The 57671-nt window shown below is 57.5% G+C and carries 53 protein-coding genes and 1 pseudogene (1 of these 54 running past the window's edge); 19 read left to right on the plus strand and 35 right to left on the minus strand.

Annotated features, from left to right (window positions below):
• Positions 1-644: 644 nt before the first annotated feature.
• The 4 genes from CUC55_RS07640 to CUC55_RS07655 all read left to right on the plus strand — a co-directional run bounded on the left by CUC55_RS07640 (position 645) and on the right by CUC55_RS07655 (position 5480).
• Positions 645-1601 carry a glycine--tRNA ligase subunit alpha gene (locus tag CUC55_RS07640; protein WP_067649011.1) on the plus strand — a complete coding sequence of 319 codons (957 nt, stop codon included), beginning with the start codon at positions 645-647 and terminating at the stop codon, positions 1599-1601.
• 85 nt (positions 1602-1686) lie between these two features.
• A complete protein-coding gene (locus CUC55_RS07645) occupies positions 1687-2238 on the plus strand; it encodes a LemA family protein (RefSeq protein ID WP_067648336.1) in 552 nt (183 codons plus the stop codon).
• A 42-nt stretch (positions 2239-2280) separates the two neighbouring features.
• On the plus strand, positions 2281-3543 hold the full coding sequence (gene aroA, locus CUC55_RS07650; protein WP_067648338.1) for a 3-phosphoshikimate 1-carboxyvinyltransferase: 1263 nt from the start codon (positions 2281-2283) through the stop codon (positions 3541-3543).
• A 20-nt stretch (positions 3544-3563) separates the two neighbouring features.
• Positions 3564-5480, plus strand: coding sequence for a DUF2207 domain-containing protein (locus CUC55_RS07655; protein WP_103087461.1), 1917 nt, complete (start codon positions 3564-3566; stop codon positions 5478-5480).
• 19 nt (positions 5481-5499) lie between these two features.
• Here the strand turns inward: CUC55_RS07655 and CUC55_RS07660 are convergent, their stop codons facing one another.
• The 4 genes from CUC55_RS07660 to CUC55_RS07675 form a co-directional block, all read right to left on the minus strand.
• The gene (locus CUC55_RS07660) at positions 5500-5694 is read right to left on the minus strand and encodes a hypothetical protein (protein ID WP_067648344.1); all 195 of its coding nucleotides are present in this window, start codon (positions 5692-5694) and stop codon (positions 5500-5502) included.
• 14 nt (positions 5695-5708) lie between these two features.
• The gene (locus CUC55_RS07665) at positions 5709-6566 is read right to left on the minus strand and encodes a S49 family peptidase (protein WP_170063841.1); all 858 of its coding nucleotides are present in this window, start codon (positions 6564-6566) and stop codon (positions 5709-5711) included.
• Positions 6567-6672: 106 nt separating this feature from the next.
• Positions 6673-7467, minus strand: a complete 795-nt coding sequence (locus CUC55_RS07670) for a tRNA1(Val) (adenine(37)-N6)-methyltransferase (protein WP_067648349.1) — start codon at positions 7465-7467, stop codon at positions 6673-6675.
• Between the two features lie 6 nt (positions 7468-7473).
• The gene (locus tag CUC55_RS07675; protein ID WP_067648352.1) at positions 7474-7704 is read right to left on the minus strand and encodes a putative signal transducing protein; all 231 of its coding nucleotides are present in this window, start codon (positions 7702-7704) and stop codon (positions 7474-7476) included.
• Positions 7705-7820: 116 nt separating this feature from the next.
• On the opposite strand from CUC55_RS07675, the gene CUC55_RS07680 reads away from it, so the two are divergent.
• The 4 genes from CUC55_RS07680 to moaB all read left to right on the plus strand — a co-directional run bounded on the left by CUC55_RS07680 (position 7821) and on the right by moaB (position 12377).
• Positions 7821-8837: a polyprenyl synthetase family protein gene (locus CUC55_RS07680; protein WP_067649014.1), complete on the plus strand. Its 1017-nt coding sequence runs from the start codon at positions 7821-7823 to the stop codon at positions 8835-8837.
• Positions 8838-9099: 262 nt separating this feature from the next.
• The gene (locus tag CUC55_RS07685) at positions 9100-10938 is read left to right on the plus strand and encodes a tetratricopeptide repeat protein (RefSeq protein WP_103087609.1); all 1839 of its coding nucleotides are present in this window, start codon (positions 9100-9102) and stop codon (positions 10936-10938) included.
• 6 nt (positions 10939-10944) lie between these two features.
• Entirely contained in the window at positions 10945-11835 is an 891-nt protein-coding gene (locus tag CUC55_RS07690; protein ID WP_103087462.1) for a 4-(cytidine 5'-diphospho)-2-C-methyl-D-erythritol kinase, read from the plus strand.
• Entirely contained in the window at positions 11832-12377 is a 546-nt protein-coding gene (gene moaB, locus CUC55_RS07695; protein ID WP_103087463.1) for a molybdenum cofactor biosynthesis protein B, read from the plus strand. Before CUC55_RS07690 ends, moaB begins: the two co-directional genes overlap by 4 nt.
• On the opposite strand, the gene CUC55_RS07700 is transcribed toward moaB, so the two are convergent.
• Complete coding sequence (locus CUC55_RS07700; RefSeq protein ID WP_067648361.1) at positions 12378-12896, minus strand: glycosyltransferase family protein; 519 nt, start codon at positions 12894-12896, stop codon at positions 12378-12380.
• A 202-nt stretch (positions 12897-13098) separates the two neighbouring features.
• On the opposite strand from CUC55_RS07700, the gene CUC55_RS07705 reads away from it, so the two are divergent.
• Positions 13099-14256: a PA0069 family radical SAM protein gene (locus tag CUC55_RS07705; protein WP_067648364.1), complete on the plus strand. Its 1158-nt coding sequence runs from the start codon at positions 13099-13101 to the stop codon at positions 14254-14256.
• A gap of 287 nt (positions 14257-14543) precedes the next feature.
• Positions 14544-15206: a ribonuclease HII gene (locus CUC55_RS07710; RefSeq protein WP_103087464.1), complete on the plus strand. Its 663-nt coding sequence runs from the start codon at positions 14544-14546 to the stop codon at positions 15204-15206.
• Here CUC55_RS07710 and CUC55_RS07715 read toward each other — a convergent pair.
• From CUC55_RS07715 to CUC55_RS07775, 13 genes and pseudogenes are all read right to left on the minus strand, one after another.
• A complete protein-coding gene (locus tag CUC55_RS07715) occupies positions 15203-17035 on the minus strand; it encodes a HAMP domain-containing methyl-accepting chemotaxis protein (protein WP_067648368.1) in 1833 nt (610 codons plus the stop codon). The two genes, CUC55_RS07710 and CUC55_RS07715, sit on opposite strands and share 4 nt — an antisense overlap.
• A 524-nt stretch (positions 17036-17559) precedes the next feature.
• The gene (locus CUC55_RS07720; RefSeq protein WP_103087465.1) at positions 17560-18045 is read right to left on the minus strand and encodes a F0F1 ATP synthase subunit B; all 486 of its coding nucleotides are present in this window, start codon (positions 18043-18045) and stop codon (positions 17560-17562) included.
• Position 18046: 1 nt separating this feature from the next.
• Complete coding sequence (locus CUC55_RS07725) at positions 18047-18685, minus strand: F0F1 ATP synthase subunit B (protein WP_103087466.1); 639 nt, start codon at positions 18683-18685, stop codon at positions 18047-18049.
• A gap of 78 nt (positions 18686-18763) precedes the next feature.
• Positions 18764-18991: a F0F1 ATP synthase subunit C gene (locus tag CUC55_RS07730; protein ID WP_027673924.1), complete on the minus strand. Its 228-nt coding sequence runs from the start codon at positions 18989-18991 to the stop codon at positions 18764-18766.
• 70 nt (positions 18992-19061) lie between these two features.
• The gene (locus tag CUC55_RS07735; protein ID WP_103087467.1) at positions 19062-19811 is read right to left on the minus strand and encodes a F0F1 ATP synthase subunit A; all 750 of its coding nucleotides are present in this window, start codon (positions 19809-19811) and stop codon (positions 19062-19064) included.
• Between the two features lie 67 nt (positions 19812-19878).
• Positions 19879-20244, minus strand: coding sequence for an AtpZ/AtpI family protein (locus CUC55_RS07740; protein ID WP_067648380.1), 366 nt, complete (start codon positions 20242-20244; stop codon positions 19879-19881).
• A gap of 270 nt (positions 20245-20514) precedes the next feature.
• Entirely contained in the window at positions 20515-21690 is a 1176-nt protein-coding gene (locus CUC55_RS07745; RefSeq protein WP_103087610.1) for a cell wall hydrolase, read from the minus strand.
• Positions 21691-21833: 143 nt separating this feature from the next.
• Positions 21834-23672 carry a potassium transporter Kup gene (locus CUC55_RS07750; protein WP_245417726.1) on the minus strand — a complete coding sequence of 613 codons (1839 nt, stop codon included), beginning with the start codon at positions 23670-23672 and terminating at the stop codon, positions 21834-21836.
• Between the two features lie 93 nt (positions 23673-23765).
• A pseudogene (locus CUC55_RS07755) lies at positions 23766-24744 on the minus strand (magnesium transporter CorA family protein).
• Positions 24745-25146: 402 nt separating this feature from the next.
• A complete protein-coding gene (locus CUC55_RS07760) occupies positions 25147-26268 on the minus strand; it encodes an Mrp/NBP35 family ATP-binding protein (protein WP_103087611.1) in 1122 nt (373 codons plus the stop codon).
• A 102-nt stretch (positions 26269-26370) separates the two neighbouring features.
• Positions 26371-27594, minus strand: a complete 1224-nt coding sequence (locus CUC55_RS07765; protein WP_103087469.1) for an ABC transporter substrate-binding protein — start codon at positions 27592-27594, stop codon at positions 26371-26373.
• Between the two features lie 77 nt (positions 27595-27671).
• Entirely contained in the window at positions 27672-28412 is a 741-nt protein-coding gene (locus CUC55_RS07770) for a helix-turn-helix transcriptional regulator (protein WP_103087470.1), read from the minus strand.
• 174 nt (positions 28413-28586) lie between these two features.
• On the minus strand, positions 28587-29411 hold the full coding sequence (locus CUC55_RS07775; protein ID WP_103087471.1) for an IclR family transcriptional regulator: 825 nt from the start codon (positions 29409-29411) through the stop codon (positions 28587-28589).
• A 79-nt stretch (positions 29412-29490) separates the two neighbouring features.
• Here CUC55_RS07775 and CUC55_RS07780 point away from each other — a divergent pair, with 79 nt between their 5' ends.
• The 4 genes from CUC55_RS07780 to CUC55_RS07795 all read left to right on the plus strand — a co-directional run bounded on the left by CUC55_RS07780 (position 29491) and on the right by CUC55_RS07795 (position 32713).
• Positions 29491-30264 (plus strand): SDR family NAD(P)-dependent oxidoreductase, encoded by a 774-nt coding sequence (locus CUC55_RS07780; RefSeq protein ID WP_103087472.1) that lies wholly within the window; start codon positions 29491-29493, stop codon positions 30262-30264.
• Positions 30264-31181, plus strand: a complete 918-nt coding sequence (locus CUC55_RS07785; protein ID WP_103087473.1) for a 2-dehydro-3-deoxygalactonokinase — start codon at positions 30264-30266, stop codon at positions 31179-31181. Before CUC55_RS07780 ends, CUC55_RS07785 begins: the two co-directional genes overlap by 1 nt.
• 11 nt (positions 31182-31192) lie before the next feature.
• A complete protein-coding gene (locus tag CUC55_RS07790) occupies positions 31193-31822 on the plus strand; it encodes a 2-dehydro-3-deoxy-6-phosphogalactonate aldolase (RefSeq protein ID WP_103087474.1) in 630 nt (209 codons plus the stop codon).
• 3 nt (positions 31823-31825) lie between these two features.
• Entirely contained in the window at positions 31826-32713 is an 888-nt protein-coding gene (locus CUC55_RS07795; RefSeq protein ID WP_103087475.1) for an SMP-30/gluconolactonase/LRE family protein, read from the plus strand.
• An 88-nt stretch (positions 32714-32801) separates the two neighbouring features.
• On the opposite strand, the gene CUC55_RS07800 is transcribed toward CUC55_RS07795, so the two are convergent.
• Together CUC55_RS07800 and CUC55_RS07805 are read right to left on the minus strand one after the other, a co-directional pair.
• The gene (locus tag CUC55_RS07800) at positions 32802-34163 is read right to left on the minus strand and encodes a putative bifunctional diguanylate cyclase/phosphodiesterase (RefSeq protein WP_067649023.1); all 1362 of its coding nucleotides are present in this window, start codon (positions 34161-34163) and stop codon (positions 32802-32804) included.
• Between the two features lie 140 nt (positions 34164-34303).
• On the minus strand, positions 34304-35968 hold the full coding sequence (locus CUC55_RS07805; RefSeq protein WP_103087476.1) for a response regulator: 1665 nt from the start codon (positions 35966-35968) through the stop codon (positions 34304-34306).
• Positions 35969-36302: 334 nt separating this feature from the next.
• Between CUC55_RS07805 and mutL the strand changes: the two genes are divergently transcribed.
• From mutL to CUC55_RS07820, 3 genes are all read left to right on the plus strand, one after another.
• Complete coding sequence (gene mutL, locus CUC55_RS07810) at positions 36303-38120, plus strand: DNA mismatch repair endonuclease MutL (protein WP_103087477.1); 1818 nt, start codon at positions 36303-36305, stop codon at positions 38118-38120.
• 74 nt (positions 38121-38194) lie between these two features.
• Positions 38195-38431, plus strand: coding sequence for a DUF2093 domain-containing protein (locus tag CUC55_RS07815; protein ID WP_103087478.1), 237 nt, complete (start codon positions 38195-38197; stop codon positions 38429-38431).
• A gap of 128 nt (positions 38432-38559) precedes the next feature.
• Complete coding sequence (locus tag CUC55_RS07820) at positions 38560-39057, plus strand: YciE/YciF ferroxidase family protein (protein WP_103087479.1); 498 nt, start codon at positions 38560-38562, stop codon at positions 39055-39057.
• Between the two features lie 49 nt (positions 39058-39106).
• Here CUC55_RS07820 and CUC55_RS07825 read toward each other — a convergent pair whose 3' ends face one another.
• The 10 genes from CUC55_RS07825 to CUC55_RS07870 form a co-directional block, all read right to left on the minus strand.
• Positions 39107-39430, minus strand: coding sequence for a hypothetical protein (locus CUC55_RS07825; RefSeq protein WP_067648420.1), 324 nt, complete (start codon positions 39428-39430; stop codon positions 39107-39109).
• A gap of 98 nt (positions 39431-39528) precedes the next feature.
• A complete protein-coding gene (lpxK, locus tag CUC55_RS07830; RefSeq protein ID WP_103087480.1) occupies positions 39529-40551 on the minus strand; it encodes a tetraacyldisaccharide 4'-kinase in 1023 nt (340 codons plus the stop codon).
• A 101-nt stretch (positions 40552-40652) separates the two neighbouring features.
• A complete protein-coding gene (locus tag CUC55_RS07835; protein ID WP_103087612.1) occupies positions 40653-41393 on the minus strand; it encodes an HAD family hydrolase in 741 nt (246 codons plus the stop codon).
• A gap of 2 nt (positions 41394-41395) precedes the next feature.
• Positions 41396-42712 carry a lipid IV(A) 3-deoxy-D-manno-octulosonic acid transferase gene (gene waaA, locus CUC55_RS07840; protein WP_067648431.1) on the minus strand — a complete coding sequence of 439 codons (1317 nt, stop codon included), beginning with the start codon at positions 42710-42712 and terminating at the stop codon, positions 41396-41398.
• A gap of 304 nt (positions 42713-43016) precedes the next feature.
• Positions 43017-43253, minus strand: a complete 237-nt coding sequence (locus CUC55_RS07845) for a DUF4170 domain-containing protein (protein ID WP_103087481.1) — start codon at positions 43251-43253, stop codon at positions 43017-43019.
• 177 nt (positions 43254-43430) lie between these two features.
• A complete protein-coding gene (locus CUC55_RS07850; protein WP_103087613.1) occupies positions 43431-44234 on the minus strand; it encodes a 3'(2'),5'-bisphosphate nucleotidase CysQ in 804 nt (267 codons plus the stop codon).
• An 81-nt stretch (positions 44235-44315) separates the two neighbouring features.
• Entirely contained in the window at positions 44316-45662 is a 1347-nt protein-coding gene (locus CUC55_RS07855) for a TldD/PmbA family protein (protein ID WP_103087482.1), read from the minus strand.
• A gap of 90 nt (positions 45663-45752) precedes the next feature.
• Positions 45753-46613 carry a patatin-like phospholipase family protein gene (locus tag CUC55_RS07860; protein WP_067649029.1) on the minus strand — a complete coding sequence of 287 codons (861 nt, stop codon included), beginning with the start codon at positions 46611-46613 and terminating at the stop codon, positions 45753-45755.
• Between the two features lie 177 nt (positions 46614-46790).
• Entirely contained in the window at positions 46791-47348 is a 558-nt protein-coding gene (gene rsmD / locus CUC55_RS07865; protein ID WP_103087483.1) for a 16S rRNA (guanine(966)-N(2))-methyltransferase RsmD, read from the minus strand.
• Complete coding sequence (locus CUC55_RS07870; protein ID WP_103087484.1) at positions 47329-49380, minus strand: pseudouridine synthase; 2052 nt, start codon at positions 49378-49380, stop codon at positions 47329-47331. The genes rsmD and CUC55_RS07870 overlap by 20 nt, the downstream gene beginning before the upstream one ends.
• A 72-nt stretch (positions 49381-49452) precedes the next feature.
• Between CUC55_RS07870 and CUC55_RS07875 the strand changes: the two genes are divergently transcribed.
• On the plus strand, positions 49453-49908 hold the full coding sequence (locus CUC55_RS07875) for a nucleoside deaminase (protein ID WP_067648456.1): 456 nt from the start codon (positions 49453-49455) through the stop codon (positions 49906-49908).
• A 182-nt stretch (positions 49909-50090) separates the two neighbouring features.
• On the opposite strand, the gene CUC55_RS07880 is transcribed toward CUC55_RS07875, so the two are convergent.
• The 5 genes from CUC55_RS07880 to chrA form a co-directional block, all read right to left on the minus strand.
• Entirely contained in the window at positions 50091-50717 is a 627-nt protein-coding gene (locus CUC55_RS07880) for a hypothetical protein (protein WP_245303969.1), read from the minus strand.
• Positions 50718-50843: 126 nt separating this feature from the next.
• On the minus strand, positions 50844-53810 hold the full coding sequence (ileS, locus tag CUC55_RS07885) for an isoleucine--tRNA ligase (protein WP_103087614.1): 2967 nt from the start codon (positions 53808-53810) through the stop codon (positions 50844-50846).
• A gap of 252 nt (positions 53811-54062) precedes the next feature.
• Positions 54063-55043 (minus strand): bifunctional riboflavin kinase/FAD synthetase, encoded by a 981-nt coding sequence (locus CUC55_RS07890; protein WP_067648457.1) that lies wholly within the window; start codon positions 55041-55043, stop codon positions 54063-54065.
• A gap of 28 nt (positions 55044-55071) precedes the next feature.
• Positions 55072-55920, minus strand: coding sequence for a TIGR01459 family HAD-type hydrolase (locus tag CUC55_RS07895; RefSeq protein ID WP_103087485.1), 849 nt, complete (start codon positions 55918-55920; stop codon positions 55072-55074).
• Positions 55921-56009: 89 nt separating this feature from the next.
• Positions 56010-57338, minus strand: coding sequence for a chromate efflux transporter (chrA, locus tag CUC55_RS07900; protein ID WP_103087486.1), 1329 nt, complete (start codon positions 57336-57338; stop codon positions 56010-56012).
• Positions 57339-57510: 172 nt separating this feature from the next.
• Between chrA and groES the strand changes: the two genes are divergently transcribed.
• Positions 57511-57671: the 5' portion of a co-chaperone GroES gene (gene groES, locus CUC55_RS07905; RefSeq protein ID WP_045229730.1), read on the plus strand. The gene runs 136 nt beyond the window's last position; the window shows 161 of its 297 coding nt (coding positions 1-161); the start codon lies at positions 57511-57513; its stop codon lies off the right edge, out of view.

Genomic DNA, 57671 nt, shown 5'->3' on the forward strand with positions numbered 1-57671 from the left:
CCGGTGTCCTCCTCCTCCCGTTGCCGCCGGGGGGATTGCTGCCGGACCCCGGTGACAGAGAGGATGCGTAACCTCCTTATCACCAGCGCCGGTCCCGCCTCGCCGCAACGCCTTGCGGTGTATCCGAGGGCGGAACGGGGTGATTGTGCGGGTGATTCGCGGGAGGTGGAGAAAACTGCGGGAGGATTTTGATGTTTTTGCGGGATTTCGGTTAAGGGATTGATTTGGTTGGGAAGTATTTTTGTTTTGGGTGTTCGAATGTGCCGCTCACCCCCCTCTGCCCTGCCGGGCATCTCCCCCTCAGGTGGGGAGATTGGCTGGGGGCAGGCTCACCGGACATCTTGAAGGGTGCGGCGGGGACGACAGCATGTTTTGCCGGTGCATCCCTCTGACGGCTACGATTGGAGCAGTGAGCGTGCCTTTTACCGATCTCCCCACCTGAGGGGGAGATGTCCGGCAGGACAGAGGGGGGGTGAGCGGCATACGCCGACCTCATGCTGAAGTGGTGCGCGGCGCCCTCGAAGCATCCGCCGCACCCTCACCCACACAGAAGTTCTTGACCCGCAACCCTTCCCCGTGGCACCTGTCCGCATCCAGAGTAAGTGGGCACTTACCGACAACAATCGATGGCCGTGATGACTGCAATGACCGACGTTCCAGACCATATGAACCCGAAGCGTTCCTTTCAGGCGCTGATTCTGACGCTGCACAATTACTGGGCCGACAAGGGCTGCGCGGTTTTGCAGCCGTATGACATGGAAGTGGGCGCGGGTACGTTTCACCCGGCCACCACATTGCGGGCGCTGGGACCGAAGCCGTGGAAGGCCGCCTATGTGCAGCCATCGCGCCGTCCATCCGACGGTCGCTATGGCGAGAACCCGAACCGGTTGCAGCATTATTACCAGTATCAGGTCATTCTGAAGCCCAACCCTTCCAATTTGCAGGAACTCTATCTCGGCTCGCTGAAGGCCATCGGTCTCGACCCGCTGCTGCACGATGTGCGCTTTGTGGAAGACGACTGGGAAAGCCCGACGCTGGGCGCCTGGGGTCTGGGCTGGGAGTGCTGGTGCGACGGCATGGAAGTGTCGCAGTTCACCTATTTCCAGCAGGTCTGCGGCATCGAATGCTCCCCTGTTGCGGGTGAGTTGACCTATGGTCTCGAGCGGCTGGCCATGTATGTGCAGGGCGTGGATAATGTCTACGACCTGAATTACAACGGTCGCGAGGGCGACGAGAAGATTTCCTATGGCGATGTTTTTCTACAGGCCGAACAGGAATATTCGCGTCACAACTTCGAATATGCCGACACCGCCATGCTTCACCGCCACTTCATCGATGCGGAAAAGGAATGCAAGGCGCTGCTGGACGCAGGTGCGCCCGGGGAGAACGCCAATCATGTCCTGCACAAATGCGTGTTTCCGGCCTATGACCAATGCATCAAGGCATCCCATGTTTTCAACCTGCTGGACGCGCGCGGCGTGACTTCCGTGACCGAGCGACAGAGCTATATCCTGCGCGTTCGCACACTGTCCAAGGCTTGCGGCGAGGCCTTTCTGATGACGGATGCGGGCGGTGCGAACTGGAATAAAAACGCGGCCTGACGTGTTGTTTGACAGGCGATGACATGGCGGGCCGGAACGACTATCGTTCGGCCAGACCATAAGGTTTCATGAGGGGGACTGGGACATGTATATCGCACTGGCAATTATCGCGGCAATCGCCATCTATGTCGTCTTCATCTATAACGGTCTCGTCACCGCGCGGCAGATGAAGGAAGAGGCATGGTCGGGCATCGACGTGCAGTTGAAGCGCCGCGCCGACCTTATTCCCAACCTCATCGAAACCGTGAAGGGCTACGCAGCCCACGAGAGAAGCACGTTTGAGGAAGTTGTTGCCATGCGCAACCGCGCTCAAGCCGTGCCAGCGGGTGATGTCGAGGGGCGTGCGCAGGCGGAAGGGCTTTTGAGCCAGGCGCTGGGCAAGTTGTTTGCGCTGGCGGAAGCCTATCCCGATCTCAAGGCCAATCAGGGTTTTCTGGAATTGCAGGCATCGCTGGAAACCATCGAAGGCGAAATCCAGATGTCTCGCCGCTATTATAACGGTTCGGCGCGTGATCTGAACGTCAAGGTGGAGAGCTTTCCCTCCAACCTCGTGGCGCGCAATTTCGGCTTTACCAAAGCGCCGTTTTTCGAGATCACCAACGAAGCGGACCGCGCCGTTCCCACTGTTAAATTCTGATGTCGAGAACCAGCATTTTTGCTGGGAGAAATTGATAGAACCATGATCGAACTGACCATCACCCCGCCAAACCATCCTCTTTCCGGCAAGGTGGAGCCGCCCGGTTCCAAATCCATCACCAACCGCGTGTTGCTGCTGGCCGGTCTCGCCAAGGGTAAAAGCACGCTGACCGGCGCGCTGAAAAGCGACGACACGCTGTATATGGCGGAAGCGCTGCGCGCCATGGGCGTTGATGTGACCGAGCCGGATGCGACGAGCTTCGTGGTGGAAAGCAGGGGCGTGTTGACGGCACCGGCCAAGCCGCTTTTCCTTGGCAATGCAGGTACCGCCACGCGGTTTCTGACGGCAGCGGTTGCCTCGGTTGATGGCACTGTTGTTGTCGATGGTGACGAGCATATGCGCAAGCGGCCGATCCAGCCGCTGGTGGAGGCGCTGAACGCACTCGGCATCGACGCGGACGCGGCAACGGGCTGCCCGCCGGTGACGGTGAAGGGCAACGGACAGGGTTTCACCAGGGACAGCGTCACCATCGACGCCAATCTTTCTAGCCAGTATGTCTCGGCCCTTCTGATGGCCGCACCCTGCGGAGCAAAGCCGCTGGACATCATTCTGGCGGGTGAGGATATTGGCGCGAAGGGTTATATCGACCTGACCGTGTCGGCCATGGAAGCCTTCGGCGCGACGGTGGAGCGGGTGAGCAACGCCATCTGGCGCGTGCATCCGACAGGCTACAAGGCCACGGATTTCCACATCGAGCCGGATGCCTCCGCCGCCACCTATCTTTGGGGCGCGGAGCTGCTGACGGGCGGCCAGATCGATATAGGCACACCTGCGGATGCCTTCACACAGCCGGATGCCAAGGCCTATGCCGTGATGGCGCAGTTTCCCAACCTGCCTGCCGAGATCGATGGCAGCCAGATGCAGGATGCCATTCCGACGATTGCGGTGCTGGCCGCTTACAACACCACGCCGGTGCGTTTCGTGGGCATTGCCAATCTGCGGGTGAAGGAGTGCGACCGTATCCGGGCGCTGTCTCTCGGCCTCAATGGTATCCGCGAAGGGCTGGCGGAAGAAGACGGCGACGATCTGATCGTGCATGCCGATCCGGCACTGGCGGGACAGACAGTGTCTGCCTCGATCGACACGTTCCACGACCACCGCATTGCCATGAGCTTTGCGCTGGCGGGCCTGAAAACTGGTGGCATCGCCATTCAGAACCCTGTTTGCGTGGGCAAGACCTATCCCGGTTACTGGAAAGCTCTTGGTTCACTGGGTGTGGAATACAACGAAACCGGACAGGACTGAAACGCCAGAAAGGGCCGACCGTGAAGACCATTGCGGCAAGATGTCTCGCACTTTTCGTCTTCATGCTGGCGGCTCTTCCCGCTGCGGCCGAAGAGTTCATCAGCTCCTATCACTCCGTGGTGGATGTCGCCAAAAGCGGCCAGCTGACAGTCACGGAAACGATCACGGCCCGCTCCGAAGGCGACCGGATCAAGCGCGGCATTTTCCGTGATTTTCCGCTTTATGCGCTGGACAAGAACGGCAGCCGCACCAAGGTCGGCTTCGGTGTTTTATCCGTGGAGCGGGATGGTTCGCCCGAGGACTGGCGCACCGAAAGCATCGATGGCGGCATCCGCATCTATACCGGCAATGCCGACCGCTTTTTGGCCGATGGCGATCATGNTTTCCAGATCACCTACACCACTGACCGGCAGATCCGCTATTTCGATGGTTATGACGAGCTGACCTGGAACGTGACCGGCAATGGCTGGCAGTTTCCGATGCGCGACATCTCGGCCACCATTTCCCTGCCTGAAAACATGACGCCGACCGACACCGCCGTCTTTACCGGAAAGCTCGGCGCGACGGGCAAGGATGCCCGCATCATGACCGAGGGCAACGAGGTGTTCTTCGCCTCGACGCGCCCCTTCTATCAGGGCGAAGGCATGACGATTGCGGTGAAGCTGCCGAAGGGTGTCATCGACGCGCCGACGGCTGCGCAGGAACGGAGTTGGTGGTTGCAGGACCATCTGGGTCTGCTGATTTCCGGCATCGGCCTGCTCGTCGTCATCGCCTATTATTACAATGCCTGGGCAGCGGTTGGCCGCGACCCGGCTGAAGGCCTCATCGTGCCGCGCTGGGACCCGCCGGAGGGCGTATCCCCAGCGCTGGTCAACTATATCGACAACAGAGGCTTTTCCGGCGCGGGCTGGACGGCGATTTCGGCCACTGCGCTCGATCTTGCTGTCAAAGGCTATGTGGTGCTGGAGGATTTGGAGACATCCATCGTCATCCGCCGCACCGACNAAAAGATCGAGGACAGCCTGCCCGTTGGCCAGCGCACGCTGCTGTCCTCCATCGGCGCGCCNGGCGATAGCCTGACCATCAACAAGGCGAATGGCGTGAAGGTTCAGAAGGCGGGCGACGACTTTCGCGCGGCCATCGAAAAGGAACATCGCGGCAAATATTATCGCAGCAATTTCGCCTACATCGTCGGCGGGTTGATGCTGAGCATCACGATCATACTGGCTGCGCTGATCACCGGTAATTTCGATGAGAACGAGATTGGTGGCGTCATCACGCTGGTGATGACGGCGGTGNTTTTTGCCATTGGCGCAACGATCTTCGGAAAGATGCGCAAAAGCGGTAAATCCCTACTGTCGCGTATCGGCAGTATTTTCTTCATGGCCGTTGCAGGCTTTATCGGTTTTACCATGATTGCAGGCCTTCTGGCATCGGTGTTTCTCGACCACACCCATGATTCCGGATCTCTGGCGGTCGCGGCTATCGGCCTGATCGTTCTTATCAACGTACTTTTCCTGTTCCTCATGGGTGCTCCGACACCGCTGGGGCGCAAGCTGATGGATGGGATCGAAGGGCTACGCCTCTATCTAACCGTTGCCGAAAAAGACCGGATGAACATGCAGGATGCGCCCGCCATGTCTCCGCAACATTTCGAGAAACTGCTGCCCTACGCTGTCGCGCTAGGCGTCGAAAAACCGTGGAGCGAGACATTCGAGACGTGGCTGGCGAGTGCTCAAGCGGGAGAATATTCGCCCGGCTGGTACAGCGGTAACTACAGCAATTTCGGAACCCGCATCGGCGGCTTCTCCTCAACCATGGCATCGACCATCGCCTCGACGATACCGGCACCGGTGAGCTCGTCTTCGTCAAGCNTTTCCGGTGGCGGCGGTTCGTCGGGGTCTGGTGGCGGTGGTGGTGGAGGGGGCGGCTGGTGAACAGCCACTTGAGGTCTGGTCAGACCTCGTCTTCCTTCTTGACGCGGTATTCACCGGTCGTCGGATCTTTGATCAGCGTACCGGTGGCACCTGTTTCGCGTTCTTTTTCCTGTCGTTTGGTTTTCTCCGACAGTTTCCGCGCATCGCCGACGAAACGTTTGTAAAGAATGATCGCCCCGAACATGAGCAGGGCGAGCGTTATCAATTGGGCCATCTATCGTTTGTCCATCAAAATCCGTAACGCGCCCACAATGCCTTTTCTTCCGCCACCTCCGCAAGCCCCGAAGCGGCGGATGCAGCGATTGACTGTGCGTGAAGATCGACGCCCGGCAGTTTCTTGCCGACGAAATTGCGCGCGCCGCTGACCAGTTGAAGCTTGACCTTGTCGCCATAACGACGGCGCAGCACATCGCGCATATCGCCCAGACCATCGATGAGCCCGAGATCAAGGCCACGCATGCCCGTCCAGAACAGGCCGGAGAAGAGCGCCGGATCGTCCTTCAGCTTCGAGCCACGGCGCAGCTTGACCATATCGATGAAAACATTATGGATTTCGAGCTGGAGCGACTTCAGATATTCGATATCGCCTTCNTTTTCCGGCTGGAAGGGATCGAGGATCGCCTTGTTCTGGCCTGCTGTATAGACGCGTCGTTCGACACCGATCTTCTTCAACATTTCAGGAAAACCGAAGCCGCCCGAGACGACCCCGATGGAGCCGACGATGGAGGTCGGGTCGGCAATGATCTCATCGCCCGCCAGCGCAATCATGTAACCGCCGGATGCCGCAACGTCCTCTACGAAAATCAGAACTTTCTTGTTCTTTTCTTCGGCCAACTGGCGAATGCGATTGTAGATCATCCGCGACTGGACCGGGGAGCCGCCGGGAGAATTCAGCGTGATGGCGACGACGGGCGCTTCCTTCATGCCGAAAGCCTTGTCCAGCAAGGGAGCGTATGAGGCGAGATTGAGCGCCGGACGAAATTGACTGCCGCCTGCCATGATCGCCCCGTGCATACGCACCACGGGAATAATCAGCTCCGTCTTGCGAAACCGCTTCGGCACCAGTCGTTTCAAAAATCCGGCCATTTTATCCTCATCGTCATTCCTATGTGAACCGATGTGGGTATGGCTGGGGCAAAGACAATGGGCCGGGGCGGTGATAATTTGGTGAGGTGGTGGTTGGCCGTTTCCCCTAGGTCCGATTCCGCGCATCATTGCGCCGATAGCCAAAACGCCCATTGCTCAAATCATCTACCGCCTGCAAAAACGCGTGGCTGTCATCGGCATGCATGGTCAGCGGCGCGCGAAATGTAAGCCTTGCGCGAGAGCCTTTGATGGCTGTGACGAGCATTCGTACCGCGTCTTCGCCTGATCTTGGGTGGATGAGGGTAATTTCAAGGCCGCCGAAGCGGCGACCACAGGCGGTGATGATATCGGCTATGGATTGGGGGCGGGCGATGAGGGAAAGTTGGCCGCCTGGAACCAGGATGGCCGCGGCGGTTCTCAGCCAATTTTCGAACAGATCGTCCGTCATGGCATGGGCTGCGGCCTTCAATACGTCGGGCGTTTTACGGTCGCTTGCGTCGTTATAGGGCGGGTTCATGATGACGTGGTGGAAATGGTTGTCCAGCAGCCCCGCCTCCCTGCGGGCATCGGCTCGCAGGGTAACGTCTGCCTGTTTGACGCGGATACGATTTGCTAACGCCGCATTTGCAGCAAGCAGCAGGCTTCGATGCGCAAAATCGACCATTTCCGACGAAAACTCGAACAGGGTAACATCAGCCTTTTCCAGACGAGAGGCCACCGCCATGCCTGCGGCACCGGCACCCGCACCCAGATCGGCCACGCGGCACGGGGTTTCATCGGCGACCAGAGAGGCCAACAGCATGGCGTCCATACCAGCCCTGTGTCCCCTGCCCTTTGGCTGCAAAATCTGGAAGCGGCCGCGATGAAACGCATCGACTGTTTCGGAAACGGTGGCTGCCATGGGNTTTCAAGCCTCGTCGTCGCGAAGCTCGTCGGCAAGTCCGGCATCGGTCAGAATTTGGCGTGCCTCGTCGCCCCGATCTTCCTCCACCAGCAAACGGCGCGGAAGAAGCCCGAGAGAACCTTCCAGAATGCTCATTCCCTGATCGGCAATGAGGCAGTGGATGCCAGCGTCTTTCATGAGGCTCTCCGAGAAGGACAGAAGAACAGCATCGTTTGTACGGATCAGCTCACGCATAGGTCAGTTTCCACGTTAAATCCCATCTTTTTGAAGGGTGTGAGGCAATTCGCCCCTTGCCGCTTCCATCGACGCTTTCTATTGTCGGCCCCGATAGTGAACAGGAGTCCGGACCGTTGGGCGTCGTCATACCGCTTGAAGAAAGCAAAAACAAACTCGCATCCGTCAAGCCGCTTGTCGACCTGACACGTCCTGACATGGAAAGAGTGAACCAGCTTATTCTCTCCAAGGCCGGTTCAGATGTCCAGATGATACCCGAAGTGGCCAACCACCTGATTTCATCAGGTGGAAAGCGCCTGCGCCCCATGCTGACCCTCGCATCCGCCGCCATGTTCGATTACAAGGGCGACCATCACATCAAGCTGGCGACCAGTGTGGAGTTCATGCACACCGCCACCCTGCTGCATGACGATGTTGTTGATGAAAGCGATCTGCGCCGCGGTAAATCCACGGCCCGCACCATCTGGGGCAATCAGGCCAGCGTTCTGGTGGGTGACTTTCTTCTCGGTCAGGCATTCCGCATGATGGTGGAAGTGGGTTCGCTGGATGCGCTGGATGTGCTGTCCACGGCGGCATCGGTGATTGCAGAGGGCGAAGTTCTTCAGCTGTCCGTCGCCAAGAACATGGAAACGACCGAAGACGATTACCTTCAGGTCATTCGCGCCAAGACGGCAGCGCTTTTCGCTGCTGCTGCCGAAGTAGGCCCCATCGTTGCCAAAACCGACAAGGCTACCCGCAGCGCGCTGAAATCCTACGGCATGAATCTCGGTCTCGCCTTCCAACTGGTGGACGATGTGTTGGATTATGGCGGTAAATCGGCCGATCTGGGCAAGAACACCGGCGATGATTTCCGTGAAGGCAAGATCACGCTTCCCGTTATTCTCTCCTACCGGCGCGGCACGGTGGAGGAGCGCGCATTCTGGAAGCGGGCGATTGAAAACGGCGATAGCACCGATGAAAATCTGGAGACGGCGCTTGGCCTCATCCGGAAATATAATGGCCTTGCGGACACTATCACCCGCGCCAACCATTATGGCACCATTGCCCGTGACGCGCTTGCCCCATTGCCGCAAAGCCCCTGGAAAAACGCACTGATGGAAGTGATCGACTTCTGCATCGACCGGGTGAACTGAAGGCTTCCATTCATCGCGAAACCACCTAAGCGTTTCGTGATGCCGACATCTCACGAGTCCGAAATAACAAGCAGAATTTCTTGCGGGCTTGCTTCAAAAAAGCCATTCTATCGTGACGTGGTGCGTCATCGCCTGAATCGTTTTCGGTTCGGACAGTACAATCCAGTTCAAGCATTACAGGGTCAAGGTGCATCTGCGTGCGCCGAACTGTAAGGCAGCAGCGGAAATTTCGGTGCATATGCACNAAAGCAAAGGTTCCTTCATGCGGCGCAAACCAGCATTTCGTCTTTTCTGCGGCGCGGCTTTTATTGCCGCTCTCTCAATCAGTGCTGGCCCGACCGCCGCCTTTGCCGAGACCAAGCCTGACGAAAAGGTACAGGAAGCCGTCATTTTCGATCCCGCAAAGGTCAACACCTTCTCCGGCGCGTTTCTGGCAGCGCGCACAGCGGATGTGGATCAGGATTTTGCCACCGCCATCACGCTTTACCAAAAAGCGCTGGAATTCGACACCGCAAACGTGGAAATCCGCCAACGCCTGATGATCGCTCAACTGTTGAGCGGCGATTTCGAAGCTGGCGCCAAGATTGCCGATTCGTTGAAGAACGATTCGTCCGTGGAGCGCGTCACGACGATTATTCGCGCGCTGGCAGCCATCAAGCACAAGGAANTTTCCGCTGCGGNAAAAATCCTGAAATATACCGGCCCCAACGATCTGGACCGCATGGTCAACACGTTGCTGACCGCATGGGCTCGCGCCGGCGCTGGCAAAGGCAAGGAAGCCTTGGCGCTGGTCAATGGGATGAAGGGACCAGGCTGGATCTCGATCTTCCAGAAATACCACGCCGGTGCCATCGCGCTGGTTACCGGTAATACCGAAGCCGCCCGCAAAAGCCTGAACGACGCCGTGGCTGACCGCGAAGGTGGCGCGACCGCGACCGATACCTATATGCGCGCCGTGATGGCGCTGGCGCGGCTGGAAGCCAAAGCTGGCAACAAGCAGAAGGCGCTCGACACCATTGCCGTTGGCGATACATTCGCGCCAAATTATGCGCCGCTGAAGGCGTTGCGCCAGAGCATTGNAAAGGGTGAAAAGCCGCTTCAGCAGGTCGAGACCGCAACCGAAGGCGCGGCTTCTGTGATGNTTTCCATTGCCGGTGCGCTGAACCGCGAAGGTGCGGAAGAAATCGTGACGCTCTATCTCCAGACATCTCGTGCGCTGGACCCGAAAAGCGCCGATACGCTGATTCTGCTGGGCGGACTTGCCGAAGCTCAGAAGCAGCCGGACCGTGCCATTGCGTTCTACCGCGAAGTCCCGCTGGATTCGCCGATGCACCGCATCTCCGAATTGCAGCTTGGCCTGACGCTGGCACAAACCGACAAGGTGGAAGAGGCGCGCAAGCACCTCAAATCCCTGCTAGAATCCGACCCTACGGATATCCGCTCCTATCTCGCCTATGGCTCGGTCCTTTCAGACGCCAAGGACTACGCCGCGATGGCCGCCAATTACGACAAGGCCGTCGAAGTCATCGGTGCCGTGCCGAAGAAGAGCGACTGGACCATCTTCTTCCAGCGCGCTATTGCCTATGAGCGGTTGAAGCAGTGGGACAAGGCCGAGCCGAATTTCAAACGCGCCTTGGAGCTGAACCCTGAACAGCCGCAGGTCTTGAACTATCTTGGTTATTCCTGGGTCGACAAGAATATGAACCTCGATGAGGGGATCGACATGATCCGCCGTGCCGTGGAGCTTCGTCCGAATGATGGCTACATCGTCGATTCGCTTGGCTGGGCGCATTTCCGCCTTGGCGCGTTCGATGAGTCGGTGACGGAGCTGGAGCGGGCTATCGAGTTGCGCGCTGGAGACCCGACCATCAACGACCATCTGGGCGATGCCTACTGGCGCGTAGGCCGCAAGATCGAAGCTGTTTACCAGTGGAACCGGGCTCTCATCGGCGATAGCGACGATGTCGACAAGGCCAAGGTGAAGGAAAAGATCGCCAACGGCCTGCCTCCGCTGGAAAAGGAAGCGGAAAACACCGCCAAGAAGGAGCAGGCACCACCGCCGCCAGTGGCTCCAACGCCAGCGCCGGACAAGAAGTCCTGATGCATTATGCCTGCGCATGAGCCTAGCGGAGCGGTCAAAACGACAGAGGCCGCTCCCGCCAAGATCAATCTCGCTCTGCATGTGACAGGTCAGCGGGCAGATGGTTATCATCTGCTGGAAACGCTGGTGACCTTCACCGAGGCAGGCGATGTCATCCACATTCAAGACGCGGCAGAAGATGGGTTTTCCATGTCCGGCCCCTTCTCCGACATTCTCACCCGGGACGATGCTGGACACAACCTCGTGCTGAAGGCACGGGATCTTCTGCGTCAGGCATGCGGAATGGAATGCCTGCCGGTTGCCATCCATCTTGAGAAAAACCTGCCCGTTTCATCGGGTATCGGCGGCGGGTCGGCGGATGCGGCAGCCACCTTGCGCGGCCTGTGCCGCCACTGGGAACTCGCACTAGCGCCCGCCAAACTCGCCGAGATCGCCCTTAAACTGGGTGCAGACGTGCCGATGTGCCTTGCCAGCCAACCGCTGATGGCGCGTGGTATTGGCGAAGACATCGAGATGATTGATAATATGCCCGTGCTGAACCTTGTTCTCGTCAATCCGTTGAAGGCTGTGTCGACGCCGGAGATTTTCAGGCGCCTGGCAAACAAGAACAATCCTCCTCTCGGGCAGCGGGGCGATGAACCATGGATGGCCTTCATCGGCAAAAGCCGCAATGATCTCGAGCCGCCGGCGCGGGCGGTTTTGACAGAGATCGGCGAGGCTTCCACCCTGCTGTCAGAGGCCGGCGCGGAACTGGTTCGCATGTCCGGTTCCGGTGCGACCTGTTTTGGGCTTTTCGACACGATGGNAAATGCGCAATCTGCCGCTGCCCGCCTTCGCCAACAGCGTCCCGGCTGGTATGTTCAGGCAACAAAAACCATAGATGGGCTGCCAAGATGAATGCTGAGCGAACCTTTATTCCCGTCGGCATTGCGGTTCTGACCGTCTCCGACACGCGCACGCTGGCGGACGACAAATCGGGCGATACACTCGTCGCTCGCATTGCCGATGCTGGTCATCNTTTGGTGGACCGCGCCATCGTGGCAGATGACAAGGCAGCCATTCAGGCACAGGTGCAGGGCTGGACGCTGTCCGAGGAGATAGACGTCGTTATCACCACCGGCGGCACGGGTTTTACCGGACGGGATGTGACGCCGGACGCGCTGGAGCCTTTGTTCGAGAAACGGATGGACGGCTTTTCTGCCGTTTTTCACCGCATCTCCTATGACAAGATCAACACGTCCACCATCCAGTCGCGGGCGACGGCTGGGCTTATCAACTCCACCTTCATCTTCGTGCTGCCCGGCTCTCCCGGCGCCTGCAAGGATGCGTGGGATGGAATCCTGAAGGCGCAGCTGGATTACCGACACATGCCCTGCAATTTCGTGGAAATCATGCCGCGTCTGGATGAGCACTTGAAGCGCGGCAAGGCGCAGGGGTGACTAGCGCGCCGCGCGCAGCACCCATGAGGGTATGAGCTCTGCACTCAGCCGACGGGTTTTCTGTGATTTGGGGAAATGATCGAGCGGCATGCTTGATCTGGCGACCGACAGCGCTTCCTGCTTGGTCAGCAACAGGCCATATTCCAGCGGCGGTCTGCGCCGGATGAAACGCGACAGAAACGATGGGCGGTAGTGGCGCGAGGGAGCAAAACGTGCCGGCATCTTGCTCAGCGCCGTATATTCGCTGATGTCAGCGATCCAGCCGCTTTGCGGGCGGCTGCCCGGCTCCATCATCAATATCCACTCGCCGCGTGCCGAGCCGATAATATCCCTGATGTCCCATTCCGTATGAAACCGGCAGCCCGCGGCCTCGGCCACACGCTCCGAGCCGTCGCTGGAGGCGTGATCCAACACGATGACGTCACTGATCAGCCCCTCCACGGCACCTGAAACGAGCGTGGAAAGGGTATGAGCAAGCTCCGGCTCCTGATCCCGGCATTCCATGATGACTGTCAGCATATGTCTATCAGCGTGTGATCCCTCATGATGGATAAAATAGCAAAGCCCGCGCAGCCACAACATTTCATCGATAAAATTTCTACCGCAACGCAAAAGAAATTGCTATCACCCGTTTTATCATTTTGTTCTTGTATTGTTCTCATTCGTGGTTTAAGAATCGGTGCATCCACCAAGCCGGTTCATACCGGTCAGGAGCATCCAGATGAGACAACATGTGCTTTCCGGGCAGGCTGCATTCCAGCCGGGCCACACGCCAGATATTGCCAATGCGCTGGCCGATGCATCCGGCCTGCGGATCGAGATCGACCGCCGTCGTGGGCGTGGTGCGGGCATCAATCCCGGTGGGCGTTTCGAGACGTTGCAGCACGAGCCTGTCGACGATGGCTGGCAGATCATCGAGGAATTGCCGGAGTTCCGCACCGAGGTTCAGGTGGAAAAACCGCGAAGCATCATTACCCGCAACGATTCGCCGGATATCCCCTTCGACCGATCCATCAATCCCTATCGCGGCTGTGAGCATGGCTGCATCTATTGTTTCGCAAGGCCAACCCACAGCTATATGGGGCTTTCAGCAGGTCTGGATTTCGAGGCCAAGCTGTTTGCCAAGCCCGATGCCGCAAAGCTTCTGGAACGGGAACTGGCCAAGCCGGGATACAAGGCGCGGGTGATCGCCATCGGCACCAATACCGACCCCTACCAGCCGATCGAGCGGGAATGGCGCATCATGCGCCAAATCCTCGAAGTGTTGGCCAAGGCCGAGCACCCTGTCGCCATCGTCACCAAGTCCGGCTTGATCACCCGCGACATCGACATTCTGGGTCCTATGGCGGCCAAGGGTCTGGTGAAAGTCGGTATATCGGTGACGACACTCGACCGGAAGCTGGCGCGCAGCATGGAACCGCGCGCGGCAACACCCACCAAGCGGCTGGAGGCAATAAAGACGCTGACGGATGCAGGCATTCCAACTGCGGTGATGATGGCACCCGTCATTCCTGCGCTGAACGACCATGAAATCGAGCGGGTGCTGGAGGCCGGAAAGGCAGCGGGGGCGACCGAGGCATCTTATGTCCTGCTTCGCCTGCCGCTGGAAGTCAGCCCGTTGTTTCGGGAATGGCTGCTGCGCAACTACCCGCATCGTTACCAGCATGTCATGTCGCTGGTGCGTTCCATGCGGGATGGCAAGGATTACGATGCTGAATTTGGCAAGCGTATGAAGGGGGCAGGTCCTTACGCCTGGCAGATTGGCCGCCGCTTCGAGATGGCGACCAAGAGGCTTGGCCTGATCCGACGCGGCATTCAGCTTCGCGACGATCTGTTCATAGCGCCAGGAGGTGCAGGCGTGCAGCTCTCACTTCTGTAGCACACGGGCGTGCCGTCGTTCGACTGAACGATCGCGACACACGTGAAGACAAAATTGCATCACGCCATTGGCCTGATGCGCGAGAATATCCGTAGCGTCTATGCCCTGCGCTACGGGTTATGCCCCCGGTAATCTGCCGCTTCGCATGCGTTCAGCTCTTTTGCCCCAATTGAAAGAGCTCAGAGGTCATGAGACCTCGTGTTAACAGCCACCGCCCCTTGGCTGTTGCAAACACGCTGCGACCGGGGGCTTGCGGGAGATCGGTTGCCTGTGCGAGTTTCTGCCGCATGAAGCAACGCACAGCATCCGATTCTCCCGCACTTTTTGACATGCTCGATAGTGGCCCGGATTTCAGTCTGGAACTTGAAGCGAAAAGGCGCGGTCAATGGCCGGTAGCAGGAACGGATGAGGCGGGACGTGGCCCTCTGGCCGGTCCCGTTGTTGCAGCCGCGGTTATTCTGGANCCCGACAATATTCCCGATGGCCTGGATGATTCAAAGAAGCTTTCAAAAGCGCGTCGGGAAGTTCTGTTCGAGAAAATTCTTCAAACCTCCATCGTATCAGTTGCCTCGTCCGGCCCTGTTCTGATCGACCGCATGAACATCTTGCGCGCAAGCCTGGATGCGATGCGCCGGGCTGTGCTGGGACTTCACGTCGCTCCCGCCATCGTGCTGGCAGATGGGCGCGATATCCCTCCCGGTCTTTCCTGTGCAGCAAAGGCTGTCATCAAAGGCGACGGTCGCTCGGTGTCCATTGCTGCCGCGTCGATCATCGCCAAGGTTACCAGAGACCNGATGATGGAAAAGGCCGGATTGTTACATCCGGCCTATGGCTTCGAATCACATGCAGGGTATGGAACGCCAGCGCATTTGCGCGCTATTGAGGCAAACGGCCCCTGCCCGCTTCATCGGATGAGCTTTCGTCCGATGAGAGTAGATGCAGGTGCTTAGCTGGCGCGTCTCATCTCATAGGAACCATGATCCCGGCCTTGTGATGGGTTCGCGGCGAGTTGGAATTTTTGCAACAATGTGCGCAGCTTGTCGCTTTCGCTGGCAAGAGCCGACGTAGCGGACGTCGTTTCTTCGACCATCGCAGCATTTTGCTGAGTCGTCTGATCCATCTGGTTGACGGCGGTGTTCAACTCGGCGAGGCCTGTGGCCTGCTCCTGAGCCGAGGTGGCAATCGCACCCATGTGTTCGTTCATCACGGTCACATGGCTTTCGATGGTCTTCAGAGCATCACCTGTCTGGCGCACGAGACTGACGCCATTCTCGACTTCTACCGACGACTTGCTGATCAGTTCCTTGATTTCCTTGGCGGCTTTTGCCGAACGCTGCGCCAGTTCACGAACCTCCTGCGCGACCACTGCAAAGCCCTTACCCGCCTCCCCGGCACGCGCAGCTTCTACACCTGCGTTCAAAGCCAGAAGATTGGTCTGGAAAGCAATCTCGTCGATCACGACAATGATGTTGGAAATCTGCCCTGATGATTGCTCGATCCGCTGCATGGCATCCACTGCGGTCGCAACCACGTCTCCTGACAGCTTTGCGGCACGGTTGGCTTCGGTGGCAGCGCCACGGGCCTCCTGGACCCGTTTCGTGGAACTGGCGACATTGACGGTGATCTGGTCCAGAGCTGCCGCTGTTTCTTCCAGCGTCGCCGCTTGCTGTTCTGTTCGTTTGGAAAGATCCACCGAGCCATGGGCGATCTCACGTGTTCCGTCATTCATCGTTTCGATGGAAAGCGAGATTTCAGACAGCGTGCCACCCAACTGCTTGAGCGAGCGGTTGAAATCGTGTCGTAGCGATTCGAAATCCGGCGCAAAGACATCATTGATCTGAAACGCGAGATCACCGGCGGCCAGGCGCTTCAACCCATCCGCCAATCCGGATGTCGCCGCTCTCAGTCGCTCGTTCGCATCGGCCTCTGCCTTCTCCTGCGCCGCCAATCGGTCAATCTCGGTCTGTCTACGATCACTTTCCGCTTGCGCTTCCAAGCGCTTGTTGTCGATTGCACCAAGGCGGAATACCTCAACAGCTTGCGCCATTGCACCGATCTCATCTTTACGTTCACGGGCCGGAATGGTGATGTTGGTATCGCCATCGGACAGGCGCCGCATGAGATCAGTCATCCGCACCAATGGTCTTGCAAGATGGAAGTTTCCAAATAAAGCCGCGCATGTTCCAATTGCAAGAGCAATGCCAAGCGAGATGTAGTTGAGCAAGACGGCAGATTCTGAGATCTGCGTTGTGGTATCACCCTCAGCTCTGACATCACTCTCCATGTCGTCGACTGCGCTCTGGAGAGCCAATTTCGCGTCGTTGTACGCAGCCAAGGCCTCGCCCACAAATTTCGATCGTGCTTCTTCCGGCTTCCCGCTTTTCAGGGATGCCTCAACCTCGCTCCAGCGCGCTTCGGACAATTTCCATTTTTCTGCGAAGGTAGCAAAATGCGTCTTGTCTGCCTCGTCTACAAGGTACCCTTGATATTCACGGAATTCAGCATCCAGCGCCGTCCGCGCAGCTTGCATCTGCGTCTCGAATTGCGCCCGGCTGTCTGGCGTCGAACTGACGATGGAGCTCTGCGCATTTCGGATATTACCGACTTCGCCATTCAATCTGCCGAGCAGAATGAAAGCAGGAACACGTTCACCGACGATCGTGTCGATCCCGGATCTGATCTGGTTCAGGGAGGAAATCGAAAAACTTCCCTGCACGCCTGCGACGAGCAACATGATACCAGACAGACCGGCAAGAACAACACCTATGGATATCTTCATGAATAATCTCCCGTCGCGGAATGGTCCGACCGCTTCAAATGTCTGCTGGATAAAAATTCGCATGCACAGAATATTTCAGACGGTTGAGAGTTAGCCGGAACTGGAAAATTGAAGCTTCCCGAGTATCAAGGCATTTCATACTATACCGTGATAGATATATTCCATCATCATAGTTGAAATTTTATTAATATTTGAACAATTGACGATGTGCAGTTTTAATAGTCCAGATCGAGTGGATTTCTTGTCTTGATGGTCAATATCATTGGAAATATGCAACCTTATCTCGCATCATCCAGACACATCTACTCCGCACTGTTAAAAGTTATACNAAATGATAGCTTCCTATCTTACCCGCACAGGCAAACTCTGAGGTCCAAACCAAGTTGTTGCATCTGGTATCTAAGTGCGGGCTTAAATCCATTCCTTCGACGTAAGCTACAAATGAGAAAAACCCCCACCGATTTCTCGGCAGGGGTCTCATACTTATCTACGACAGACGCTTTAATGCGTCAGGCTTCGTATGATCAATTCAAACGCGCCTTGACCTCGCCAACAGCGTTGTTGAAAAGACCGGCTTTGGTAGCGGCTGTCGTCTTCTCAGCGATCAGCNTTTCAGATGCGGCGATGGCAAGATCGACAGCAGCAGAGCGAACGGCGCTGATGGCGTCGGTTTCGGCTTGCTTGATCTTCTGCTCCGACAGAGCATTGCGGCGGGCGACGAATTCTTCCGTCTTTACCTTGGCCTCTGCCGTCAGGGCTGCGGCTTCACGTTCGGCAGCCGCAATGATGTTGGCTGCGTCTGCTTCTGCTTCCTTGCGCTTGCGCTGATATTCGGCCAGCAGGTGCTGGGCTTCTTCACGCAGACGCTTGGCTTCCGCCAGTTCTTCCTTGATGTTGCCCGCCCGCTCATCGAGCGAACTTGCCAACATGCCTGGCACCTTCAGGTAGGCAATCAGAACAAAGAAGAGAACGAGGCCGACGAGTGCGAAAAATGTTGCATCAAACGCCATATCAAACCTCCTTCACTGCGGATGCGGCGGCAACGGCTGCTCTGGCATCTGCATCTGTGACCTTGGTGCCGATCAACTGATCGACAATCGCAGTTGCTGTTTCTTCAGCAATGGCACCGACATCGGCGAATGCCTGCTGCTTGATGGTCTGGATCCGTGCCTCGGCAGCGTTCACCTTCTGGGTCAACTCAGCTGCGATTGCGGCACGGTCGGCATCAGCCTTGACCTTCGCAGCATCGCGGGCGGCGGCGGCAATGGAGCCAGCCTTGGCGCGAGCAGCGGCAAGTTCTTTTTCATATGTTTCGATAGCAGCGTCAGCTTCGGCCTTCAGCCGGGACGCTTCATCGAGATCCTGTGCGATACGGCCGTGACGGTCTTCAAGAATACCGCCGACACGTGGCACGATGACCNTTTTCATGAGCACGTAGAAAAGGCCGAACGTAATGGCCAGCCAAAGAAGCTGGGATGCGTAAGTGGACTGATCGAACGGTGGGAACACAGGAGATCCGTGACCGGCATCATGTGCCACTCCCGTTTCCGTATGCGTTGCTTCCGGAGCGGTCTGACCGACAGCCGGAGTTCCGGTATTCGTTTCACTTGTCGCCGGTGCTGACTGGGCCAAAGCCTCGGTCACGAACATGCTCACCTCCAGGGGTAGTGCAAATGCGAAGGATCACGGCACGCTGCTGCGAGCCGTGATCCATACCTGATGCCGATATTAGACAGCGAACAGGAGAAGGAGAGCCACGAGCAGCGAGAAGATGCCCAGAGCTTCCGTAACGGCGAAGCCGAATACCAGACGGCCGAACTGGCTGTCAGCGGCAGACGGGTTGCGCAGTGCGCCCGACAAGAAATCGCCGAAGATACGGCCGAGAGCGAGGGACGTACCAGCCATGCCGAGGCATGCGAGACCTGCGCCGATGTACTTTGCTGCTTCCGCTTCCATGTTAAGCTCCTTAGAATGGTTGTTTGCGGCTATGTTTGACACCCGATCTTGGGGTCAGCGACTTTACTTCTCAGTGACCGCCATGCACGGCGTCGTTCAGGTACATGCAAGTCAGTACCGCGAAGACGTATGCCTGCAGGAAGGCGACGAGAAATTCCAGACCGGTCATTGCGACCGTCATGATGANGGGCAGGATTGCGCCACCGATACCAAGTGCGCCCAAGGCACCCATGGAAGCGACGAAGCCCGAGAAAACCTTCAACGTGATGTGACCTGCCAGCATGTTCGCGAAAAGACGAACGGAAAGACTGATAGGACGCGACAGGAAGGAAATGATTTCAATGGACGACACAAGCGGCAGAAGAACCGCCGGTACACCCGTCGGCGCAAAAATTCCGAGGAATTTCAGACCATGTTTGTAGAAGCCGTATACGACGACGGTTCCGATAACGAGGCACGACAGCGCAAATGTCACGATGATCTGGCTGGTGACGGTGAAGAAATACGGGAACATGCCGAGAAGGTTGGCTGTCAATACGAACATGAACAAGGAGAACACGAACGGAAAGAACACCATGCCCTTTTTGCCGGCGCCTTCGCGCAGCATCGAAGCGATGAATTCGTAGGACATTTCAGCAACGGACTGCATGCGGGTTGGGATCAGACCGCGGTTCGACGTTGCGAAATACAGGAAACCGGACGCTGCTGCGACCGTTGCGACCATGAACAGAGACGCATTGGTGAACGAAAAATCGACGCCGCCGATCTCAATCGGGATGATCGGCGTAACCATGAACTGATGGGTCGGATCGTTTGCCAACGTATGCCCTCTTTACCNTTTGCCGCGAAAGGCGACACTTTAACGTCTCATATGGAGAGCAGCGATATCAATCGCCCTGCTTTCCACTCTTGTCTTGTCCCAGCCCACCTTCGAGAAGCGGCGGCTTTGCCACCACTCCGGCAGAACGCAGAACGTTCAATACGCCAGCACAAAATCCGAGAAGAAGAAGAACGATCATCCCCCACGGTGACGTGCCCACAAAATAGTCCAGAAGATAGCCCAGCATGGCGCCAACGATGATGGCAGAGATGAATTCTGAAGACAGCTTGATCGCAAGTGCAAAGCCTTTTCGGCTCTCCTGCGCATTCTGCTCGCTTCGTCTCTCTGCCTCGTCATCCGACTTCACCTTGGCCAACTCATCGGCCAGGTGCTTGCGGCGCTCTTCCAGACTATCGTTACGGTTGCCGGTCATTTTCAAATCCTGCCNTTTTGCTCCATTCCGGTCGTGCCAGAACTCTTTGGAGTTGTAAACGGCAGGGCTTTGAGCATGTTCCAGCCCGCTCTGAAGTCGGGCGCAACATAGTTTTAGGGACTTCGCTAGTCAAGGCACAGAAGGTGGTTCACAATGTACAAAATTACATCATGNAAACAAAGGCTTGGCTAATTTTCGCAAATTCGTGACGTCGTTAGGCCGTGGAATCGGCAATTTTGATACTCTTATCCCGGTAAAAAGCCCGAAATATCAGCTCCATCCACCGCCATAGGTCCGGTAGAAGACGTGCAAACCGATTCTACCCACCNTTTTCATGGACTTCCCCCAGGCTGGGCGGACGTAAACGGCATGATAGTGGGTGGCAGAACCGACTTCGTTCAACCATATCTTGCCAGCCGAGGTTGCGATGGCAACTTCTCTCGCCANTTTCCAGTGACGCTCGGAGTTGATCCGGTCCTTGATATTGTCGCAGGCGAAGGAAAACTGGCAGCGATTGCGCCAGTCCTTGTTCTGATAGACCACGCCGCAGATGGTTTTGGGATAGGACGGGTTGCGGACACGGTTGAGAATGACCTGCGCGACGGCGGCCTGACCCTTGACCGATTCGCCCCGCGCCTCGAAGTAAATGCCGGATGCCAGGCATTGCTGCTCGGCTGCTGAAAACACTTCCGCTGGCAGCGGCGTCGCCGCCCAGGCGTGGTCGTCGGCAGATATCTGCGGAACGAAGCGTCCGGCGTCGGGCTTTTTGAGGATAGCGTCGAAGGGCGATTCGCGCGCGAAATCCGGTTCTGGCGGCGCGTAGGCGGTTGCCAGTATATCGGCGGAGCGATTGGTGATCAGTTCCGCCACCATAGGCGAAACGCTTTTCTCGGTCTTGGTTTCATCACGGCGGAAATAGAAGGAGGCAAGCTCGATGTCATTGCTCTTCTTCGGCTTGACGAAAGCGGTGCGATCTTTCCGCTTCATCGGTTCGACATCCAGCATGCTGGTGCGTTGCAGAACCGATCCCGCAGTGAACGCTTTCGGCGGCTGCATGACCTCCGAGGAGACAACGCGACCCTTCTTGGCGGCGCGGTTGACGCGGTCGCTGTCCGGCGTGGTTTCCTTGCCGTTCTTACCCGTGACAAAGGCGACCTTGCGGCCATCGGGTGTAATCATCCCTGCCCCGTTGAGCGCTGGCGCCGCATCGGCGTCGTTGAATGCCAGTGAGGCGCTGTGAACCGAACCCGCAGGAGAATTGGTCAGGACCATTCGCCACTGCTCACCCCCGGCATCGAGCCCTGCCAGGAGGGACGCCAGATCGGCGCGTGCGGCGAAGGAGGGAAAGGCAAGCCAGGCGGCAAGGCCGAAGACAACAGGCGATGTCCATTTCTCAAACGAGAAGAAGAACCCGCGACGCGATACTTTCTTTGAACGCNAAACCAGTACTCCGGACAACGCAACACACTGCTACACAGCCGAATAATCTCTCATTAACCTTGATGCTTGGTTAACGGGCCAGACCCAAATGCCTTCACGTTAACGTGTGGCGATAACGAAAAAGCCGTGTCGTCAGAAAAGTGACGGTTTTAGATCACCACGTGTGAACCGAGTTCCACCACGCGGTTGGCCGGAAGTCTGAAGTAATCAGACGGGTCTGCCGAGGTTTCCGCAAGGGCGATGAACAGACGGTTCTGCCAGNCCGGCATGCCGGATTTGGGGTCAGGCACCAGTTTGCGTCTGCCCAGATAGAACGACGTGGACATGATATCGAACTTGTAACCGGTGCGGCGCAGATAGCCCAAGGCCTGTGTGACGTTCTGGGTTTCCATGAAACCGAAGTGAAGCTCGACAACCACGAAACGTTCGCTGATCTTGGTGATCGTGTAACGCTTGTCCGGGTGGATACGGGGCGTGTCTTCGGTGCGGATCGTCAGGATGACGTTCTTGTCGTGCAGAACGTGATTGTGTTTGAGATTGTGCAGCAACGCCGCAGGTGCCGTTTCAGGGTCGCCCGTGAGGAAGATGGCTGTGCCGGGAATACGCACAGGGGCATGCGAGCTTTCCTTTTCGACCGAGGCTACGAAGGCTTTCAGCGGCACGTCGGTGCGGCGGGTTTTCGCAAACAGGATTTTCGATCCGCGCTGCCATGTCATCATGATGATGACGAAAGCCATGGCCAACAACACCGGTACGTAACCGCCATCGTGGATCTTCAACAGGTTGGCACCGAGGAAGATGAGTTCAAGCGAAATGAACGGGAAGATCACCAGCATGGCCAGAGACTTCGACCACTTCCAGTGACTGCGGGCAAATTGGAAGAACAACAGGCTGGTAACAACCATCGCGCCGGTCACGGAGATGCCGTAGGCGGTGGCCAGTGCGTCCGAACTCTTGAACGTCAACACCAGCGCAACGACGCCGAACAACAGAACAGTGTTGACCGAAGGCAGGTAAATCTGCCCCGTATTGGTCTCAGACGTGAAGAGGATTTCCATCCGCGGCAGATAACCGAGGTGGATGGCCTGACGCACGAGCGAGAAGGCACCTGTGATAACCGCCTGACTGGCGATGATGGTGGCGGCTGTCGCCAGAATGACGGCGGGAAGCAGCGCCCATTGCGGGAACATCAGATAAAACGGATTGGACATTGCGGCCGTGTCTTTGAGAACCAGCGCGCCCTGACCGAGATAATTGAGTGTGAGAGCGGGAAAGACCAGCACGAACCACGCCCATTGAATGGGTCTACGGCCAAAATGCCCCAAATCCGCATAGAGGGCTTCGGCACCGGTGATCGTCAGGAAGACAGCGCCGAGAACGACGATGCCGTNAAACCCCTCGGCCAGCAGAAATTCGACGGCATGGTATGGATTGAAAGCATAGAGGATTCTGTAGTCATCCGAAATATGCAGGAATCCGACGAGACCCATAACCAGAAACCAGACGGCTGTAATGGGGCCGAAGAACTTTGCAACGACTTCAGTGCCATGGGACTGGATGGCAAACAGACCGACAAGAATGACGACGGAGATGGGGATGATAAAGGAATCCATCTCTGGCGTGACGAGTTTCAGACCCTCCACCGCTGACAGCACGGAAAGCGCTGGCGTGATCATGGCGTCACCCATGAAGAGTGCGGCTCCGATGAGNCCCAGCATGATCAGCACACCGCGCTTGCTACCAGCCGATTTCATCAAAAGCGCCAGCAGCGACAATGTGCCGCCTTCGCCATCATTATCCGCCCGAAGCAGAAAACAGATGTACTTGATGGTGACGATGATGGTCAGCGCCCAGATCATCAGCGATATGAGACCGATGACCTCAGCCTCGGTGATGCCGTCATGTGAAATCGGTTTCAGTGCTTCGCGAAAGGCATAGAGCGGGCTGGTGCCGATGTCGCCATAGACGACACCGATAGAGCCCAGCATGGCCGCGAACAAGCCCTTGAGGCGGTGATCATCCGCTTCCGGCTTGCCGAGGTCTTCCTTATCCAAGGTATGAGACATTGTGATTCTGACCGGTTAGAGCCAGCCCTTCCAGCGGNAAAAAATGAACGGAATTATTGCCGATACAAGCATGACGACGACTGCCAGAGGATAGCCATAGGACCACTGCAACTCCGGCATGACGTTAAAGTTCATTCCGTAAACGGATGCCACGAGTGTTGGCGGCAGNAAAAACGACCGACGCGATGGAGAAAATCTTGATGATTGCGTTCTGCTCGACATTGATGATGCCAAGCGCCGCATCCAGCAGAAAGGTCAGATTGCCGGAGATAAACGAGGCGTGCTCAGACAGAGACTGAATATCGCGGCCGATGGAGCGGCCCGTTTCCTTGGCTTCCTTGTCCTGCTGCACGTTGGGTGTTGCCTGTAGAAACGATTGCAGGCGAGCCAGCGATGCCAGACTGTCACGCACCTTCGATATCAGCCGGTGATAAGCGGAGATATCTGCGATCTTGTCTTCGAGATAGCGCGGCGCCTTGCGTTTGCTGCGCGCCTGCTCTCCAAAAATACCAGCCGCGACCGTATCGATGCCAACGACGGAATTTTCGAGAATTTCTGCGGTGCGATCCACGATGGTTTCGAGCAGTTTCAACAGAAGGGCAGCACCGCTGCGCATTTCATGCGGCACACGTGTGATGGCAGCAGTGAAGAGGTTGAAGGACTTCGGTTCCGCATAACGAATGGTAACGAGCCGGTTGCCTGCCAGAATAAAGGCGACGTCCGTCAGCCGGGGATCGTTGGAATTTGCGTTCCATACCAGCGAACCGGTCATGAAAACATTGCCCTCTTCCGTGTAGAGGCGGCTGGACGGCTCGATGTCCTTCAAATCCTCGCGGGTCGGCAACTCGACGCCAAGCGCTTTTTCGACGAGAGTTTCTTCGGCCCTGTCAGGGTTGATCAGGTCGATCCAGACAATATCGTCCGAAATCTGCGTGACCGATTGGTCCGCCGACAGGCTGATTGCCTCGCAATTCGAGCGATAGGCTTTGATCAATCAGTTTCTCCGGTCAGCACACCGACAAATGCCGGTAGGCTGCTCTAACACATCATGTGTGGCTTCCGCAAACGTCCGGATGGACGGCGGATCAAACGGCGCGGCCTATGCTCCCTATGCCCGGAAGAATCAAGGAGTATTTTTTTAAAGCGCCAGTCCAACCGATGCGACACTCCGCNAAAAGCACACCGGACCACGTTGGAGAAACCATCACAAAAACATGCTAANTTTTTTGATAAAAACCAATATATTTCAGTATATTAATAGAAAAACACAAAGGGCGCTGCGCTTTGGCACCTCTCGTTAAAACAGCAATTCACGACAGAGTTCTACCTAAGCGAGGCCCTGTCAAGCCGTACGAAAGATCAAGTGCTATGCGCACCGTGCATCGATAGCTGCTTATTATTCGAACACGATCCGAGGCGCCGGCCTGCGGACATCAGCCCCGACCTGGGTCCATACCCTTTGCGCAATATCACGGTAAATCTGCGCTTGTGGTCCATTCGGCTCTGCCACGACGACTGGCGTTCCGGCATCTGACAACTCGCGAATGGAGATGGTCAGTGGCACTTCCCCCNAAAAAGGCACATCAATACGTTCGGCCTCTGCCTTTGCGCCGCCATGGCCGAAAATATCATAGCGGGCACCCGTATCCGGCGCGATGAAATAGCTCATATTTTCGATGACACCCAGGATAGGCACTTCGACCTTGTTAAACATGGTGACGGCTTTGCGGGCATCGATCAGCGCCATATCCTGCNGGGTCGATACGATAACGGCACCCGCCAGCGCCACCTGCTGGGCAATGGTCAATTGCGCATCGCCTGTGCCAGGCGGCATATCCAGCACCAGCACGTCGAGTTCTCCCCAGGCCACCTCGCGCAGCATCTGCAACAGAGCTGATTGCACCATCGGCCCGCGCCAGATCATGGCGGCTTCTTCATCCACCAGAAAGCCCATGGACATGACCTTGAGGCCATAGNTTTCCATAGGCATGATGGTGCGGCCCTCGCCCTGCTGCGGGCGGCCGGAAATCTTCAGCAATCGAGGCAGCGAAGGTCCGTNAATATCGGCATCCAGAATGCCAACGCGCAAGCCGAGCGACTGAAGCCCGAGCGCCAGATTGACGGCAGTCGTCGATTTTCCGACGCCGCCCTTGCCGGATGCCACAGCGATAATCGCCCCGATACCGGGCACACCTGCCTTGGTGCGCGGCTGCGGCGGCGATTTCGGGGGAGCCGCCGCTGCTCTTGGCGAAGGGGCCGAGCCCGGCTTGCGATCGGCCGTCAGAGCGACCATGGCCGANTTTATGCCGTGTACGCCAAGGGCTGCCTTTTCGGCTGCAAGTCGCAACGGCTCCATGTCGTCGGCCTTGTCCGCTGGAACGGTAATGGAAAAATAGGCTTTTGCATCCGCAATGAAGATTTCCGACACCATGCCCAGCGCGACAATGTTTTTATCGCTGCCAGGATAGACAACGTTTTCCAACGCCTGCTCGATCTGCTTCTTGTCGCCCTGTGTCATGCCGGTATCCATCGCGCCCGATGCGCCGGTCTTCAATACCCAACCGCGCCTGTTTCGCCAATGGTAAAGCATAAAATGGTCGGAACGGGTAACAGCCGCGTCTCAGTTTTCGTTGCCGGGCGCTATCTTTTCGGGGTCGAAGATGCGCCCGTCGAAAAAGGCATCTGGCCCCAGAACAAGGCCGGACCGCGATGCACCGACGTGAACCGGCGCCTGCAACGTGCCCTCAAGCTTCATATTGGCTGCGGGAACCGGCGCGAAGATCGGCTTCATCGCGTTACGGAACAGGTCTGGGCGAAAGGCCTCGCATGCGGCCTCATAGGCACTCGCATCTCCGGCGAATTCCNGGGGGCAATCGTTCCACCGTAACATCTGGCTGTAGAACCACAGCGCTTGGCTCTGCCAGGGAAAATTCGCAGCCTTATTGCTGGTCGAAAAAAAGCCGGGGCGTTCCAGCATCCTGGCGGGAGAATGCGAGATAAAGCCTGTGAGGGCGGGCAGGATGAGATCACCATCCACGTCCAGATAATGTGGAGCAGCCAGAATACCCGCGAGTTCCTCGATATTGGCATGACTGGCGCACCATTCGCCAGAGCGATAAAGCGCGCGTAACAGCGCCTCCAGTGTCGCTGGCTGGGTGCTTGCCCAATCGCGCGACACAGCCNAAACCTTTTCCGGCGCGTTCTGCCAGATATGGGACTTTGTCGTCACGATGCGCGCCGTACCCTGAAGAACGGCAGATGTCCCGTGGGGCTCTGCGACATAGAACCCGTCAATATCGCCCGTTTCCAGCATTTTCGGCATATCGACGGGTGCAGCTACGACGAGGTTGACGTCATGGCCGATGCGCATATGCGCGCTATCCAACAGGTAACGCAGTTCGAACACCGAAACCGCCAGACGATGTTCGACGGCGNAAACCAATGGCTGGAGCTTCGCCGTCTGCCGCGACGCCGCTACACGGGCAAGAGACCGCGCAAGGGTGCCGGGATCAGGTATCTTCATCCCCTGCTCGGCGAGGTCGTCGTGCAAAACCTGCGATACGGCGAAGGTTGCGCCGCCCGTGGCCAAAACAAAAGGCGCGACGAGATTGGCTGGCAGATCAGGCAACCCAAGCGCAGAGGCAACGGGCAAGGTTGCAGACAGATGGAGGCCTTGGAGATCGATCGTTTCCCAGTCGGCCAAAAGGTCAGCGGTGGACGGTCTTCTCACCAGTTCAAGAGAAAGGCTCTCGTCGGTGGCGAAGCCTTTTTCGAGAGCAACAACAAGGACTGCGCAATCAATCGTCGGAGAAAATCCAGCCTTGAAGCGTTTCGATGCCGCCAAACGAATCTCCCCTGCCGCGAGTAACCCGAGAATTGCTTAGGTCCCTGTAGATAACAATCATAAAATCGAAAATATTCCTATTTTATGATGCCAATACGCAAGGCTCTTGCGACCGCCTGCGTGCGGTTGACTGTATTGAGCTTTTTGGTTGCGCGGTTCAGGTAATGATTAACGGTATGCTCGGACAGTGTCAGAATCTCGGCAATTTCAGCGCTGGNTTTGCCTGCCGCAGTCCAGTTCAGACAGTCTATCTCCCGATCCGTCAACGTTTCCGGAACCCGGGCATCGAGACTGCGGACATAAGCTAGGCGGCTGAAAACATGTGCCGCAATAAACGCAATTTCTGCGATGCGTTTTGGCTCTAGATTGAATGTTTCGCCATGAAACGAGACAGCACCTCTCTGACCGGATGGGTCTTGGACCGGACACCATAGAGAGTTGCCCATGCCAAATCGACCAAAGAGCTCCGAAATTTTCTTGGCAGTAGCGTCGTCGTGGCCGCGCGTGGTGAATTCCATATCGACCGAAAATGGCACAGATGATTGCTTCAGCGTCCGAAGCACATTGCTGCGCGAGAGCAGTCCCTCATGATCATACTGGTGCAGCAACTCCGCGGGCCAATTGGTAATGACCGTATATTGCGACAACTCCTGCGCCACATGAGAGGGGATATTGAGGACCATGAAGGCCTTCATTCCCCAGGCTTCAGTTAGTTTTTTCAGAAAGCGGAATATATCGAATTGGGTTTTCAGCTCTTCCACATCGCGCGCGCATTCTGCACCAGGATGCGAAGAGTTGCAAAATTCAGAGTTCAACATCGTTTTTGTTTCTTCACAAGATCGCGTAAAATAAAATATTAACTATCAGAAGATTGTTAACTCATGAATATCAATGGGCCANTTTTTGCAAATAAAAGTTGATTGTATCCATACATCGCACNTTTTTTTGCATCAGCTCTTCTTACTGGTCATTAAATCCCAAATTATATTAGATTATTGACGTATTGGAGGAAGGCGAACAAATAGATCCGATGCGATATTCTGTGCAGCTTCACAAACAATATCGGACCAGCTTGCAAGACGCTCTTGCGTCAAACGATAAGCCGGACCGGTTACTGAAATCGCCGCGTAAAACCGTTGGCCGGGTGCGATTATGGGCACCGCAATGCACTGAATCCCAGTCTCATGCTCCTCCAGATCAAAAACNAAACCAAGGCTGCGGATATCTTCAACCGCCGNTTTGAGACGGGTTGCAGACAGGATCGTATTCGAGGTGTAGGCATGNAAATCCATGGTTGCAGCAACGGCATCAAGCTCTGCGTCCGGCAGAAGCGACAGGGCAGCTTTGCCAACTCCCGTGCAATAGGCGGGCGAAACGCGACCGATCTGCGAATACATCCGCACCGCATGCTTGCCGTCGATCTTGTCGAGATAAACAATTTCTGCGCCGCGCAGCACACCTAGGTGAACGGATTCCTGTGTTTTTTCGTGCAGAATGCGAAGATGCGGCGCTGCGATGGAGCGCAGGTCATTTCCACTCCACGCCTGCGACGCGAATGTCAGGAGCCTCAAGCCCGCCACGTAAGTCTGATCATCCTTCTGCTCCAGCAGGCCTTCCTCCACGAGATGTCCGAGTTGACGGTGAAGCGTGCCACGGGGTTGTTCGCACAGCTGAAGAATATCGGTAAAGCGAAGTGGCTGCGGCGACAGAACAACAAGTTCCAGCAAGGATATCGCCTTGCCAAGCGTTCCGGTCATCTTTTCGCGATCGGCGGACGCCATGGTATTCTCCACGCGCGCAATTGCCGCGCTTGACATTGCCAAGAGGGCAAGGGCACTATTCCATCAAATGAAACTTAGTTCCAAATAATGGAACTTTTAATCCTTGCCGGGCGTCATGTCGAGCGAATATTCTTCACAAGTTTCCGAATTCGAGAATCAAGGCATACTTATCACCGGTGGCGGCTCCGGCATCGGCGCTTCTCTGGTGACTGCTTTTGCACAGCTTGGTGCGAACGTCGCCTTTATCGACATCGATGAAGCGGCCAGCAGAAAACTTGTCGATACGCTGTCGGGGCGAACACGGCATCCGGTGTTTTATGCCCACGCAGACCTCCGTGACCAGTCGCAACTGGCACAGGCGGTGACCGTGGCGGCGGAAGCGACAGGCGGCATCAAGGTTCTGGTGAACAACGCTGCCTGGGACGACCGGCACGATATAGACACCGTGACCAGCGACTACTGGGATGCCAATCACGCGGTCAATCTAAAGCCGGNTTTTTTCGTCACGCAAGCGGCGCTGCCGCATCTGCGTCGAGCGGAAGGTGCATCGATCATCAATTTTTCGTCTATTTCCTATCTGTTGAATATGGGGGCATTGCCCGCCTATGCTGCGGCAAAAGCCGGTATCATCGGGTTGACGAAAAGCCTGGCCGGACGGCTCGGTCCGGAAAACATTCGCGTCAACGCAATCCTGCCCGGCATGATCGTGACGGAGCGGCAGAAGGAATTGTGGCTGACGGATGCGTCTATTTCTCAGACCATGAACCGCCAGTGCCTCAAGCGTGTCCTGACCGCTGAAGATATTGTCGGTCCCTGCATATTTCTGGCCTCTTCGGCGTCTGCCGCCATGACGGCTCAAACAATCATCATCGATGGAGGTCNTTTGTAATGTCCGATGCCGCATTTGTTGCCGTAGACTGGGGCACGACCAGCTTCCGGCTCTGGCTTATGAGCAACTCCGGCGAGATTCTCGGCGAACGGCGCAGTGCCGAAGGCATGACCACAGCCATGCGGACCGGCTTTGCCAACGTGCTGACATCACATCTTACCGCTCTCTCCGCACCCGATGGCCTTCCCGTCATCATCTGCGGCATGGCCGGGGCGCGTCAGGGCTGGGTCGAGGCAGGATATGTCGACGTTCCCGCTGATTTGTCCGATGTATTGAAGGGCGCAGTCCGTGTGTCCGGGGAAGCCAGCGATGTCCGCATTTTGCCCGGACTTGCGCAGCGCGCGATAGATATGCCTGATGTCATGCGGGGCGAAGAAACCCAGCTTCTCGGGGCGCTTTCGGCAGATTACAGCTCCGGTCAGCAACTTGTCTGCATGCCGGGAACCCATTCAAAATGGGTGAGTGTCAGCGATTTGAAGGTGACAGGCNTTTCCACTTTCATGACCGGTGAAATATTCGACGTCATCTCGAAACATTCCATCCNTTCCCATGCCATGACCGATGCGGCGAATTTCACTGGCGACTTGCCCGCCTTCCAGGCTGCCGTAGCCGACAGCTACAAACATCCGCAAATGGCAACGAACCGGTTTTTCACCGTCCGATCGGGGCAGCTTCTCAACGGTCTCTCTGCCACGGATGCGAAGGCCAAACTATCGGGCACCATGATCGGCCTGGAGATTGCTGGCGCCCATTCCACTGCGCCGAGGGATGCCAAAGTCGTGCTGATCGCGTCAGGCGCGTTGGGCGAACTCTACAAGGCAGCGTTCGCTGCACTATCTATCGAATTCATAACAATTGATGCGGATGAAGCCGTTCGCCGCGGGCTTGTTGCAGCCGCCAACGCCATCTGGCACTGAGGAGACTTCTAATGCGTATTCCCTTCCCACCCATGACCTATCCGCTTGTCGCCATTCTTCGCGGCATCAGGCCGGAAGAAACCGAGGGTGTCGTAACGGCCCTCCTGGAAAGCGGCCTGCGGGCCATTGAAATCCCGCTCAACTCACCGGATGCGTTTCGCTCCATCGAAATCGCGGCAAAGCTTGCGCCTGCGGATGCGCTGATCGGGGCCGGCACGGTGCTGACGGTGGACGATGTCGCAAAGCTTGATGCGSNCGGCGGCAAACTGATGGTCAGCCCCAATGTCGATGTCGAGGTCATCACGGCTGCGCGGGAAAAGGGCATGGTCACGATGCCCGGCGTACTGACGCCAACGGAAGCGCTGCTGGCTTTGAAAGCCGGGGCAACCGGCCTGAAATTCTTCCCGGCAAGTGTTCTGGGGCCATCCGGCATCAACGCGATCCGCGCCATTTTGCCTAAGGATACGCTGGTTGCGGCGGTTGGCGGCGTTTCCGACAAGAATTTCGGCGATTATACCAGCATCGGCATGACCGCTTTCGGCCTTGGGACAAGCCTCTATAAACCTGGCATGACGGCGGCAGATGTGCGCGAGCGCGCGCTCGTGACCATCAAAGCCTACGACGCTGCGATAGGAGCTTGAACCATGACTGATATCCATGAATTTGCAGGAACGGTGCTTGATCCCACACCGATGCTGCTCGGCGAAGGTCCAAGCTTCGACCCGATAACCAACTCACTGTTCTGGCTCAATATTCTGGGAAAAGAGCTTCACGAACTCGACCACGCAACCGGTNAAAAAACGGTGCATGCCCTGCCTTTCATGGCAAGCGTCGTGGCGCGGATCGATGAGAAACGCCAATTGCTGGCTTCCGACGAGGGTCTGTTCATCCGCGACCGGGCAACGGGCGACCTGTTCCTGCATTCCGATTTCGAACCCGGCAAGCCCGGCAACCGCTCCAATGACGGACGTGTTCACCAGAGCGGCGCATTGTGGATCAGCACCATGGGCAAAAAGGCCGAAACCGGTGCGGGCGCAATCTATCACGTGGCCAAGGGCGTGGTGACAAAGCTTTTCGACGACATCAGCATTTCCAACGCCATCTGCTTTTCACCCGATGGCGCGACGGGATATTATGTCGACACGAAAGTGAACCGGCTCATGAGCCTTCCTCTCGATCCCACGACCGGCCTTCCGAACGGCCCGGCTACGGTGCTGATCGATCAGGCAGGACAGGACGGCGGCATGGACGGCGCGATCTGCGATGCTGATGGCCATATCTGGAACGCCCGCTGGGGCAAGGGTGCGGTCGATCGCTATTCATCAACCGGGACGCATCTCGACCGATATCAGGTGCCAGCAAAGCAGGCCACATGCCCGGTCTTTTTTGGCGCGAAGGCCAACCGTCTGGCCGTGACGTCTGCTTGCGAAGGTCTGGACGAAGCGACGATCAAAGCCAATCCACTTTACGGTGCGACTTTCGACCTCGGTATCGAGGTCAATGGCGTACTGGATGCAGCCTACAAGGCTTAATATGCGCGCCTCAGTATCATCATCCTCGGGCTTGTCCCGGGGATGATGGAGGAGAGGTTTGGGTTCTCTGGAAGAGCCTACGAACTTCCTATCCGAATTCGCGGCCAGAGGCTGACATGTCGCGATAATTTTCCTGAAGATAACGATGGGTGGCGGCTGCATCAACCGGGCGGCCGTAGAAATAGCCCTGCCCCATGGCGCAACCGAGGTTGCGCAATTTCTCGGCTTCCGTCTTATCCTCGATGCCTTCTGCAACGACCTCAAGATCCAGCCCGTCGCACATCGCAACGATAGCCTTGATGATGTGTTCTGAGGGACGGTCCGTGCTGATGCGGGAGACGAAGGCGCGGTCTATCTTGACCTTGTCGAAGGAAAAGTCTCTCAGACGGCCCAGGCTTGATTGACCGGTACCGAAGTCATCCAGAGAAATGCGCACGCCCGCCTGCTGAAGTTCACTAATGATGCGCTGGGCGGTATCGGCCGATGTCATGACCGCCGTTTCGGTAATTTCCAGTTCCACACGGCGAGGATCGAGGCCGACGCGCCGCAGGATAGACAGGATGTTCTCAGCCGTAGTCGGGTCCATCAATTGCGCCGACGACAGATTGAAGGACAGGAACAGCTCTCGCGGCCAGGAGAGTGCCGTCTGTGCGGCTTTTCGCAACAGCGTTTCCGAGAGAGCATCGATGAAGCCGCGTTCTTCCGCCAGCGGCACGAACACGGCAGGTGATACGAAACCGAGATCCGGATCGTTCCACCGGGCCAACGCTTCAAAGCCTAGAACCGTGGCATCGCTCAGACGGACGATCGGCTGGAAATGCACGTCGACGGCATCCGTGATGATAGCGTTTCTCAAAGCCTGTTCAAGCTGCGTCGCGCGTTTCATCTCCTGCGCAATTTCACGCGAATAAACGGTGATCTGACCGCTGCCGCGACGCTTCGAACGATAAAGAGCGGTTTCCGCGCTCTTCAGCAAATCTTCGAATTCTTCGCCCGCAAAGGGGTAGATTGCAAAGCCGAAGGAGGAGGACAGCCGCACGTTCCGGTCACCCAGATCATAAGGCGCAGACAAAACATCCTTGATCATGTAGCCAATGCGTTCAGCGCCGGAGCGCTCGAAGACGAGCGGCAATACGAATGCGAATTCATCGCCATCGTGACGGGTGACCACGGCACCATCCGGCACGCAAGCCTTGAGGCGATGGGCAACCTGACAGAGAATTTCATCCCCGGCTTCGACACCGAAAAGATCGTTGATTGGCTTGAAACCGTCGATATTCGCAACACCGATCGTGAACGGCGCCGGGTCACTGGCCCGTTCTGCGGCCAACATGCGGATCTTGTCGCGGAGCCTGTAACGGTTTCCCAGTCCCGTCAGCGGATCGCTGTAAGCCATAGCCTGCAACTCATGCTGGCTTACCTGCGGCGCATCCGGCTCTAGCAATTTCATGCGCGCATCCTGACCCAAGGATTGTGGGAAGTTTCGATGACAATGCGGTTTTTCTCTTAAGAAACCACTATCGCTAAAGTCTGCGAAATAGCCATCGANTTTCACTGGAATTGCGTCCCTCGCGGGGGTTATGACGTCGGTCAACCGCGAATGCGATCTTGGCTGTGCGGCATGTGCCGCTTGAACAGCATTTCCACCATGTCGGGGCTAACAGGCTTCAACAACATGTCGTCCATACCGGCATCCAGACAGGCTTGCCTGTCACCCTCGAAGGCCAGCGATATGACGCCGATGATCGGCGTGGGGTTGGGGGCCGCTACCATCATCTTGCGCAAGCGACGGGTTGCTTCGAAACCGTCAAAATCCGGCAGCGTCGTGTCCATCAGAACGAAGGACGGTTTTTCCTGTTCGAAAAGCTGCAATGCCTGCTTGCCGGTGGTAGCGANTTTGTAGCTCAGCCCCAGACTTTCGAGGATTTGTGCAAAAACAATCTGGTTGATATTGTTGTCTTCCACCACGAGCACATCCAGCACGGCCCTGCCCAGAGGGGTCGGCGCGCTTCCGGTGGAAATCTCGGGGCTTTCATCCGCCAATGCCAAGGGCAGCGCGTGATCATGAAAGCGGAAATGACGGGTGATCTGGTTGATCAGCGAACTTTCCAACTGGAAATCATCGACAGTCATGGCATCCAAGCCATAGCTCTGCGGCAAGTCCAGACAGGCGATGTCCAGTTGCACGTCGACAATAACCAGATCGATCCGCACGCTGGCCGACGCGGCAAATTCCATGAAGGCTTTCATTTCAGCGTGGCTGGCCGCGACCGCGCAATCAACACCGACGGTGACCATTTTCCTGTGTGCCAGCTCTCCCAGATGGGCGTTGGGCGTGACAAGGAGAATACTGCGACCCTTCAATATCTGTAAGGACTGGTGATGTTCGTCCTCCAGATAGGACGACGGCGTGAACGCCATATGTTCCAGCCCGCGAATGACGCTCTTGCCATCGGCTTCGGCCGTTGCAAAGGTCGTAACGTCATCCATCGTGGTCACGAGGAAATAGCGACCGGGCTTACCCACCCGCTGCTTTCTCGTGATCACAAGGACTTCCTCACCTGTCAGACGCGTAACCCGTTCGGGCAAAATCGCCGGGTTGCCCGTTTCGAGAACATGACGATCCATCGTGTCGATCCGCGAAGCCAGCGGGTCGGCGTGGATATCAAAAACGGTGCGCCCTAGAATGAGATCGGCAGACGTTTCCAGCAGCGTGCAACCGGCCTTGTTGACGGCGACGTAGGTGGTGTTACGATCCTTGACAAAGATCGAAAGCGGCAGCGTATCCAGAATTTCTTCGGTCAGTTGCACCCGCTCGATATCGGAACGCCACTGGTCTTCGCGCTGCTTCTGCTCTGAAATGTCCGTGATGACGCAAATCCCCATACCCGACGGGAAGCGTCTTTTGACGAGGCGCAGCCATCTGCCACCGGCACGCGGCTCAACCGTTTCGGAACGCTCTTTCCAGTGTGATGAGAGTTGTTCGGCGATCCAGTCTTCACGCTCCACACCACGCGGCAAGGAGTCGCTGTCGATTTTCCTTCGACCATCGTAGACAGCCGCCAAAAAGTCCCGAAGCCGGGTGCCGACCTTTAGCTTGGTTTCACAGACAGGTAGATAATGAAGAAGGCGATTATTGATAAAAACGATATGATCGTCGCGGTCATAGATGATCAATGCGGAGGATATCGTATCGCAAACAGCGTCAAGCATGGCAGTGTGAATGTCTGCGTAAACCGCCGCCTCACCTTTCATCGCAAATCCTCACACGCACGTCCCAAGGCGAAGTACACTCACAAAATTGGCCAATGACCACCGGAAATGGCTAAAACGATCGGACATGCGGGCTAGAGCTCGAAGCAGACTTTTCACGATAATGCGACGGCCCCGACTTTCCGTCACACACCCTTGGCATAGCCGAAGGGAAATAGATGCTGCACTCATTTCAAGCTGGTTGCACCCTAGAAGCTTTCCCTTAAGAGGCGCTTAACGTTGTTTCGCAGAAATATTTAGCGGGACAACCAGTGCATCTTCGCCAATCCGTCTGATTTCCCTTTCACAAGACGGGCGAATCCACGAAAATAGCGTCATGTCCATCAAACAGCTTTCCGAAACCCTCATCAATCAGATTGCCGCAGGCGAGGTTATCGAGCGCCCCTCGAGTGCTGCCAAGGAACTGATCGAAAACGCCATCGACGCCGGCGCGACACGCATCGAGATCGCGACTGCCGGCGGTGGCAAAGGGCTTGTGCGGATTGCGGATAATGGCAGCGGAATGTCGCCTGATGATCTGGAACTGGCAATCCGCAGGCATTGCACATCGAAGATTTCGATAGCGCTGGACGATATCCGTACTTTGGGNTTTCGGGGTGAGGCCCTGCCCTCCATCGGTTCAGTGGCNAAACTGACGATTACCAGCCGTCAGCAGGGCGCGTCCGAGGGTGCGATTATTTCGGTGGCAGGCGGCAAGGTTTCACCTGTTCGGCCCGCCCCTTCAAACACCGGCACCATCGTTGAAGTCCGCGACCTTTTCTTCGCCACGCCCGCTCGTTTGAAATTCCTGAAGACAGAAAAGGCAGAGGCGGCAGCCATTACCGAAATCGTCAAGCGGATGGCGATTGCGTTTCCGCATATCCGCTTCGTTCTCTCAGGCACGGACCGCTCGACACTGGAGTTCCCGGCAACGGGTGACGACCACCTGGCGCGAATGGCACAAATTCTTGGAGCCGATTTCAAGGACAATGCAATCGAGATCTATGCCGAGCGCGAAGATGTGACACTGACCGGGTTTGCGGGTTTGCCGACCTTCAATCGCGGTAACTCAGCGCATCAATATATGTTTGTGAACGGGCGCCCGGTGCAGGACAAGCTGCTGCTTTCCGCCATTCGCGGTGCCTATGCCGAGACCATACCGCACGGCCGTTACCCGATTGCAGTTCTGGCTTTGCAGCTCGACCCCGCACTTGTGGATGTGAACGTACACCCGGCAAAGTCCGATGTTCGCTTTCGCGACCCCGGACTGGTGCGCGGGCTGATCGTCGGCGCTGTGCGTCAGGCCTTGGCGCGGGAGGGAGACCGGGCCGCAACCACCGGGGCGGCGCAGATGATGAATGCGTTTCGTCCAGGATACAGCCCATCGGCGGTGCGGCCCTTTTCATCGCAGGCATGGTCGCCAGCCAACTCTCCGTCCCGTCCCCTTTCCGTTTCACACGGCCTGTCTCTGCACGAAACCGCACAATCGCGCTTTACCGACATCACCATGCCGACGGCGCGTGCGGATCATAGCGACATGGCTGAGAACACGACGACGGTGACAGAAGCGTCGCGCTATCCGCTGGGTGCGGCACGGGCGCAGGTGCATGCCAACTATATCGTTGCCCAGACGGAAGACGGGCTTGTGATCGTGGACCAGCACGCGGCGCACGAGCGTCTGGTGTTCGAGGAAATTCGCAAGGGTCTTCACGCCAAACGCCCCGCTTCACAGGTTTTGCTCATTCCTGAAATCATTGATCTGCCGGAAGAAGATTGCGACCGGCTGATGCAGCATGCAAGCGGCTTTGACAGCATGGGGCTTGCCCTTGAGCGCTTCGGGCCGGGTGCCGTTGCCGTGCGCGAAACGCCTGCGATGCTTGGTGAAGTCAATGTGCANGGGCTGGTGCGACAACTCGCCGATGAAATCGCCGAGTGGGATACGGCGGGCAGCCTTGCCAGCAAGCTGGAATATGTCGCGGCGACGATGGCCTGTCACGGTTCCGTGCGCGCAGGCAGACGCATGCGGCCCGAAGAGATGAACGCGTTGTTGCGGCAGATGGAAAATACGCCGGGGTCCGGCCAGTGCAACCACGGACGCCCGACCTATATCGAACTGAAGCTTGCGGACATCGAAAAGCTGTTCGGCAGAAGTTGAGATATTCCCGGTATCGCGGCTGGTATTCTCGCTGCGGCAAAGCTAAAAAGACCGGGCGTCAGGAGACAATACAGATGAACAGATTTGAAGGCGGCAGCAATCGCGAGGCCAAGATCGATTACCTCGATGGCGATATTCGCATCGTGCAGACCGGTTCATATGTCACCTGCGCCATGTCCGGCAAACATATTCCAATCGACGAACTGCGTTACTGGAGCGTGGTCCGCCAGGAGCCATACGCCGATGCAGCTGCATCGCTCGAGGCAGAAAAACGGGCNGGCGNCCTGCCAAATCAAAAACGCGGCGCTTGACGTCTCGGTCCCGAAAACACATTTCCAAAATTAATTGAAGTTGTGCGCAATCGAGCAGGAACGATCGCATCCGGCGCTGGTTAGCCCGGAGTGTGATGCNAAAGCACGANTTTCAATGGGAGATGACCATGGCCGAGAAAACACTCGACGATCNTTTTTACGATACGCTGAAAGACATCTACTACGCCGAGCGTCAGGTGCTGAAAGCGCTGCCCAAGATGGCGCGTGCAGCAACCGACCNAAAGCTGAAAGCGGCATTCGAGAAGCACAAGGAAGAAACCCAGGGGCACATCGAGCGGCTTCAGGACGTTTTCGAGCTGATCGGCAAGCGCGCTCAGGGCAAAACCTGTGAAGCCATTCAAGGCATCATCGCCGAGGGTGAAGAAATCATCGAAGACTACAAGGGTACCGCCGCCCTCGATGCGGGCCTGATTTCTTCAGCACAGGCTGTCGAACACTACGAAATCACCCGTTATGGCACCTTGAAGGCCTGGGCCGAAAAGCTTGGACACACAAAGGTCGTACCGCTTCTCGACGCAACACTGAATGAAGAGTCCACAACTGATGAAGCGCTGACGAAGCTGGCCACTGCTTCGGTGAACGCGGCGGCTCAAAAGGCTGCTTGACCTTCTTTNAAAGCTAAAGAAAGCCGGGCATTTTGCCCGGCTTTTTTCGTTATGGGGTCGTGGTGTTCGTGGAATTCGGGTTTTTGTCCGTACCCTCTGTCGGCGGTGTCGCGCCTGATGGCGTGTTGTTATCGAAGGTATTCGTGCCTTGCGCGCCCGGGTTTGGCGTTGTTACAGGGGTACCGGGACCCGGCGCTGGCGCGACTTCCGATGTCGCAGGCGCCGTCGATTCTCCCCATGTTTCAGCAACGATCCATACCGCACCTGCAAGCAGAAGGCTTATCACCAGAATGACAAGCACCGGGCTGCCGCGAAAGCCCTGCCGACTTTCACGCGGTGTGAATACTTTCTTCTCGACCTTGTCTTGCGCCATCGTTTTCTCCTCACACAGTCCAAATTTGAACACGTCATAAAGAGAAGCGCTGCGAGCCGCGATTGTTCCTCGGTGAGTTCAAAAACCGGACATATGCGTCAAAGTCTACGGCGACGGTAATTTTCGATTGCAGTATCGATCATCAAGCCCGGTGCGGTCGGATCATCGNAAATCATGTCGATTTCGATGACCAGACTTTTTGAAAGCAATGAAGCACTGGCGCCGTGATGGCCGGTCAGGCGCACCGCATCTTTGGCTGTCGTCACCGGCAACAGATCGAATTTGGCCGCATCATTCATGACGTTCTGGACGTCTTCATCGCTGAAATGATGATGGTCCGGGAAAGATCGCTTTACGACAACCTCGCCTCCCAGCTCTTCGACCGTGCGATAAAACTTGTTCGGGTCGGCAATTCCCGCATAGGCCAGCACCCGTTTACCGGCAAAATCCGGCTGCGGCCGGGGCTGAATGGAGGAGACGAAAACAGGCTTTCCGGCGCGCGATGCGGTTCGCACGATGGCATCTGCCGCCTGCCCATTACCGACCTTCAGAATGGCCGAGAGCTGACGCATCTGTTCAGCCATCGGCGCGCGAACGGGGCCGCCCGGAACCAGGCGGCCGTTACCGACGCCGCGCTGGGTATCAATGACGACAAGGGCATAATCCAGCGTCAGTCTGGCGCTTTGAAAGCCGTCATCCATGATGATGAGGTCAACGCCTTCTGCGACCAGCCTGTGTGCACCGTCGACACGCTTTCTCGAAATCACGGTCGTTGCCTCTCGTGCCAGCAAAAGCGGCTCGTCGCCGACATCGACCGAACGGTGGTGGCTGGCATCGACAAGCGTCGTGACATCCAGCGTTCCACCGTAGCCACGGCTGAGGAAACCGGGTTTCAGACCTTTGGCGATTGCAGCCTTTGCGATGGCGATAGCCGTTGGTGTCTTGCCTGCGCCACCCACGGTNAAATTGCCGATGCAGATGACGGGGACCGACACAGATGCACGTTTCGACGTTCGCATCTGCCGTCCGGCAACCTTGCCATACAGAAAAGAAAACGGCGACAGAGCCCATGCTTGCCAGCCGGGCTGTTCCCACCAGAATGGCGGCGCTTCTGAAACCATCAGTCTCCAAACTCCCGCTTTGCCAATGTGGTATCAGCAGCTATCTCGCAGAAAGGTAAGGATTCTGCAAAAGACAGCGTCGCATAGACTGAATTGGCGCGTTAACCGCCTGCCTTCAGTGGCAACAGGTCTTCGAGACCGGTGATATCGTCNAAACAGTAATCCGAATCTGCGGCAAGGCTCTCTTTCGAGCCGGTCCCCGTCAACACGGCAACCCGCAAACCGGCACCAGCATTGGCGGCCATGTGCAGATCGTGATTGTTATCGCCCACCACGGCCACACGATGCGGCGGCAGACCTGTGGCTGCGCNAAAACCCAGCACCATGCCCGGCTGCGGCTTGGTGCCATGACCGCTATCATAGCCTGCCACGAAATCGAGATTCTGTTCAAAACCAAAGCGTTTTGCTGTTTCGCGAATAGAGGCCTCGTTGTCGCTCGACGCGATGCCGAGCTTGTAGCCCCGGCTCTTGAGCCGGGCGAAGAAGGCTTTGAGATCGGTTACAGCAACTGAATTTCCAGCCGCATCTGTGAACAATCGGTCTAGACGTTGCGTCAGGTCCGCAAGGTCGCAGGAAGAACCCGCAGCCAACAATCCTTCGGCAATCTGTACCGTATTTCCGGCGGCAAGCAGGCTGTCGGGTTTGACGTGACCGGTAACGGGGTCCATCCCGCAGGCAAGCAAAAGTCGGTCCGCCAGTTCGGGATCACCCTTTGCAGCAATCGCCGCAAGCTCACGGTTGACCGGACCCCAGCTCGCATCATAGCCGATCAATGTCCCGTCCTTGTCGAACAGAATTGCTGAAATTTCAGCAGCCGATCTTGCAGCGGACTTGGTATCCACGATCAACCAACCGCACTGCGTGGCTGCAGCTTCGCCGTTACCGTCAACGGGTTGATGTAGGGTTCCAGCGCCTTCACCGTGGAAGACAGTGCGCCGCGCATGTCCTGGATCACCTTGCCGCCGGCATCGATCATCTTGTATCGCTCGTTATCGTTGACCAGCAGGTAATGCACCGCCTTGGCCAGCATTTCCACGTCGCGGATAATACGCCCGCCGCCGGACCGCAGCAGCTTTTGATAGGCTTCGCGGAAGTTTTGAACATGTGCGCCCGACAGAACGGCGCAGCCCAACATCGCCGGTTCCAGCGGGTTCTGACCGCCTTCCGCCGTCAGCGATCTCCCGACGAAAGCCAGTTCCGTCAGCCGCAGATACAGCCCCATCTCACCAATGCTGTCGCCAAGGAAGATATCCGTTTGCGGTGTGATGACATCGTTGCGGCTTCTGCGCGCAACGGTCAGGTTCATGCCCTTGAGCATGGCCTCGATATCATCAGCCCGTTCCGGGTGGCGCGGCACGATCAACGTCAGTTGCCCGTCGCGCGACTTGATGGCGTTGTGAACGGTTCCCGCCGCCTTCTCTTCACCATCGAATGTCGAGATTGCGGCCCAAGTCTTGCGATTGCCGATCTGGCGACGATAGGTATCCAGCAGAGCTGCATCACAGGGCGGCGGGTCGGTGTCACCCTTGAGATTACCCGACACGACGACTGGCCATGAACCGAGATCACGGAAGCGCTCCGCATCGACATCGGACTGCGCCACCACCAGAGCCAGCTTGCTGAACAGCGCTTCGGCAAATTCGGAGTGGCGTTGCCAGCGACCAAAGGAACGATCGGACAGGCGCGCATTGACACGTATCTGCGGGATATGCCTACGCTCGAGTTCCATCATCGTGACAGGCCAAATCTCGGACTCAGCAGTAATCGCCGCATCCGGCGCCCAGTAACTCAGGAAACGGTTGATGGAAATCTTGATGTCGAGCGGCACATATTGGTGAATGACGTCATCACCCAAACGCGTGCGGCTCAGTTCTGCCGATGTCACCGTCCCCGTCGTCAGGAGAACGTGAATGTCGCGTTTGCGAATTTCGCGGATAAGCGGAACGAGAGCGAGCGTTTCACCAACACTTGCCGCATGGAACCAGACCAAAGGACCACGCGGGCGATCCGCGCTGGCATGGCCGAAGCGTTCCATGCGGCGCCGCTTGTCTTCCTTGCCTTTGGTGGCGCGATACATGAGGTAGGGTCGGGCAAAAGGATATGCGGCAACGCCGGCAATTCTGTAACCTGAAAGAGCGAAACGTGCGATCCGGCTATTCATGACATGCTGCCTTTGATCAGTGCGCGCAATGTGTTCCCCTGTGATCGATACAAGAACGCTGCGTTCTCAATGAATTGCAGCTTCGTCCTGTCGTTCGTTTGAGCATCAATAGTCCAAGGACAGCGCCACATTCCCTGGCTCGATGGCGTGAAGCCTACTTCTTATTAAAATGCGTCNTTTTTGTCTCAAGCAGAAAGGCCAACGAAAAATTGATGGTGTGGCCAGACGAGTTGTGCGCGTCCCCGCAGAATCACACAACCTCATATGCATCGAGGATAGTACAAATGAAGTAGGAAACCAGCGATTATTTGTTCTGTGGATCAAGCAAGCGGTGCATATGCACTATNAAATAACGCATATGTGCGTTATCCACAGTCTGTTGTGCCTTAGACTTCCATGCCGTCAATGCCGTTGCATAGTCTGGAAAGATGCCGACGATGTCGAGCGCCTTCAAATCGCGGAACTGTACATCCTGAAGANTTTCCAGTTCGCCGCCGAATACAAGGTGCAGAAGCTGTTTTTCGTTGCCCGCTACGGTCATAGTGTTCTCTTCCTTCTCATCGTTCAAAGCCCTGAGACCAGACGCATGCAGCTCTTGTTGAGCCACCAACTCCCTGACCTTCGTCAAACCTGGATCGGGACCTAACGCGACAAACCCGGATCGTCTTTCGCAGTCCCATTCTGTGAGGCCTCCATCTGCGGGANTTTCCCGTGAAAATCAACCTCTGGCTGGTGACTTCAACCGCTCCAGCAGGTCCGGCAGCNAATGATTTGCTGCAGCGCACAATTCGGGGTGGCTGACATCGTGACGATTATAGGTCAGCGGAGTTCCGTCAAGGTCCAGAAGCTGACCACCGGCGCGCTCCAAAATCAGGTCAGCTGCCGCCAGGTCCCAGTCATGAGAATGGGCTTTGACCAAGGTGCCATCAATACGGCCATCCGAAACCATGGCGAGCCGATAGGCAAGCGACGGCACATGCGGAATGCGGTGGACCCGAGATTTCAAATGTGCAGGAAGCTGTGCGATCACATCTTCTGGTGCCGCAAGCTTGATCTCACCGTTGTTTGCATCCGAGACAGAGAGTATCTTACCATTCTTCGTTGCCGGCCCGGAGACAACGGCGGCAAATTCCTCATTAAAGGCGGGAGCGACGAGAGCGCCGGCAACCGGCCTGCCACGATGGACGACGGCAACGCTGACGCACCATGTGTCCTTGCCTCCGATAAAGGCCCGGGTTCCGTCAATCGGATCAACGACGAACAGCGTCTCGGTTGATAGCCGGTCCGCATCATCGTCGGTTTCCTCCGAGAGCCATCCGTAGCTAGGTCGCGCCTTGCGAAGGATGGTCTCCAGCGCTTCGTTGGCGGCGTAGTCGGCAGCGCTGACCGGCGAATGGCCCTTCTTCCACCAGACCTCCGGGTCTTTGCGGAAAAACTGCATGGCGACGCGACCAGCCTCGCGAGCGGCATCCAGAATGAGGTCGAGATCGGAGCCCCAATCGGCTCCCGTAACATTTGTCATATTATCGTCGTTCACTACGCGGTTTCCAGTGCATCAACATGCACCGTCCCTCGCCCCGAAGGCAACCGATGAATGGCGCTATCAGCGTCCCGCTATCGTCATGCCTTCGATGGCAAGCGTCGGTGCGGCGACACCATATTTGCGGTCGATGTCGTTTGCAGGTGTGATCCGCATAAACATATCCTTGAGGTTGGACGCAATCGTGACCTCGGAAACAGGGAAGGCCTTTTCGCCATTCTCGATCCAGAAACCGCTTGCCCCACAGCTATATTCGCCCGTCAACAGATTGGCACCATGGCCGATGAGTTCGGTCACGTNAAAACCAGCACCGATCTGGGCGATCAGATCTTCCGGCGAGATATCGCCCGGCTCCAGCGACAGATTGGTGGAAGACGGAGATACGGAGGTGCCACCGCGCACGCCGCGACCGTTGGTTTCCAGGCGGATTTCACGCGCCGTGGAGGTGGAAAGGAACCAGTGCTTCAAAACACCGTCCTCGATCATGACAAGCNTTTCACCGCGCACGCCTTCACCATCAAAAGGACGAGATGACGCGCCGCGTACGATCTGCGGATCGTCGGTGATAACAAGGCCNTTTTTCAACACCTGCTGGCCCATCTTGTCGCGCAGGAAGCTGGTCTTGCGTGCAACGGATGCACCGTTGATGGCACCTGCAATGCCGCCGACGAAGCCGCGGGCGATGCGTGGATCGAACACCACGGTCACATTGCTGCCAGTATCGACCTGCCGGGGGTTGATGCGTTTGACTGCTCTCTCANCCGCGCNGCGTCCGATGTCTTCAGGTTTGTCGAGATCGGCGAAATAAAGGCGGCTATCATAATCGTAGTCGCGCTCCATCTTGGTGCCTTCACCGGCGATGACGCTGACGGAGCGGCCGAAGCGGCTGCCCATATAGCTCCCGGAAAAGCCGTGCGATGTGACCAGAACCAGACCGCCCATGCCGCTGGATGCACCAGCGCCGGATGAATTGCTGACACCCCTTACAGCCAGTGCCGCTTCTTCTGCCGCAAGCGCGGCCTCGCGCAACTGGTCCGAAGAAACCTCTGTCGGGTCAAACAATTCCAGATCATCGTATGAATTTGCCAACCGATTGCTATCCGCAAGGCAGGCATAGGGGTCTTCCGGCGACACCTTGGCCATAGCCACCGCACGTTCCGCCAGTGTCTTCAGGTCGAAACCGGGATTGGCCGAGACGCTAGCGACGCGCTTGCCGACGAAGACGCGCAGCGAAAAATCATCGCTTTCGGAAGATTCCGTGCTTTCCACCTTGCCAAGCCGAACGCCGACGGATTGCGAGCGCGAGCGCACGATGACGGCGTCGGCCTCATCGGCACCAGCGCGGCGGGCCAGATCGACCAGTTCGCTGGCGCGCTCGAGAAGCTTGGAGGAATCGATATCTGAGGACATGGGCTAGGCCTTTCGTTGACCTTCATTTATTGCGGCGCACCTGCCGCATCAAGGCCAAAGCGGCATTTCACCGGTAATTGAGCGAAATGCTTACGCGTCCACGCCGTGGCCGCGATGATAAAGCTCTACCTGCATCTCGATCTGGCGCTTCAGATCGTCTTTGCTGACCTGGGATTCGGCCAGCACCTCGTGTGCCTTGCGGAAATCCAGCACTTTGAAACGGTTGACCGGCGGCCGCAGGAAAATATGCGGCGGGTGCATACGCAATTTCAACGAGATGACGGACTGCATCATCAACTGACTGGCGCCAAACAGGCTCTCAAAACGGCTTGGCATAGTCGTGCCATCACCTTCCGGCCCGCCGACCACGTCTACCGCGATCACGATATCCGCCTTATCCAGCAGATGATCATAGGGGACCGGATTGAAAATGCCGCCATCGATCATGATGCGGTCGTTCATGCGAATGGGCATGAAAAGGGCGGGAATGGCGGAAGAGGCTGCCAGCGCCTGACGCAAATCTCCGCTTTCAACGATGACCTCCGACTGCGCGTAATAATCCGTGGCTGTTACCTTCAGAGGGATTTTCAGCCCTTCGAAAGTCTTTGGCATGGCCGATGGCAGGAGAGCATCGAGAACGAGCTCCAGATTGAATTGCCCCAGGCGAAAGCCGAAGACGGCGTGGCGCATGGAAGCGGGCCCGAGGCTCCAGAGCTTGTTGGCGACGCTGCCCTTTTTGCCCATCAGTTCCAGTGTGTATTCTCTGATGTCGCGGCCGCTCATGCCTGCGGCCATGCCGGCACCGATGATGGAGCCGATGGAAGAACCCGCAATGGCTGTCGGACGAATACCGAGCTCATCCAGCGCTTCAACGATATTGATATGGCAGATGCCGCGTGCGCCACCGCCACCCAGGGCCAGCGCAAATGTCGGATCGCGCACTTCTCTCACGCGGGCTTCTCTGGCAGCTTCTTCGCGTTTGCGCTTTTTGCTAGAGAGTTTCTTTTTCTTTTCAGCCACGGGCGCGGCCTCTCCTTCAAGTCATTTCGCTTCCCGCTCTATGACACAAAGACGACAGGAGAGTGACGCACGAGTGCAACGTCGTGCATCACGACCTGTAAAGACATATCAAGGTTCGTAACGGTNAAAATGCATGATGGAATCGCCGAACGTGCGGCTTTCCATCAGCTTGAACGCCGGATCGACGGTAACGAGAACATCGGCCCGCTCTTCAAGAATGGCCAGAGCCCCCGGCACAAGCCAGCCGCCGAGATGCGCCGCTACAAAGGCCTTTTCGCCCTGCCCTTGTGCATAGGGTGGGTCTGCNAACAACATATCGAAGGGTTCGATATTATTGACGCTGCCGAGCTTGGTGGCATCGCGGCGCAGAATGCGCGCGCGACCGTGCAGGCCGAGAGCATCGATGNTTTCCCACAAGAGGCCCCTGCCCTCGACGCCGTTTTCGACGAAGAGTGCAACCCGACAACCGCGTGACAGAGCTTCGAGCCCCACCGCGCCGGTTCCGGCAAACACATCGAGAATCCGCGTCCCATCCAGACTTTCCGGATAGGCATGGCTCAAGATATTGAAGAGGCTTTCACGCGTACGATCGATAGTCGGCCTGATTGCATTCGATTTCGGAGCGGCCAGTGACCGGCCGCGAAACTCACCGCCTACGATCCGCATTACGCGTCATTCCCTTGCCTCCAGAAGGTTTACCACCTGGGCCTTTGCCCCCGGGTCCATTGCGATCCGGGCCTTTACCACCGCCCGGTCCCTTGCCCGAAAAGCCGCCCTCGGAGCGCTCGCCGCGCGGCTTGCCGAACGCTGGCTTGCCAGCAAAGCCACCCGGCTTGCCGCCGGAAGGTCTGCCTTCGCGAGGCTTATCGCCAAACGGNTTTGCGCCACGGGGCTTGTCACCGAAAGGACGCTCAGCGCGAGGACGATCTCCGTCCTGCCTTGGCTTGCGGTCGCCGTAGGGGCGTTCGCTGCGTTCACCGCTGCGAGCCGGGCGGTCGCCAAATGATCTTTCTGGACGCGCGGGGCGGTCACCAAAGGGTTTGGCACCCCGGTCCGGACGATCTCCGAAGGACCGTTCACCACGAGGACGCTCTGCGCGATCGCCACCTTCACGCGGCTTGCGATCACCGTAAGGGCGATCACTGCGTTCGCCGCCACGGGCTGGACGATCACCAAAGGGTTTGCCACCACGGTCCGGGCGATCCCCGAACGATCGTTCGCCACGGGGACGTTCTGCACGGTCGCCACCTTCACGCGGCTTGCGGTCACCGAATGGACGGTCGCTGCGCTCGCCACCACGCGCTGGACGATCACCAAAGGATTTGCCGCCGCGGTCACCACGGTCGCCGCCCTTGCCGCGTCCACGGCTTTCATCCTGCGCGGGCTTGTCGGCGCGGATCCATTCGCCATCGACATCCTTGTGTCTGACGATCGCGCGGCGGGCATCGGCTTCTGCTGACGGTTTGAAAACGGTTTCAGCTTCGTCCCGGTAAGACTTGCGTTCCTTGCCGTCGCGGGTTGGCCTCGCGCCCGGCGCCATCCAAACATTGGCGGTGCGGTTGCTGCCCATCGGTGGACGCTTGGGACCACGATCTTCCTGACCTTCATCACGACCCTTGGCGAAAGGCTTGGCACCTCGTTTTGCGTCAGGCCGGCCGGGAGCGCGTTCGCGAGGCGCGTCGCGCTTGTCATCAAATCGTGGCGTGCGTGGATTTTGTTCCGCATCTCCACGCTTGGACCATTCGGACTTGACGGGACGCGGAGCCGGAGCTTCGTCTTCGTCAACAACCGCGTCATAGATCGGTGCATCGAAATTGGCGCCAGCCGCTTCGATAAGGCGTGGACCCAACTGGTCACGCAACATGCGACCACGCACTTCCACGACCTGGCTTTCCGGCAGATCGCCTAGCTGGAAAGGACCGTAAGAAATACGGATAAGGCGGTTAACCTCAAGGCCGAGCGCGCCGAGCACGTTCTTGATCTCTCGGTTCTTGCCTTCGCGAAGACCCATGGTGATCCAGACGTTGCGGCCTTGCGTGCGGTCCAGCGTCGCATCGATTGCGCCGTAGAGTACGCCATCGACGGCAATGCCCTCTTTCAGCTTGTCGAGTGCGGCCTGATCAACCTCACCATGGGCGCGAACGCGGTAGCGACGCAGCCAGCCAGTTGTCGGCAGTTCGAGAACACGCGAGAGGCCGCCGTCATTGGTCAGCAGCAGCAGGCCTTCGGTGTTGATATCCAGACGCCCGATGGAGAGGACGCGGGGAAGCTCCTTCGGCAGGTTGTCGAATACGGTAGCACGTCCCTCCGGATCGGAGTTGGTCGTCACCAGACCTGAAGGCTTGTGGTAGAGCCACAGGCGCGTGCGCTCTGCACCACGGATTGCTTCGCCATCGACCTCGATCTTGTCATCCAGGGTGGCGTTCACGACCGGGCTGTCCAGCTTCACGCCATTCAGCGAAACGCGACCTTCCATGATCATCCGCTCGACGTCGCGGCGCGAGGCCACGCCTGCTCGGGCGATGATCTTGGAAATGCGCTCGGGTTTTGCCGCTGCGGTTTCCGCGACAGCACTCTCCGTTTTTGCCACGAACGGCTTTTTCTCGCGCACCGAATCCGGCTTGCCGGAGGACTTCGGCTTGCTATCCCGGTCGAATGTCTTGGCCCCAGCGCGCTTCGGCTTGTCTTTGAATGTCATTTGTTGTTTGCCTGTTGTTTGGCGTGTCCTATCAGGTCACGCGGCACTGGTTAAGAGGAAATTGCACGAACAATGGCGGAAACGACGCATTTCATGGACCTGGCGCTTGCCGAAGCGCAAGCGGCGAGCTTCCGTGACGAGGTACCCATCGGTGCAGTGCTGGTGCTGGATGGCCGCGTCATCGCCCGTTCCGGCAACCGAACCCGCGAATTGAACGATGTAACCGCCCATGCCGAAATCGCCGTCATTCGCATGGCCTGCGAGGAACTGGGGCAGGAAAGGCTGACAGGCGCGGACCTCTACGTCACGCTGGAACCCTGTACCATGTGCGCCGCCGCCATATCCTTCGCCCGCATCCGCCGCCTATATTATGGCGCGAACGACCCTAAGGGCGGCGCAGTGGAAAGCGGTGTGAGATTTTTCAATCAGCCAACCTGCCACCATGCGCCGGAGGTTTATTCAGGAATGGCGGAGATGGAGAGCGCCGAGATTTTACGCGGNTTTTTTCAGGGGAAGCGTGGGGAGTGACACTGTGTGTCGCTGACCCCAGATGCGACGTCATCCTCGGGCTTGATCCGAGGATATACCATGTTGGATGTCGGGGTTCGTTAGATCCTCGGGTCAAGCCCGAGGATAACGGAGGTTGGAGCATGGGCTTCCAAGAAGCACTCCCGCCCGGCGATAAATTCGCCGCTGCCAACAACTAACCCTTACTGGAACGGGTTCCACCAGTTCTTGCCGGTGCCAGCCATGGCTGCATTCTTCTTGCGCTCTTTTTCCTTCTTCGCTTCCGGCTCGCCGAGGTCCGTCAGTTGGTCCTGTGAGACACTGCGATATTCGACCGGCGGGTCGGTGAGGAATTTACGCTGGTTGTTGTTGACGATCGATCCGCCCTTCGCATCAGCCTTGGCCTTGCGGAAGGCTTCCCACTTCTGGGTTTCGGTCATCTGACCGTTGGTGCCGTTACCGGCCAGAAGTGGCGAACGATAGTTCGGGTTGTCCCGGTTGGCGTCGGCCTCCTCGCGCAGACGCTCACGCGCTTCTTCCGGTGTTTCCGGCCATTGCGGGTTGGTTTCGCGGTTGGCGAGACTCTGCTGCGGCTGGGTCAACTGATCGGCGCGCACTTTGGCAGGCACGACAAGGCCGGGGCGCGGATTGTATTTCAGGTTACGCTTGCTCTGGTCGCCCGTGATCGACGTCGCGTTGCCAAGGTCGTCTACCAACTGTTCGGCAGACGTCTTTCCCGTGCCGTAAGTCGGGCTGGTGCATGCGCCAAGCGCAAGGCAAACAGTGACTGTGCCCGCAATCGTGCCGTACATGCGAAAACTCTGCGTCATGCTCATGGAAACCCTTCCGCCCAAGCCGTCCAGACGACCGTCAGCCCGCATTGGTGCTAAAATCCGGCCATTTTCAGGCAGGTTTACCGGATGAACGCTCAAAGTGCAATTCACCCGGCACTTTTCTTAGACGGCAACGCCCAGTTCCCGCAGTGCTGCGGCATCACGCGCCGAGACGTCGGGAAACGCAGCGTCCGAACCAACATCGGCGGTGATCCGCCAGGAACGCGCGCATTTGCGTCCCTCGGCCAGCTTCTGCTCGACCGACACCTTCTGGACCTCGCCCAAACGGAAGGCATCTGCCGGGCCTTCACCCGAGACGACCGAGATAGCCGAGGTGATGCAGATTTCAGCGAAATCCTGACCCTCGAGCGCTGCCAGCAGTTCCGGATCGGCAACATGCACGACAGGCGCTGCTTCCAGCGAAGAACCGATGCGCTTTTCGCGACGCTCGACTTCCAGAGCGCCGGTGACGACGGTGCGCACCTTGCGTATCTTGTCCCACTTGGCTTCCAAGGCCTCGTTCTTCCATTCCGCAGGCACACCCGGGAACTGCACGAGATGCACGGATTCCGCATCCGAGTAACGCGAAAGCCATGCCTCTTCCGTGGTGAAGGGCAGCATCGGTGCCAGCCATGTGACGAGGCAATCGAACAGCTTGGCGATGACCGATAGAGATGCACGGCGCTTCAGCGACGACGGGGCATCGCAATAGAGCGCATCCTTACGGATATCGAAGTAGAAGGCCGACAGCTCGACATTGGCGAAATCGATCAGCGCACGGGTGATCTTCTTGAAGTCGAAGGCGTCGTAACCATCACGCACGACCTGATCCAGCTCGGACAGGCGGTGCAGCACCAGCTGTTCCAGCTCGGGCAAATCAGCGTAAGCGATGTCTTCGCCCTTGTCATGCGCCAGCGTGCCCAGCATCCAGCGGATGGTGTTGCGCAGCTTGCGGTAGGCGTCGATGTTGGTCTGGATGATGGCCTTGCCCAGACGCTGGTCTTCCCAATAATCCGTGGTCATGANCCAGAGACGCAGGATATCGGCGCCGGATTCCTTCATCACATCCTGCGGTGCCACGACATTGCCGAGCGACTTGGACTGCTTGCGGCCCTGCTCATCCATGGTGNAACCATGGGTGACGACCGCGTTGTAAGGCGCACGACCGCGCGTCGCGCAGCTTTCCAGCAGCGACGAATGGAACCAGCCGCGATGCTGGTCGGAGCCTTCCAGATAGACGTCGGCAGGCCATTTCAGGTCCGAGCGATCTTCCAGCGTGAAGGTGTGCGTGCAGCCCGAGTCGAACCAGACGTCGAGGATATCGCGCACCTGATGCCACTTGGCGTGATCGTGGTCGTTGCCGAGGAAGCGTTCCTTGGCACCATCCGCAAACCAAGCATCCGCACCTTCGGCCTCGAAGGCCTCCAGAATGCGGGCGTTAACGGCCTCGTCCAGCAAAACTTCGCCATGCTCATCAGCGAATACCGCGATCGGTACGCCCCATGCGCGCTGGCGCGACAGCACCCAATCCGGGCGGTTCTCGATCATGGCGCGCAGGCGGTTTTGACCAGCGGCTGGCACGAAACGGGTGTCATCGATGGCGGAAAGCGAGCGCGAGCGCAGCGTGGTGCCATCGCCCAATTCCTTGTCCATATAGACAAACCATTGCGGCGTATTGCGGAAGATGACCGGCTTCTTGGAGCGCCAGCTATGCGGATAGCTGTGCTTAAGACGGCCACGGGCAAACAGGTTGTTGGCCGCAATCAGCGCCTTGATGACACGCTCGTTTGCGTCACCCTTCTTGCCGTTGTCGTCCATCACACGCGCAGCGCCACCTTCGGCAGATGGGCCAAAACCGGGGGCGTCTTCGGTGTAGAAACCATCGTCGCCAACCGGGAACGGGATCTTGGACGAGATGCCACGCGCTTCGATCTCACGAGCCTTGGACGTCCATGCGTCAAAGTCTTCACGACCATGGCTTGGTGCGGTGTGCACGAAGCCCGTACCGGCATCATCGGTGACGTGATCGCCATCGAGAAGCGGAACCGCGAAATCGTAGCCGAGGTGAGCCAAAGGATGGGCGCAAGTGATCGCGCCGAGTTCTTCCGGCGTAACGGGGCGAACGAACTTGAAGGTCAGCTTCGCCTTCTTGGCGGCTTCGTCAGCCAGCTTTGTTGCGAAGATCAGCTTTTCACCCGGCTGCGGGCCGAAGTCGTTCTCAGCCGTTTCCACTTCGAACAAACCGTAAGGGAAGCGCGAGGAGAAGGAGATGGCGCGGTTGCCGGGGATGGTCCACGGGGTTGTTGTCCAGATGACGACGGAGGCACGTTCAAGGTCATTTAAAGCGTTGACAAAAGGCATTTTTGCGTTCGTATCGGACAACCATTCTGCCTTCGCCGCGCCTTCCACGACCACCACCGGGAACTTCACCCAGATCATGTCGCTCTCGACATCCGCATACTCTACCTCGGCCTCAGCCAGAGCAGTGCGCTCGACAACCGACCACATGACCGGCTTGGAGCCGCGATAAAGCTGGCCGCTCTTGGCGATCTTCAGCAACTCGCCAGCGATACGCGCTTCCGCGTGGAAGTTCATGGTCGTGTAGGGGTTTTCGAAATCGCCTTCGATGCCCAGACGCTTGAACTCAGCCGATTGCTTCTCGATCCAACCTGCGGCGAATTCGCGGCATTCCTGACGGAATTCGTTGATCGGGACCTCGTCCTTGTTCTTGCCCTTGGCGCGGTAGGCTTCCTCGATCTTCCACTCGATGGGAAGGCCGTGGCAATCCCAGCCGGGAACGTAATTGGCGTCGAAACCGCGCATCTGGAACGAACGGGTGATGACGTCTTTAAGGATCTTGTTCAGCGCATGGCCGATGTGGATATTGCCATTGGCATANGGGGGGCCATCATGCAGCACGAATTTTTCGCGGCCAGCGGCGGACGCACGCAGCTTCTTGTAAAGGCCCATCTGCTGCCAGCGGGCAACGGTTTCAGGCTCTTTTTGCGGCAGACCGGCGCGCATCGGNAAATCCGTCTGCGGCAGGTAAAGCGTCTTGGAATAGTCTGGTGTTTGTGCGGTGTCGTTCATGATCATACCGTTATGCGGCGCCCCGAATGAGAACAATCTCAGGGTCACGCCGTCTTGAGTGCAAGAGGGCTAAAGCGGAAGGCGCTCAAGGCAAGCGCCGAAATCCCGGACCTTTCGGCTGCTTACTGCGCGCGAAAGGCCGGGCCAATAATTCGGGATATGAACGTCGACCGAAATTGGTGCATGGCCGTCTGTTTATGTGNTTTTTCAGCGTTTGAAAAGGGAATAGATGCCACACAAGCGTCCACGCGCTTAAAATGCGATACGTGCATCCAGTTCTCCGAGCGGCGTTACCCCCAAGAGCAGAGCCCTCGCCTCTTCCTCGTCTCGCTTGATCTGGGCGACCAGAGCTTCCAGCCCGTCGAATTTCAGCTCGTCGCGCAGATGGCCGAAGAAAGACACAGAGCAAATCTCGCCATAGAGATCGCCGGAAAAATCAAAGAGGAAGGTTTCGAGAAGGGCTGCGCCATCCTCTGTCACCGTCGGGCGATAGCCGAAGCTGGCAACGCCATCATGGAGCGATCCGTCTGCGCGGCGGAACCGCACGGCGTAGATGCCGGGTTTCAGTTCCGTTTCCGGCGGTAGCGCCATGTTGGCGGTGGGGTAACCCAGCGTGCGGCCGAGTTTCTGCCCGCCGATCACTTCCGCTTCGACGGTGTAACGATACCCCAGCAGACCGGCGGCACCGGCGACATCGCCCTGCGCCAGCAATTCCCGGATGCGGCTGGAGGAGACGATTTCGGCACCCTCATCGCGGAAGGAATCGATCAGCATGACATCGAAGCCGTGCCGTTTGCCTGCCGCCATCAGATAGGCCGGGCCACCTTCGCGTGCCTTGCCGAAGTGGAAATCGACGCCGGTGACGACGGCACTTGCACCCAGCCAGTCGACCAGAATGGATTTGACGAAATCTTCCGCAGAGCGCTGCGAGAAATCCCGGTCGAAAGGATATTCGATGACGGAGTTGAACCCTTCCGCTTCCAGAACTCGCGCCTTGACGGACGCAGGGGTGAGGCGGAAAACCGGCGTTTCGGGGCGAAAGACTGTGCGCGGATGCGGCTCGAATGTCAGCACCAGGGCGGGAGCATTGCGGGATGCGGCAAGCTCCAGCGCATGGTCCAGCACCGCGCGGTGGCCGCGATGCACGCCATCGAAATTGCCAATGGCGATGACGCCGCCCTTCAGGTTTTCGGGCAGCTGCTCCTTCTTTTCATTGCGATGAAACACGGTCATGGGCAGACTCTATTCCGATGCCACACAATTAGGCAAGACGCGGCATCCACCAGCCGGGGGCTGCGTTCTGGCCTTTCAGATAGGCATTCATCAGCGACTCGTCGGTTTCACCGTTCAGCGTATATTCCGCCGCGTGAATGCCGCCGCTGATATACAGAAGCTGGAGGCCCGCATTGATGGCACCCTTCACATCCGTCGGCATGCCATCGCCGATGGCCAGCACGCGGTCTTTTGCAAATTCGCCGCGCACCTCTTTGGCCGCAGCCATGCAGGCCTCGTAGATCGGTGCATGCGGTTTGCCGGCGATGCGCACTTCACCACCAAGCTGCTCATAATAGGCGGCCATGGCACCGGCGCAGGGAATGATGCGCTCACCGCGCTCAACCACCAGATCCGGGTTGGCGCAGATCATCGGCACGGAACGAGCAATGAAGCCCTTGAGCATATCCGTGTAGTCTTCCGGCGTTTCGGTTTCGTCATCGAAAAAGCCGGTGCAGACAACGGCCGTCGCTTCTGCTTCTGCGGCGACCTCGACATCCAGACCTTCCAGCAACGGCAGATCGCGCTCGGGGCCGAGGAGAAAGATTTTCTTCGGCCCAACGGCGATCAGACCGCGCGTTACATCGCCAGATGTGACGATACGGTCATAGGCGCTATCGGAAATGCCGAAAGCCCGCAATTGCGTAATGACGCCGGGTGCCGGGCGCGGTGAATTGGTGATGAGCACCACAGTCTTGCCCGCCTTGCGCGCCGCTTCCAGTGCAATAGCGGCGTCCGGAAAAACAGACACACCATTGTGCAACANCCCCCACACATCAGACAGAATAACGTCGAACTGAGCGGTGATGTCGCCAAGCGTGGCAATGCGATGGGCCATTTAATAATTCCAAGCGTTCCGTGAATTCACGCTGTGACATCGCAAAGCGGGATGGCGATGGCAAGCGAAAAAGCAGGACTCCGGCCCGGTTATGTCAGCCAGAGCCTCACGAAACCCGCCGTGATACACAATCCCAAAACCGGCAGCATGCCCAGTTTCAGCCGGNAAAGCGTGGTGGCCGAGACGATGAACAGGCAAAGCGAAAACAGATCAAGCGTCTGCCAGGCTGGCCACGACACATGGAGATTGACCGCGGGCAGAAGCGGAATTCGTTCGACTTCGGCAAAGAGCACGTGAAGGCCGAACCAGACGGACAGGTTGAGAATGACCCCGACAACCGCCGCAGTAATGGCCGCAAGCGCTGCCGACAAAAGGCGGTTGTGGCGCAGTTTCTCCATATAGGGCGCGCCTGCGAAAATAAATATGAAGCTCGGCACGAAGGTTGCCCATGCCGCAACGCTGGCACCCAAAATGCCCGATGTCATCGGGTCGAACAATCCGGGATGGCGGAAGGCGGCAAGAAACCCGATGTAAGACAGCACCAGCACCAGCGGACCCGGTGTCGCTTCTGCCAGCGCCAAGCCATCAAGCATCTCGCCCGGCATCATCCAGCCATGCGTATCCACCGCCACCTGCGCAACATAGGCCAACACCGCATAGGCACCGCCGAACGTCACCACAGCCATTTTGGNAAAAAATATCTGCAGATCGACGAGCGTGCCGGGTCCTGTCATCACCCACAGCAGCAGCAGCGGCAATTGCCAGATCACGACACCGAACAGGAGGCCTAGAACCAGCCGTTTCCATGATGGCGTTGCTGTCATCTCCCCACCNTTTTCCAGTGGCGAAAGCGCACTTCCCCTGCCCTTGGCAAAGCCGATAATCCCGGCCGCGAGAATAACGAGCGGAAAGGGGATGCCGAAGAAAAACAAGGCGATAAAGGCCGCAGCCGCGATGACGACCAGCGACCGGTTGGTCAATGCCCTTTTGGCAACCCGCAGCAATGCCTCCAGGACAATGGCCAGAACACCCGCTTTCAAGCCGGACAGAAGTGCCGGCAACCAGTGCGTATCCTGATAAAGCGCATAGGCTGACGCCAGCGCGACGATGACCAGGAATCCCGGCAGAATGAACAGCGTACCGGCGACGATGCCACCCCGCCTGCCATGCAGCAACCAGCCGGAATAGGTTGCCAATTGCTGGGCCTCCGGTCCCGGCAAAAGCATGCAGTAATTCAGGGCATGGAGGAACCGTTCTTCGGTCAGCCAGCCCTTCTCGTCCACCAGCACACGGTGCATCAGGCCGATCTGTCCGGCAGGGCCGCCGAAACTCAGCAGGCCGATGCGACCGAACACGGCGGTCATCTCCCAAAAGGAAGGGGGTGGCGGGGAAATATCGTTGTGTAAAAATTCTGTCATGCGGTGGTAGTAACCATTTTACATGAAATTTTTCCGACAGTCCGTCCTTGACTCAGTCCCATAGCCTGCTTATCTCCGTCTCGCTGGCACTCCACAACAGGGAGTGCTAACAATCATCACTCGGACCTTTTTGTGAGGTTCGTTCAGGTCATTTGATCGAGGGATTAGACTAATGACAAGCACAACATTCCGTCCGCTGCATGACCGCGTCGTTGTACGTCGCGTCGAGTCTGAAGCAAAGACAAAGGGCGGCATCATCATTCCTGATACCGCCAAGGAAAAGCCACAGGAAGGCGAAATCGTCGCTGTTGGCACTGGCGCTCGCGATGATAG

Source organism: Agrobacterium bohemicum (genome assembly GCF_002896715.1).
In the GTDB taxonomy this organism is placed as follows: domain Bacteria; phylum Pseudomonadota; class Alphaproteobacteria; order Rhizobiales; family Rhizobiaceae; genus Agrobacterium; species Agrobacterium bohemicum.

What these genes read in the sequence shown, in the direction of transcription:
- CUC55_RS07800 (WP_067649023.1), bottom strand. Translation starts at nt 34,163, where the DNA reads ATGAAATTGCTAGAGCCGGATGCGCCGCAGGTAAGCCAGCATGAGTTG.
- CUC55_RS07645 (WP_067648336.1), top strand. Translation starts at nt 1,687, where the DNA reads ATGTATATCGCACTGGCAATTATCGCGGCAATCGCCATCTATGTCGTC.
- CUC55_RS07660 (WP_067648344.1), bottom strand. Translation starts at nt 5,694, where the DNA reads ATGGCCCAATTGATAACGCTCGCCCTGCTCATGTTCGGGGCGATCATT.
- CUC55_RS07825 (WP_067648420.1), bottom strand. Translation starts at nt 39,430, where the DNA reads ATGGCGCAAGACAAGGTCGAGAAGAAAGTATTCACACCGCGTGAAAGT.
- aroA (WP_067648338.1), top strand. Translation starts at nt 2,281, where the DNA reads ATGATCGAACTGACCATCACCCCGCCAAACCATCCTCTTTCCGGCAAG.
- waaA (WP_067648431.1), bottom strand. Translation starts at nt 42,712, where the DNA reads ATGAATAGCCGGATCGCACGTTTCGCTCTTTCAGGTTACAGAATTGCC.
- CUC55_RS07670 (WP_067648349.1), bottom strand. Translation starts at nt 7,467, where the DNA reads ATGGCAGCCACCGTTTCCGAAACAGTCGATGCGTTTCATCGCGGCCGC.
- CUC55_RS07675 (WP_067648352.1), bottom strand. Translation starts at nt 7,704, where the DNA reads ATGCGTGAGCTGATCCGTACAAACGATGCTGTTCTTCTGTCCTTCTCG.
- CUC55_RS07640 (WP_067649011.1), top strand. Translation starts at nt 645, where the DNA reads ATGACCGACGTTCCAGACCATATGAACCCGAAGCGTTCCTTTCAGGCG.
- CUC55_RS07715 (WP_067648368.1), bottom strand. Translation starts at nt 17,035, where the DNA reads ATGAAGATATCCATAGGTGTTGTTCTTGCCGGTCTGTCTGGTATCATG.
- CUC55_RS07700 (WP_067648361.1), bottom strand. Translation starts at nt 12,896, where the DNA reads ATGCTGACAGTCATCATGGAATGCCGGGATCAGGAGCCGGAGCTTGCT.
- CUC55_RS07740 (WP_067648380.1), bottom strand. Translation starts at nt 20,244, where the DNA reads ATGACCGGCAACCGTAACGATAGTCTGGAAGAGCGCCGCAAGCACCTG.
- CUC55_RS07705 (WP_067648364.1), top strand. Translation starts at nt 13,099, where the DNA reads ATGAGACAACATGTGCTTTCCGGGCAGGCTGCATTCCAGCCGGGCCAC.
- CUC55_RS07730 (WP_027673924.1), bottom strand. Translation starts at nt 18,991, where the DNA reads ATGGAAGCGGAAGCAGCAAAGTACATCGGCGCAGGTCTCGCATGCCTC.
- CUC55_RS07880 (WP_245303969.1), bottom strand. Translation starts at nt 50,717, where the DNA reads ATGACGCAGAGTTTTCGCATGTACGGCACGATTGCGGGCACAGTCACT.
- CUC55_RS07890 (WP_067648457.1), bottom strand. Translation starts at nt 55,043, where the DNA reads ATGACCGTGTTTCATCGCAATGAAAAGAAGGAGCAGCTGCCCGAAAAC.